Annotated in this window: 43 protein-coding genes, 1 other RNA gene and 1 pseudogene; 24 read left to right on the top strand and 21 right to left on the bottom strand. The window is 61.9% G+C overall.

Annotated elements, in window-relative coordinates; translation table 11 throughout:
• Together EV286_RS07095 and EV286_RS07090 are read left to right on the top strand one after the other, a co-directional pair.
• Nucleotides 1-192 (top strand): annotated as a pseudogene (locus EV286_RS07095) (glutathione ABC transporter ATP-binding protein GsiA); the annotation flags it as partial.
• 112 nt (nt 193-304) lie between these two features.
• Nucleotides 305-1912, top strand: a complete 1608-nt coding sequence (locus EV286_RS07090; protein ID WP_132956301.1) for a fumarate hydratase — start codon at nt 305-307, stop codon at nt 1910-1912.
• Nucleotides 1913-1962: 50 nt separating this feature from the next.
• Here EV286_RS07090 and EV286_RS07085 read toward each other — a convergent pair whose 3' ends face one another.
• Entirely contained in the window at nt 1963-2187 is a 225-nt protein-coding gene (locus EV286_RS07085) for a hypothetical protein (protein ID WP_132956300.1), read from the bottom strand.
• A gap of 543 nt (nt 2188-2730) precedes the next feature.
• On the opposite strand from EV286_RS07085, the gene EV286_RS07080 reads away from it, so the two are divergent.
• Nucleotides 2731-3798 (top strand): GGDEF domain-containing protein, encoded by a 1068-nt coding sequence (locus EV286_RS07080; protein WP_132956299.1) that lies wholly within the window; start codon nt 2731-2733, stop codon nt 3796-3798.
• A gap of 20 nt (nt 3799-3818) precedes the next feature.
• On the opposite strand, the gene EV286_RS07075 is transcribed toward EV286_RS07080, so the two are convergent.
• The 3 genes from EV286_RS07075 to EV286_RS07065 all read right to left on the bottom strand — a co-directional run bounded on the left by EV286_RS07075 (nt 3819) and on the right by EV286_RS07065 (nt 6161).
• Entirely contained in the window at nt 3819-4427 is a 609-nt protein-coding gene (locus EV286_RS07075; protein ID WP_132956298.1) for a pyridoxamine 5'-phosphate oxidase family protein, read from the bottom strand.
• 134 nt (nt 4428-4561) lie between these two features.
• Nucleotides 4562-5752, bottom strand: a complete 1191-nt coding sequence (locus tag EV286_RS07070) for a low temperature requirement protein A (protein ID WP_132956338.1) — start codon at nt 5750-5752, stop codon at nt 4562-4564.
• 34 nt (nt 5753-5786) lie between these two features.
• On the bottom strand, nt 5787-6161 hold the full coding sequence (locus EV286_RS07065) for a DUF971 domain-containing protein (RefSeq protein WP_132956297.1): 375 nt from the start codon (nt 6159-6161) through the stop codon (nt 5787-5789).
• Nucleotides 6162-6299: 138 nt separating this feature from the next.
• On the opposite strand from EV286_RS07065, the gene moaA reads away from it, so the two are divergent.
• The 4 genes from moaA (at nt 6300) to mobB (ending at nt 9529) form a co-directional block, all read left to right on the top strand.
• Nucleotides 6300-7346: a GTP 3',8-cyclase MoaA gene (gene moaA, locus EV286_RS07060; protein ID WP_132956296.1), complete on the top strand. Its 1047-nt coding sequence runs from the start codon at nt 6300-6302 to the stop codon at nt 7344-7346.
• 123 nt (nt 7347-7469) lie between these two features.
• Complete coding sequence (locus EV286_RS07055; protein ID WP_132956295.1) at nt 7470-8381, top strand: DMT family transporter; 912 nt, start codon at nt 7470-7472, stop codon at nt 8379-8381.
• A 12-nt stretch (nt 8382-8393) separates the two neighbouring features.
• The gene (gene mobA, locus EV286_RS07050; protein WP_132956294.1) at nt 8394-9017 is read left to right on the top strand and encodes a molybdenum cofactor guanylyltransferase MobA; all 624 of its coding nucleotides are present in this window, start codon (nt 8394-8396) and stop codon (nt 9015-9017) included.
• Nucleotides 9014-9529 carry a molybdopterin-guanine dinucleotide biosynthesis protein B gene (mobB, locus tag EV286_RS07045; RefSeq protein ID WP_132956293.1) on the top strand — a complete coding sequence of 172 codons (516 nt, stop codon included), beginning with the start codon at nt 9014-9016 and terminating at the stop codon, nt 9527-9529. The genes mobA and mobB overlap by 4 nt, the downstream gene beginning before the upstream one ends.
• A gap of 57 nt (nt 9530-9586) precedes the next feature.
• Here the strand turns inward: mobB and EV286_RS07040 are convergent, their stop codons facing one another.
• The gene (locus tag EV286_RS07040; RefSeq protein WP_132956292.1) at nt 9587-11557 is read right to left on the bottom strand and encodes an OmpA family protein; all 1971 of its coding nucleotides are present in this window, start codon (nt 11555-11557) and stop codon (nt 9587-9589) included.
• Between the two features lie 348 nt (nt 11558-11905).
• Between EV286_RS07040 and EV286_RS07035 the strand changes: the two genes are divergently transcribed.
• The 4 genes from EV286_RS07035 (at nt 11906) to EV286_RS07020 (ending at nt 14867) form a co-directional block, all read left to right on the top strand.
• Nucleotides 11906-12679, top strand: a complete 774-nt coding sequence (locus EV286_RS07035; protein WP_132956291.1) for a transporter substrate-binding domain-containing protein — start codon at nt 11906-11908, stop codon at nt 12677-12679.
• Between the two features lie 110 nt (nt 12680-12789).
• The gene (locus EV286_RS07030; protein WP_132956290.1) at nt 12790-13593 is read left to right on the top strand and encodes an ABC transporter permease; all 804 of its coding nucleotides are present in this window, start codon (nt 12790-12792) and stop codon (nt 13591-13593) included.
• Complete coding sequence (locus tag EV286_RS07025; protein ID WP_132956289.1) at nt 13590-14420, top strand: ABC transporter permease; 831 nt, start codon at nt 13590-13592, stop codon at nt 14418-14420. Before EV286_RS07030 ends, EV286_RS07025 begins: the two co-directional genes overlap by 4 nt.
• Nucleotides 14421-14600: 180 nt before the next feature.
• On the top strand, nt 14601-14867 hold the full coding sequence (locus tag EV286_RS07020) for an aspartate-semialdehyde dehydrogenase (RefSeq protein WP_132956288.1): 267 nt from the start codon (nt 14601-14603) through the stop codon (nt 14865-14867).
• A 13-nt stretch (nt 14868-14880) separates the two neighbouring features.
• On the opposite strand, the gene EV286_RS07015 is transcribed toward EV286_RS07020, so the two are convergent.
• Nucleotides 14881-15606, bottom strand: coding sequence for a DUF2270 domain-containing protein (locus EV286_RS07015; protein WP_132956287.1), 726 nt, complete (start codon nt 15604-15606; stop codon nt 14881-14883).
• A gap of 129 nt (nt 15607-15735) precedes the next feature.
• On the opposite strand from EV286_RS07015, the gene EV286_RS07010 reads away from it, so the two are divergent.
• The 3 genes from EV286_RS07010 to EV286_RS07000 all read left to right on the top strand — a co-directional run bounded on the left by EV286_RS07010 (nt 15736) and on the right by EV286_RS07000 (nt 19160).
• Nucleotides 15736-16545 (top strand): methyltransferase domain-containing protein, encoded by an 810-nt coding sequence (locus EV286_RS07010; protein WP_132956286.1) that lies wholly within the window; start codon nt 15736-15738, stop codon nt 16543-16545.
• 174 nt (nt 16546-16719) lie between these two features.
• Nucleotides 16720-17397: a glutathione S-transferase family protein gene (locus EV286_RS07005; RefSeq protein ID WP_132956285.1), complete on the top strand. Its 678-nt coding sequence runs from the start codon at nt 16720-16722 to the stop codon at nt 17395-17397.
• A gap of 119 nt (nt 17398-17516) precedes the next feature.
• Nucleotides 17517-19160 (top strand): hypothetical protein, encoded by a 1644-nt coding sequence (locus EV286_RS07000; RefSeq protein ID WP_132956284.1) that lies wholly within the window; start codon nt 17517-17519, stop codon nt 19158-19160.
• Nucleotides 19161-19176: 16 nt separating this feature from the next.
• Here EV286_RS07000 and EV286_RS06995 read toward each other — a convergent pair whose 3' ends face one another.
• The 5 genes from EV286_RS06995 to EV286_RS06975 form a co-directional block, all read right to left on the bottom strand.
• A complete protein-coding gene (locus EV286_RS06995; RefSeq protein WP_132956283.1) occupies nt 19177-19989 on the bottom strand; it encodes an ATP-binding cassette domain-containing protein in 813 nt (270 codons plus the stop codon).
• An 11-nt stretch (nt 19990-20000) separates the two neighbouring features.
• The gene (locus EV286_RS06990) at nt 20001-20840 is read right to left on the bottom strand and encodes an ABC transporter permease subunit (RefSeq protein ID WP_132956282.1); all 840 of its coding nucleotides are present in this window, start codon (nt 20838-20840) and stop codon (nt 20001-20003) included.
• A gap of 28 nt (nt 20841-20868) precedes the next feature.
• Nucleotides 20869-22044, bottom strand: coding sequence for an FMNH2-dependent alkanesulfonate monooxygenase (gene ssuD, locus EV286_RS06985; protein ID WP_132956281.1), 1176 nt, complete (start codon nt 22042-22044; stop codon nt 20869-20871).
• Nucleotides 22045-22079: 35 nt separating this feature from the next.
• Nucleotides 22080-23048, bottom strand: coding sequence for an aliphatic sulfonate ABC transporter substrate-binding protein (locus EV286_RS06980; RefSeq protein ID WP_132956280.1), 969 nt, complete (start codon nt 23046-23048; stop codon nt 22080-22082).
• 249 nt (nt 23049-23297) lie between these two features.
• Entirely contained in the window at nt 23298-24260 is a 963-nt protein-coding gene (locus EV286_RS06975) for an aliphatic sulfonate ABC transporter substrate-binding protein (protein ID WP_132956279.1), read from the bottom strand.
• 240 nt (nt 24261-24500) lie between these two features.
• Between EV286_RS06975 and EV286_RS06970 the strand changes: the two genes are divergently transcribed.
• Nucleotides 24501-25406, top strand: coding sequence for an NAD(P)-dependent oxidoreductase (locus EV286_RS06970; RefSeq protein ID WP_281041079.1), 906 nt, complete (start codon nt 24501-24503; stop codon nt 25404-25406).
• Nucleotides 25406-26113 carry a DNA alkylation repair protein gene (locus tag EV286_RS06965; RefSeq protein ID WP_132956277.1) on the top strand — a complete coding sequence of 236 codons (708 nt, stop codon included), beginning with the start codon at nt 25406-25408 and terminating at the stop codon, nt 26111-26113. The genes EV286_RS06970 and EV286_RS06965 overlap by 1 nt, the downstream gene beginning before the upstream one ends.
• Before the next feature lie 45 nt (nt 26114-26158).
• On the opposite strand, the gene EV286_RS06960 is transcribed toward EV286_RS06965, so the two are convergent.
• The 4 genes from EV286_RS06960 to EV286_RS06945 all read right to left on the bottom strand — a co-directional run bounded on the left by EV286_RS06960 (nt 26159) and on the right by EV286_RS06945 (nt 29575).
• Nucleotides 26159-27406, bottom strand: coding sequence for a cupin domain-containing protein (locus EV286_RS06960; protein WP_132956276.1), 1248 nt, complete (start codon nt 27404-27406; stop codon nt 26159-26161).
• Between the two features lie 370 nt (nt 27407-27776).
• The gene (locus tag EV286_RS06955; RefSeq protein ID WP_132956275.1) at nt 27777-28265 is read right to left on the bottom strand and encodes an Lrp/AsnC family transcriptional regulator; all 489 of its coding nucleotides are present in this window, start codon (nt 28263-28265) and stop codon (nt 27777-27779) included.
• A 65-nt stretch (nt 28266-28330) separates the two neighbouring features.
• Entirely contained in the window at nt 28331-28978 is a 648-nt protein-coding gene (locus tag EV286_RS06950; protein WP_132956274.1) for a uracil-DNA glycosylase family protein, read from the bottom strand.
• 36 nt (nt 28979-29014) lie between these two features.
• On the bottom strand, nt 29015-29575 hold the full coding sequence (locus EV286_RS06945; RefSeq protein ID WP_132956273.1) for a thermonuclease family protein: 561 nt from the start codon (nt 29573-29575) through the stop codon (nt 29015-29017).
• Nucleotides 29576-29700: 125 nt separating this feature from the next.
• On the opposite strand from EV286_RS06945, the gene EV286_RS06940 reads away from it, so the two are divergent.
• Nucleotides 29701-31236: a HAMP domain-containing sensor histidine kinase gene (locus EV286_RS06940; protein ID WP_132956272.1), complete on the top strand. Its 1536-nt coding sequence runs from the start codon at nt 29701-29703 to the stop codon at nt 31234-31236.
• Nucleotides 31237-31255: 19 nt separating this feature from the next.
• Here EV286_RS06940 and EV286_RS06935 read toward each other — a convergent pair whose 3' ends face one another.
• Together EV286_RS06935 and cobT are read right to left on the bottom strand one after the other, a co-directional pair.
• On the bottom strand, nt 31256-31639 hold the full coding sequence (locus tag EV286_RS06935; protein WP_132956271.1) for a diacylglycerol kinase: 384 nt from the start codon (nt 31637-31639) through the stop codon (nt 31256-31258).
• Between the two features lie 131 nt (nt 31640-31770).
• Entirely contained in the window at nt 31771-32787 is a 1017-nt protein-coding gene (gene cobT / locus EV286_RS06930; RefSeq protein ID WP_132956270.1) for a nicotinate-nucleotide--dimethylbenzimidazole phosphoribosyltransferase, read from the bottom strand.
• A 124-nt stretch (nt 32788-32911) separates the two neighbouring features.
• On the opposite strand from cobT, the gene EV286_RS06925 reads away from it, so the two are divergent.
• Genes EV286_RS06925 through EV286_RS06915 form a run of 3 tightly spaced genes read left to right on the top strand, consistent with a single transcriptional unit; the run spans nt 32912 to nt 34632 of the window.
• Nucleotides 32912-33694 (top strand): adenosylcobinamide-GDP ribazoletransferase, encoded by a 783-nt coding sequence (locus EV286_RS06925; protein ID WP_132956269.1) that lies wholly within the window; start codon nt 32912-32914, stop codon nt 33692-33694.
• Nucleotides 33695-33712: 18 nt separating this feature from the next.
• The gene (locus tag EV286_RS06920) at nt 33713-33934 is read left to right on the top strand and encodes a DUF1289 domain-containing protein (RefSeq protein ID WP_132956268.1); all 222 of its coding nucleotides are present in this window, start codon (nt 33713-33715) and stop codon (nt 33932-33934) included.
• Complete coding sequence (locus tag EV286_RS06915; protein ID WP_132956267.1) at nt 33931-34632, top strand: TIGR02281 family clan AA aspartic protease; 702 nt, start codon at nt 33931-33933, stop codon at nt 34630-34632. Before EV286_RS06920 ends, EV286_RS06915 begins: the two co-directional genes overlap by 4 nt.
• A 115-nt stretch (nt 34633-34747) precedes the next feature.
• Here EV286_RS06915 and EV286_RS06910 read toward each other — a convergent pair whose 3' ends face one another.
• Both EV286_RS06910 and EV286_RS06905 read right to left on the bottom strand, forming a co-directional pair.
• Complete coding sequence (locus EV286_RS06910; protein ID WP_132956266.1) at nt 34748-35236, bottom strand: arsenate reductase ArsC; 489 nt, start codon at nt 35234-35236, stop codon at nt 34748-34750.
• A 198-nt stretch (nt 35237-35434) separates the two neighbouring features.
• Nucleotides 35435-36373: a thymidylate synthase gene (locus EV286_RS06905; protein WP_132956265.1), complete on the bottom strand. Its 939-nt coding sequence runs from the start codon at nt 36371-36373 to the stop codon at nt 35435-35437.
• A gap of 211 nt (nt 36374-36584) precedes the next feature.
• On the opposite strand from EV286_RS06905, the gene ssrA reads away from it, so the two are divergent.
• The 4 genes from ssrA to EV286_RS06885 all read left to right on the top strand — a co-directional run bounded on the left by ssrA (nt 36585) and on the right by EV286_RS06885 (nt 38111).
• Nucleotides 36585-36943: a transfer-messenger RNA gene (ssrA, locus tag EV286_RS06900) on the top strand.
• A gap of 127 nt (nt 36944-37070) precedes the next feature.
• The gene (locus EV286_RS06895) at nt 37071-37583 is read left to right on the top strand and encodes an SspB family protein (protein ID WP_132956264.1); all 513 of its coding nucleotides are present in this window, start codon (nt 37071-37073) and stop codon (nt 37581-37583) included.
• Nucleotides 37584-37625: 42 nt separating this feature from the next.
• Nucleotides 37626-37820 (top strand): DUF4169 family protein, encoded by a 195-nt coding sequence (locus EV286_RS06890; protein ID WP_132956263.1) that lies wholly within the window; start codon nt 37626-37628, stop codon nt 37818-37820.
• Nucleotides 37821-37886: 66 nt separating this feature from the next.
• Entirely contained in the window at nt 37887-38111 is a 225-nt protein-coding gene (locus EV286_RS06885) for a ribbon-helix-helix domain-containing protein (protein ID WP_132956262.1), read from the top strand.
• Between the two features lie 7 nt (nt 38112-38118).
• On the opposite strand, the gene EV286_RS06880 is transcribed toward EV286_RS06885, so the two are convergent.
• On the bottom strand, nt 38119-41886 hold the full coding sequence (locus EV286_RS06880) for an AsmA family protein (RefSeq protein WP_132956261.1): 3768 nt from the start codon (nt 41884-41886) through the stop codon (nt 38119-38121).
• A gap of 86 nt (nt 41887-41972) precedes the next feature.
• Nucleotides 41973-43385: an FAD-linked oxidase C-terminal domain-containing protein gene (locus tag EV286_RS06875; protein ID WP_132956260.1), complete on the bottom strand. Its 1413-nt coding sequence runs from the start codon at nt 43383-43385 to the stop codon at nt 41973-41975.
• Nucleotides 43386-43489 lie beyond the last annotated feature (104 nt).

Below are 43489 nucleotides of genomic sequence, written 5' to 3'. Positions count from 1 at the left end.
GTCTTCGAAAATCCCCAGCATCCCTATACCAAGAAGCTGATGGCCGCCGTCCCCGTCCCCGATCCCGCTCGCCGCGGCATCCGCAGAAACCTCACAGCCGACGAACTCAAGAGCCCCGTCCGGCCAGCCGGATACGTCCCGGAGAAACGATCATACCGGCAGATCGAAAACGGCCACTTCGTCATGGCATGAGCATCGTTTTTCTTGAGGAAAACCAGCAGGTTTTAGAGTGATTGCAATTGCCTGGTGGCGCGAATAGAGCAGGTGCGACTTTCTTTTCCGGCCCGCACGAAAGGTCCATTCGATGGCTGATGATCTCTTCCCTCTCGCCAAGGACAGCACGCCCTATCGCAAGATCAGCGGCGATTTCGTATCCGTCGATACCTTCAAGGGACAGGAGATCCTGACCGTCGAGCCCGAGGGAATGCGGCTGCTGGCGGAAACCGCTTTCGCCGACATCAACCATCTCCTGCGCCCCGGCCACCTGAAGCAGCTGGCCGCGATCCTCGATGACCCCGAAGCGACCGAGAACGACCGTTTCGTCGCCTACGACCTCCTGAAGAACGCCAATATTGCCGCGGGCGGCGTGCTGCCCATGTGCCAGGATACGGGTACGGCGATCATCATGGCGAAGAAAGGTCGACGCGTCTGGACTGAGGGTGGCGACTATTCGGCGCTCGCCAGCGGCGTTCTCGATGCCTACGAGAAGAAGAACCTGCGCTATTCGCAGCTCGCACCGATCAAGATGTTCGAGGAGAAGAACACCAAGAACAACCTGCCGGCCCAGATCGACATCTACGAGGAAGGCACGGACAGCTATGACTTCCTCTTCGTCGCCAAGGGTGGCGGCTCGGCCAACAAGACCTTCCTTTACCAGGGCACGCCCTCGCTCCTGACCCATGACCGCATGCTGGACTTCCTCAAGGAGAAGATCCTCACCTTGGGTACAGCGGCCTGTCCCCCCTACCATCTTGCGATCGTGATCGGCGGCACCTCGGCGGAGATGAACCTGAAGACCGTCAAGCTCGCCTCGACGCGCTACCTCGACGACCTGCCGACCGAAGGTTCGGAGAACGGCCATGCCTTCCGCGACGTCGAGATGGAGAAGGAAATCCACAAGCTGACGCAGAGCCTCGGCGTCGGCGCCCAGTTCGGCGGCAAGTATTTCTGTCATGATGTGCGCGTTATCCGCCTGCCCCGCCACGGCGCCTCGCTGCCGATCGGCCTCGGCGTTTCCTGTTCCGCCGACCGCCAGGCCAAAGGCAGGATCACCCGCGACGGCATCTTCATCGAGCAGCTCGAGACCGATCCTTCGAAATACATGCCCGAGATCGACGAAGCGAAACTGTCGGAATCGATGGTCCGTGTCGACCTCAACCAGCCGATGAGCGAGATATTGGCCGAGCTCTCGAGGCATGCAGTGAAGACGCGCCTCTCGCTCTCCGGTACCATCATCGTCGCCCGCGACCTAGCCCATGCCAAGATCCGCGAGCGGCTGGAAAGAGGCGAAGGCATGCCGGACTACATGAAGAACCATCCGGTCTACTACGCAGGCCCGGCCAAGACGCCGGCCGGTTACGCCTCCGGCTCATTCGGCCCGACGACCGCCGGCCGCATGGATAGCTATGTCGACCAGTTCCAGTCCTTCGGCGGCTCCATGGTGATGCTCGCCAAGGGCAACCGCTCGCGCGCCGTGCGCGAGGCCTGCAAGACGCATGGCGGCTTCTATCTCGGCTCGATCGGCGGCCCGGCCGCGCGTCTCGCCCAGGACTGCATCAAGAAGGTGGAAGTGCTTGAGTATGCGGAGCTCGGCATGGAGGCCGTCTGGAAGATAGAGGTCGAGGATTTCCCGGCCTTCATCGTCATCGACGACAAGGGCAACGACTTCTTCCAGGAGCTCAATCTCGGCTGACGCGTCGGGCCGCAGGGGGACGGCCGGACAGTGCGGGTGACTGCAGGCGGCTATCGGATTGAAGAGGTCAGATTGGGGTCGGTCTTGGCAAGCGAGGAAACCTGTCCGGTTGCGTCGACACCATCAGGGAAGAGGACGTCGTCGGAAGTCAGCGTTGCCAGGATCTTCGTCTGGAACGCACCCTTGAAGGCCCCGATATGGACCAGCATGTATCCCGACGCCGCCACCATGACGAGGAGCAGAATCAGCGGAGAAATATGGCGAGACTTATCCATTGTCTTCTGCCTTTTCCTGACGGTTCGATGCCGGCATCGGCACCAGCGGCTCGCCGACTCGAATCGTCACGGCGAGATGATGTCCTATTCCTGTTGTCCCGGCCGATCTTGCCGAAACCGAGCGCTACTTGAGGCAAAATGCCGTGGCTGGCATGCCAATGCGACAGGCAACCCGAGGGCTGTGCGCGCGATGGCAATGCCCCACCGGGCTCGCCTCGAAACTCCCCAACAAAGTAAGGTCGTCTGCGCTGAACAATAAGAGCGAACTTTGCGAACCGATTGTCAACGCTGCGTTGACGGTCATCTCGTCGCATGATTACCATAGGTTGCAATCACAGGAAGGAAATAGCCTAGTGATTTATTTAGCCATCGCTTGGGCACGAAGCCAAGGAAATAACGTTGCAAAATCATGAGATTACACGCGAGTCCTGTCGGACGGACATGTTGCATGTGATCTTTGGTAATGCTGCCTTTAATCTTTTTCAAAGAATTTTACGCTACGAAAAGTGAGGTTGTCTTTGAATTTGACGGGGAGTTCGCCGAATGAGTACGGTCGTTGCGCCAAAGGCGCCGGTTCCGGACGTGGCAGGTCAGATTACCTATGCCATGAGGACCATGGGCGTCGCGCCGATCCCGCGCAACTACGAACTCTTCTATGAAGCCTATATCGGCGCCAATCCGACGCTCACCCGCGAACTGGCGGCCCTTGGCGGCCACGCGACCCAGGAAGAACTGGACGCAATCAGCGCCCAGCATTTCAACCACAATCCCGGCCGGATCTTCGATGATGCCCATTCGCGCATCATTACCGAACTCGACGGCGTGCTGCGTGTCCTCAGGCAGGAACAGACATCTCTCGAAAGCTACAACAAGCTTCTCGGTGAGACGTTCAAGCGCATCAGCTCGAAAAGCCACTCCAGCGCCGACCTCCTCCAGAATGCCATCGCGATCCTGACCGAGGCGACGGGCGACACGATGGCCCACGGCGAACGCACGGTCGAGGACATGACCCAGCGCTCGCAGGAGATGGACCAGGTCCGCAAGGAACTCGACGAGTACAAGCGCATCGCCAATACCGACTCGCTGACCCGCCTGGCCAACCGCCGTGCCTTCGACGACCGGCTTGCAGCCATCTACAACAATCCCATCACGCTGCCCGTCGCGGCACTCGTGCTGGTCGATATCGACCACTTCAAGAAGGTCAACGACACCTACGGCCATCCGGTCGGCGACAAGATTCTAGCGACCGTCGCATCCGTGATCCGCGCCAATGTGCGTCGCGAAGTCTTCGTCGCACGCACCGGCGGCGAGGAATTCGCGCTGATCTTCGAGGGCAACACGCTCGAGGAGATCCAGGCGCTTTGCGAGCGCATCCGCCGCACGCTCGAGACGACGCCGTTCAAGAACTCGCGTACCCGCGTCAACTACGGCCCGATCACCATCTCGCTCGGCATCTGCATGGCCTCGACCGCCGGTGACCCCGGCGAGCTCTACAGCAAGGCCGATATCGCCCTCTATTGCGCGAAGAATGCCGGCCGCAACTGCACAGTCGTCTATCAGGACGGCATGCAGAAGGATTTCACCAAGAGCTGGCTGATCTACAAGTCATAGCGCCGCGCGAAGCGTCGCCTTTACCACATGGTCTTTGCAGCACGCTGCTGCCATTCGCGGTCGTAGGTCTCCTGGTCGAAGTCCTCCTTCGCCGCTTTCAGCAGCAGGCCGGGTGTCGGCAGGCTTGACGGATCCACGAACCGGTCGGCATTCCACAGCTCCGCACGCATGACGGCGCGGGCGCACTGGAAATAGACCTCATCGATAGTGATCACTACGACGCTGCGCGGATGCTTCCCATCCATCTCGAAGCTCAAGAGCACCTCGTCATCGATCGCAACGACCGCACGGGCGTTTATGCGCATCGTCGTGTTCGAGCCGGGAATAAGGAACATCAGGGCGATGCGCGGATCGCGCACGATGTTGGCAAGCGAGTCGACCCGGTTGTTGCCGCGCCAGTCAGGCAGGTGGAGCGTCTTTTCGTCGATCACCCGGACGACGCCGCCTATGTCACCGCGCGGTGAGCAATCGAGCCCCTCGGGTCCGACGGTCGCCAGCGCCATGAACGGCGACGTTTCGATCATCTGGCGATAGAGCGGCGTCAGGGTCTTCGTCACCTTGGCGACGGACGCTTCGGTCACGCCGCCATAGCGCTCGTTGAGTTCTTCGACGGATGTGATCAGCCGCATAATTTCTGGCCCTTTACAGAAGATGAAGTGCGCCCGGTACAGGCGCTTGATGACGTTACGATGACAGACACCCGAACGATAGCCGGGACAACAACAGTGCGGTCGGGCCCTTTCGCCGGCAGGCGTGGCGGCTCTCAGCTCTCAACAATCACGTCCGTCGTGCGGCGCAGGGATACATATTCCCAGAGTGCCACGACCAGAAGCGCGGCCGTCGCCAGAAAAGCCAACTGGTAGAGCTCGAGTACCGGAATCAGGAACGCCAGCAGGACAAACAGGAGCAGACCGAGGAAATGTGAAAGCGGCGGCCTCGGGCTCGTCGCGCCTTTGAACCACAGATTGCCGGCAAGGAAGAGTGCCGGCCCTCCCAGAATGGCAATCGCGGCCGCCGGATCGACCGGATTATGCGGGTGGGAAAAAGTGAACTCGTCGGCCACTGCGTTGAGGATTATGCCGGCAAGAATGGGGAGATGGGCATAGGTAAAGGCCTGGCGGCCCAGGCTTCCCGGAGTCTGCGCATGTTCTATGCGCTGCGCCGCGCGCTCGTGCCCCGCATGGAAATAGAGCCACCACATCGCAACGCTGCCGATGAAGCTGATCGCGAACACGACGCTTGTCAGCGACGACACGGGTAGCTCGGCGAAGGTGCGGCCCGAGACGATGATCGTCTCTCCCAGGCAGATGATGATGAAGAGCGCGCTGCGCTCGGCGAGATGCGCGCCCGAAATATCCCAGTCTGCTGCGCTCGATCTGCCTATCGACGGCACCCAGAAGCCGGCGGCGGGGCCCGCATATTCGATAGCCACGGCGATCGCCCAAAGCAGAATCCGCGTCTCGTGCTCGGCAAGGCCACCGGCAATCCAGAACACGCCCGACACAATGAGCCAGCAGCTGATGCGCACGAAGGTGAGATGGCTCGATTGGTTGGCCTTCTTTAGCGCGAAGAGGGTGAAAAGCGAGCGGCCGACCTGCATGAAGACGTAGGCGCCTGCGAAAATCAGCCCCTTCTCTGCGTACGCTTCGGGAATGGATGCAGACATGATGAGCGCCGCAAGCATCAGCACCAGCAGCATGAAACGGACCGGCATCTTCTCCGGATCAAGCCAGTTCGTCACCCAAGCGGTGAATATCCAGACCCACCAGATGGCGAAGACGAGCAGGGCTGCCTCGATCGCGCCAAGAAAGGTGAAATGGGCGGCGAGCGTATGGGCGAGCTGTGAGACGGAAAAGACGAAGACCAGGTCAAAGAACAGCTCGAGGAAGGAGACCTTGCTCTCCGCAGAGCTCCCCCTTTCGCGTAGCCAGTGACGTCTCGTCTTCGTCTCCATGTATTCCGTCCCCTTCTTTGCCATTTTCACTTGCTCAGCGTGTGGTGGTTGGGGCATCGCGGCTCATGCCCTTCTCCTTGAGGTCCTCTTCATAGGCAGCGAAAAGCTCGCCTCCGTGCTCGCCAAGTTCCCGCAGGTAAACCCAGGTGAAGATGCCGGTATCGTGCATGTCGTCGAAGCCGATGCGCACTGCATAATTGCCCGTGGGTGTCATCGATATGATGCCGACATTGCGCTTGCCAGGCACGGTCACCTTCTGGCCGGGGCCGTGACCTTGCACCTCGGCCGACGGCGATAGGACACGCAGCATCTCGGCCGGAAGCTCGAAACTTGCTCCGTCGTTGAAGGTGACTTTGAGTCGGTGGCGATCCTTGGAAACTCTAAGTTCGCTTGGCCAAATATCGCTCATTTTTGCATCCGTCCGCTGTTTTCCGAAACGCGAGCCTTGCTCACGCGGTACCAAGGGGTATTTTAGCTTATCTGATGGTGGTTTGCCTTGACGCTGCAATCACATATACACACATAAGATAGGGGTTTGGAGGTCTTCGTGAATAGCAATATCGGTTCCATTGGCAGAGCGACGCCGATCGACGCGGATGCTGCGCCGATGATCGACCCGTTCGGGCGGGCGGTAACCTATCTGCGCGTGTCGGTGACCGATCGCTGCGACTTCCGTTGCACCTACTGCATGGCCGAGAACATGACCTTCCTGCCCAAGAAGGACCTTCTGACGCTGGAAGAGCTGAACCGCCTCTGTTCGGCCTTCATCGCGAAGGGTGTCCGCAAGATTCGGCTTACGGGCGGCGAACCGCTGGTGCGCAAGAACATCATGTTCCTGTTTCGCGAACTCGGGAAACAGATAGGCTCCGGCCTCGACGAGCTGACGGTGACGACGAATGGCTCACAGCTCGCCCGCCACGCCGAAGAGCTCTACGATTGCGGCGTTCGTCGCATCAACGTTTCTCTCGATACGCTTGACCCGGACAAGTTCCGGGCGATTACGCGATGGGGCGACCTTGCCAAGGTGATGGAAGGCATCGACGCCGCACAGCGGGCCGGCCTGAAGATCAAGCTCAATGCCGTCGCGCTCAAGGGCTTCAACGAGGCGGAAATTCCGGACCTGATGCGCTTCGCGCACGGCCGGGGCATGGATCTCACCGTCATAGAGACCATGCCGATGGGCGAGATCGACGAAGACCGCACCGACAAATACCTGCCGCTTTCGAAGCTGCGCGCCGACCTTGAACGTGATTTCACGCTGACCGACATTCCCTACAAGACCGGTGGCCCGGCGCGCTATGTCGAGGTTTCCGAAACCGGCGGACGCCTCGGCTTCATCACGCCGCTCACCCATAATTTCTGCGAAAGCTGCAACCGCGTCAGGCTGACCTGCACCGGCACGCTCTACATGTGCCTCGGGCAAAACGACGCCGCAGACCTGCGGACGGCGCTGCGCGCTTCCGAAGACAATGGCTTCCTTCATGCCGCGATAGATGAGGCGATCACGCGCAAGCCGAAGGGCCACGATTTCATCATCGACCGCACCCACAATCGCCCCGCCGTTGCCCGCCACATGAGCGTCACCGGTGGGTGACATATGCGCGCCGTGCGCATAGTGCCACGCCCCGGCTATTTCTTTTCAAACCCTCCGGAAATGATTCCAATTGGTCGCGAACCGCTCTAAGAAGGCGCGCGATACCAACCGGAACTCTACCAGATGGCACAGTCGAAGAACTCGCAAGGCGCGATCTACATGGCGCTCGCGATGTTTGGCTTCTCCTGCAGCGACGCACTTTCCAAGTCCGTGATCTTCCAGATGAACGCCGGCGAGATCATGTTCCTGCGCGGCCTCTTCACCAGCCTCTTGGTCTACCTGATCGCGCGGCACATGGGCGCCCTGCGATCCTGGCGCGTCATGCTCCAGCCGATGATCATCCTGCGCATCATCTGCGAGATCATCGCGGCGATCACCTATATAACCGCCCTCGGCATGATGCCGATAGCAAATGCCTCCGCGATCCTGCAGGCGCTTCCGCTGGCAGTTACGCTGGGCGGCGCTCTCTTCCTTCATGAGCCGGTCGGCTGGCGTCGCTGGACGGCGATCATCGTCGGCTTCTTCGGCGTGCTCATCATTATCCGCCCCGGCCCCGAAGGCTTCACGACGGCCGCTTTGCTCGTCGTCGCAAGCGTGTTTGCGACCGCGGGACGCGATCTCGCCACGCGCCGAATAAAGGCGGAGGTGCCCTCGCTCATGGTGACCGTCGTCACCGCGATCTCGATCTCCATATTCGGTGCGCTCAGCGTCGCGCCTCTCGGCGGCTGGCAACCGGTCACGCTCACCTCCTTCTCGCACCTGCTGCTCGCCTCGGTGCTCGTGCTCGTCGGTTATCAGTCGGTCATCATGGCGATGCGCACCGGCGAAATCTCGTTCGTGGCGCCCTTCCGCTATACGAGCCTGATTTTCTCGGCACTGCTCGGCATGCTGTTCTTCGCAGAAGTTCCCGATCTCTGGACGATCCTCGGTTCGGCGATTGTCATCGGCTCCGGGCTCTATACTTTCTATCGGGAAAGCAAGCGCCGCGCCGCCGCGCATGTTGTACAGGAACCGGTGGCGAAGGCGACCGTCTGAGGAGCATCGCCGATGACATCAAACCCGCCTCCGATACCAGGGGTCATTCTGGCCGGCGGGCGCTCGCGGCGTATGGGTTCCGACAAGGCGCTCGTCAGGCTTGGCGGCATCAGCCTGCTCGATCGCGCCGTTGCGCGCTTCGCCCCGCAGGTCTCCTCCCTGGCACTCAATGCCGACGAGGAGCGGCCCGGCCATGAGGCGCTGCCGCTGGTCCCGGATGAAATTCCCGGAAAGGCTGGCCCCCTCGCCGGCGTCCTTGCCGCGATGCGCTACGCCGCCGGTGGAGAGGCGTCCCATGTGGCCACCGTCCCCATCGATAGTCCGTTTTTTCCACGCGATTTGATTAGTCGGCTATCGAATAATATGCAGGCTTCGCGTTCGATCATCATCGCGACCTGCCAGGGCCGAGAGCATCCCGTTTTCGGGCTTTGGTCCACCGCGTTGGCCGATGACCTCGCGACATGGCTCGAAAATGGCGAAAACCGACGCGTCCGAGACTTCCTTTTACGTCATGACGTTAGGGAAGTATCATTTCCCTTGATCGAAACGAGGCTTGGTCAACTCGATCCGTTCTTCAACGTCAACAATCCGCAGGACCTTGCGGACGCAGAGAAATGGTTGGAGGTTATTGAATGACGCGACCCAAGGTATTCGGCATTGCGGGATGGAAGAACTCTGGCAAGACCGGGCTCGCCGTTAGCCTGGTTACGGAATTCACCCGCCGCGGCTACCGCATCTCCACTATCAAGCATGCCCACCACGATTTCGACATCGACAAAGTCGGTGCCGACAGCTATCGCCACCGCCAGGCCGGTGCCCATGAGGTGACGATCGTTTCCGGCACGCGCTATGCGATCATGCACGAACTGCGCGGCGAGCCGGAGCCGGCCTTCGAGGAAATCCTTGCCCGCCTCGCCCCATGCGATCTCGTTCTGATCGAGGGCTACAAGCGCGAGCCGATCCCGAAGATCGAGGCCCGGCGCCTCGAGGCCGCCAGGCGTGATCCGCTTGCGCCGGAGGATCCGCACATCGTCGCCATCGCCGCCGACCATCCGGTAGACGACACGGGTCTGCCGGTCTTCGACCTTAACGATATCAATGCCATTGCCGACTTTATCGCCGGCGTCGTCGGGCTTGACGCGAAGTAGGTTCGCGGCCAGCGGTGGCAAGGGAGCTCCCTCCCATCAAGGAAGGGAGCCCGGCTTTCATCGATTGGCTGCGACGGGACGAACCAGCGCCGTGACGCGGCGGACGGTGACACGGCGGTTCGCCTGCTCCGCTGCGGCGGTGTTGACCTTCAGGTACTGCTCGCCATAGCCCTGCGTCGCAAGGTTCTCCGGAGGAATGCCGTAGACGTCGGTCAGTACGTTGGCGACCGATTCCGCACGCATGTCCGAGAGCACGAGGTTGCTCTGTGCCGATCCCACCGCATCGGTGTGCCCCTCGATCAGGAAGGTCTCGCTCGGATCGCGTTCGAGAACCTCGTTGATCGCATCGGCGACCTTGCGGAGCGTCCTTGCCTGGCTCATCGGGATCTCGGAACTTCCCGTGGCAAAGGTCACCGTGTCGAGGTCGATGCGGCGGACCTTGTCGCGTATGCGGGCCGAGTACTTCACCTCGTTCAGCGAGTAGACGCGTTCTACCGGCTCGACCGGCGGCTGGCTCAGGAAGTCGTAATAGTCCCTGTCCGGATCGCTGCTGGTGTCGATGATGTAGTCGCGAACCGGAATACGCAGGCGCATCGGCGGCAGGTCCTCAGCCGGATCGCGGAAGTAATCGCGGTCGGGATCCTCATAGAGCTCAGGCGAATAGTAGAGCACATACTCGCGCCCGCGGCTGTCGATGCGTGAACGCTGGATGATGTCGCCGTAGCGATTGCGCACGGTCACGATGCGATAGCCGTCCGGCCGGTCGATCGTCTCGCGATAGCGGTCGCGCGAAAGCTGTTCGTAGATCGGCCGCTCGCCGTCACGCAGGAAACGCCTGTCGTCGTCGCTGCGGACATAGACGTCGTCGCCATACTGCATGATGACCCGGTTGTCGCGCGCCTCGCCGAAACGAGCGCCTTCGGGCCGGGTGAAGTCGGGACGCTGGCGTAGGCGGCGCCCTTCCTCCCCGGTCGCAGCCTCGATCCGCACCGGCGGGCGTTGCTGGCCCTGCGGGGCGACCTGGGCATCGGCATCCGACGTCGGCACCCTCACCTCCCGCTCCTGCGAGCGCTGGCGATCACGCTCACCACGGCCGTTTCGTCCGCCACGCCGCTCCGCTTCCTTGTCGCTATCGAGCACGGCTGCGCCATTCTCGACTGGAAGGATGACGGTTTCGCTGCTCTTCGAGGGATCCTCGGCGATCTCTTTGCGGCGCTCGAGTTCCTCGGGCGTGATCTGCTCCGGCGCCGGTATCGGCTGCTCGACGCGCTCGCCGCCTTCGGCGGGCACGCCCTGCGGAACGGGATCGCCCCCCTGCGCCGGCGCGGCGCTGCCGCTGCCCTGCTGTTCGGCGGGTGGGGTCTGCGGCGATGGCGCGCCACCATCCGGCTGTGCCTGCTGATCAGCGGGCTGCCCGCCCTGGGCAGGCTGTGCCGGAGCCGGCTCACCGCTGGCTGGAGGAGCCGCCTCGGGAGCCGGGGCGGCTTGTCCCTCCTGTGGTGGCTGCCCGCCGGCGGGCTGTTCTGCGGCGGGCTGGGGCTCGGCCTGCGGCGCCGACTGTTCCGCGGCAGGCGGCGCCGGCTCGGGCGCCGGAGCTTCCGGCGCGGGGGCGGCAGCCTCGGGTTCCGGAGCAGGCGGTGCGGGTTCCGGCGCTGCTTCGGCAGCCGGGGCAGGCTGTTCCTGCGGTTGCTCGGCGGGTGCTTCCGGCTGCGGTTCCGGCGCTGGCGCCTCGGCCTGCGGCTCGGCCACTGGTGCCTCCGCCTGGGGTTCCGGCGCGGGTGCCGGCTGCTCGGGCTCGGCTTGTGGCGCCTGCTCGCTCTGGCGTTTCAGCAATTCTTCTTCCGAGGGTGCCGCATCCTGCGCGACCTCGAAGGCGCCATCGGAAGCCGCGCCATGATGCATGACGGCCGTCTGCCCATCGGCCGCCACCGTTCCTGCCGACGCCATGACCGCGGCGGGATGGAAGGTCAGCGACAGCGAAAGCAGCGGGAAGGCTGCACTGGCAAACAGTCTCGATTTCATTCCCATTCGGGTTTCCTCATTTCAGTTTCTATCTTGCAGCCGCGGTTCTTGCGGCCAAACCCGACGCTTCTATGGTCGGATCGGCGCACAAGCCGACGCGCGGCGATATGTCAGGGAGTGTTAGGAAGGGGGAATGAACATGGTATGAACATGGCTGTGGAGCGCCACTTGCCTTGCTCCGCCTGATGCCTTCGGGCGGGTGCAGATGCCGCACCGCACTACTCCCAGCGATTCCTGTTGCATTTTGCGAAAAAAAAGTTTGATTATCCCCCCAAGCTTGGTCCATGCCTTGCTACATTTCGGCCGATCGCGAGAACAAAGAACATCCGACGGCCACCAACAGAGAGGATCCTCATGCGCAATTCCACACGTTTCCTGGCCGCGGCTTCGATCGCCGCGATGTCTCTTTTTGCCGGTTCGGCCATGGCCGACGGTGAAAAGTATGTCATCGGCACGGATTCGACCTACCCACCCTTCGAGTTCGTCGACGCGAGCGGCACCATCCAGGGCTTCGACATCGATATCGCAAAGGCACTTTGCGAGGAGATGAAGGCCGAGTGCAGCTTCGTCAGCGCTGACTGGGACGGCATCATTCCGGCACTCCAGGCCAAGAAGTTCGACATGATCGTTTCGTCCATGTCGATCACGCCTGAGCGCCTGAAGCTCGTAGACTTCTCCAACAAGTACTACAACACGCCGCCGGCAGTCGCCATTCCGAAGGACTCGACGATCACCGACGTCGAAGGCCTGAAGGGCAAGACGATCGGCGCTCAGACGTCTACGACCCATGCCAACTATGCCGAAAAGCACCTCGCCGACACCGAACTGAAGCTCTATCCGACCGCTGACGAGTACAAGCTCGACATCTCCAGCGGCCGCGTCGACGCCGTCATCGACGACGTCGTCGTTCTGTCGGAATGGGTCAAGTCCGAAGCCGGTGCATGCTGCAAGATCCTGACGACCCTTCCGGTCGACAAGGAAATCAACGGTGAAGGCGCCGGCATCGCCATCCGTCAGGGCGACCCGCTCCGCGAGAAGCTCAACACGGCGATCGCTGCCATCCGCGCCAGCGGCAAGTACAAGGAAATCCAGGACAAGTACTTCGATTTCGACGTCTACGGCGACTGAGAAATCCCCTAATTTCCGGGAGTTAATGGCGGAAGGCTTGCTCTTCCGCCATTTTTGTTTGACAAGGATCAAAACGGCAAGGCGGCAAAAGCCGCAAGGGGAAGTTTGGCATGGGCGGATTGTCTTCGGCGCTTGGTTCGCTTTGGGCCTGGCTGTCGCATCTTCTCGATCCGCTCTGCGGGCCTGTCGGCATTTTCACCTGGTTTGCCCGTTCGACGATTCTCGCATGCGGCGATACCGGCTGGGGCGATGAGATCGCGCTCGGCCTGCAGGTCACCGTCTCGGTCGCGCTCACAACGCTGCCCATCGGCCTTGTCATCGGCTTCTTCGTTGCCCTTGGCCAGCAATCGCAGGAAAAGTCGCTCCGGCTTGCCTCCGGCATCTACACCACGATTTTTCGCGGCCTGCCGGAACTGCTGACGCTGTTCATCATCTATTACGGCATGCAGATCCTGATCCAGTCGGCCCTCGCCTCCCTTGGCTATGAAGGTCGCATCGAGATCAACGCCTATGTTGCCGGCATGATCGCGCTTGCCGTGGTGTTTTCTGCCTATTGCGCGGAAGTCCTGCTATCCGCCTTCCGCGCTATCCCCAACGGGCAGTATGAGGCCGGCGACGCACTCGGCCTCCATCGAGGCCGCACGATGCGGCTCATCATTCTGCCGCAACTCGTGAGGATCGCCCTTCCCGGCCTTACGAATCTCTGGATGATCCTGCTGAAGGACACATCCTATGTCTCGATCATCGGACTTGCCGACATCCTGCGGCAGACCGGCGTCGCGGTCAGGGTCACTAAGGAGGCCTTCTTCTTCTACATGCTGGCCTGCGTCCTCTATCTCGTGCTTGCGGTCCTTTCTTCTGCAGTGCTCAGCTATGTAGATCGCTGGGCGGCGCGCTCGGAGATCCGCCGATGAGCTACGCCGAAACGCTTATACCACCGCGCCCCGCCCCCGCGGAGACGACCCGGCAAGTGACCGGCGCGCGAATCGCCGGTTATGGTCTGCTCGCCATCTGGGCCATCCTCGGGATATCGCTCCTCGCCATGGTCATCACCGGATGGGATCCCGAAAAGTTCGCGCGCTACGGCCCGCGTTACCTGCACGGCCTGTTCACGACGCTGACGCTGGTTGCGGTCTCGTTCACCTGTGGCGCCGTGCTGTCGCTGCCGCTGGCCTTCGCCCGCCTGTCGAAGAACCCCGTACTGAACGGCCTCGCCTATTGCTACGTCTATGTCTTCCGCGGCACGCCGCTCCTTGCCCAACTCTTCCTCGTCTACTACGGCCTCGGCACGTTCCGCCCGCAGCTTGAGGCCGTGGGTCTCTGGTGGTTTTTCCGTGACGCGTGGTATTGCGGCCTCTTTGCGATGACCATCAACACGGCCGCCTATCAGGCCGAAATTCTGAGAGGCGCCATCCAGAGCGTGCCGCACGGCCAGATAGAGGCTGCCGCCGCGCTTGGCCTGCACAAGGTCATCGCCTTCCGCAAGATCATCCTGCCGCAGGCGCTCATCGTCGCGCTGCGCCCCTACGGCAACGAGATCGTCCTGCTGGTCAAGGGATCGGCGGTGGTTGCGATCATAACCGTCCTCGATCTCATGGGCGAGACGCGCTATGCCTTCTCCCGCACCTTCGACTACCAGACCTACCTGTGGGCGGCGATCTTCTACCTCGCCATCGTCGAGACGCTGCGCCACGTCTGGGGATGGATCGAACGGCGCTTGACCCGGCATCTCAAACGCTGACGCATTCCGCCGCAGACGGCTGGCAGCACTCCGTACCGCTCGCTGCTAACATATTGAATATAGTGAATAAATATCCGCCCAAGGTCGAAGTGTAAAGCTTCGGTCAACCATGTCATGCTTCCATTTTAGCGACCGCGCAAAGACGGTCGGCTTCGAGTGGGAACAAAGGACGGAAGCAGCATGCACAAAGACATGGAAATGCAGCTCAAAGGCTACGGCCTGACGACGGCACAGATTTTCTACCACCTGCCGGATCATCCGGCGATCCTGCAGACCTATGTCTGGCAGGACTACGACCTTGCCCCCAGCTTCCCCGAAATGCATGGCTTCCTGCAATTCTGGCAGGAGAAACTCGACGGGCCGCTGCATTCGGTGCGTTATGTCCACCGCAGGCTTGTCTCAGCCACAGAATGGAGGGCACTGCGCGGTGAACTGATACTGCACTGACGCCCCTCGCCGCTCACACGTGGACTTCGCCGAAGGCGAACTCGCCCTCGTCGCGCTCCCGGTAAAGGACGCCATACAGGATCACGAGATAGAACGCGGCTACGGCAGCGATGACGAGCCAACCCGGCACGGGTCCGAGTGCAGCGTTCTCTGCCAGTCGCGTCCAGGTGTGAACCTCGGCCGGCGGCGCACCTGCGTCCTGCAGATGTGGTGTCGAGATCTTCAAGGCCCAAGCCAGAAGCAGGATGAAATACATCCAGCAGTAATTCCTCTTGAGCCTCCGTAGCAGCGCCTGGCGATAGCTCATGAGGAAAGCCGGCTTGCGCAGGCTCTTCGCAATCGCGCCGGCCCAATCCGGCGTCAACTCTGCCTCTGGCGCCAGCACCTGGGCGAAGTAGCTGCGCTCCATTTGCCGGACACGCGCCCGATAGACGTCAAAGAACCGGTACCGCCGCGCCTCGATGAGCAGCAGCAGCGTGATCAGCAGCATGGCGAACACGACGACCCCGTGATGCGAGGTCGACGTTGAGAGCGAGACCGAGAGCAATGCCGCAACCATTGTAATTGCCCAGTTCGAGGTCCGGTCGATCCGGTCACGCCAGCTGGTCATGCGGCCCAGCTCGCCGCGATAGTAGTGACAGAGCGTATTGGTGATCTCTCCGGGTGTGGAAGGAAGCGGCGACCGACGCCCCTCGGTCTTGCCGTCGTCGAGGGCGACCTTGCTGAGTTCGGCAACCATGATGAAACCTCCCCATTTTCTTTTCTTGGTAAGGCACATCATACTCCCTTTGTTCCGCTTTGCCCGCAGCCATTGCCAAATGCCTCGCAGGGCCGTAGAGCCTGCGCATCAATTTCAAGGACGGCAGAGATGACCAGCAAGAAGATCGACGAGGAAGCTCTGGCGGAAGCCTACGACCGCGCACTCGCTCTGGAAAAGGCGGGCGATATCGACGCTGCCGTGGAAGCATACCGTGAGGTTCTGGCACTGGATCCCGAGGACCATGGCGGCGCGGCCGTCCGCATCGCGTCCATGGGACGTGGCGAAACCCCGCCGAAGGCGCCGGATGCATATGTCGAGACCCTTTTCGACCAGCACGCCGAAGTATTCGAGGACGTCCTCGTCGAACAACTCGGCTATCATGTCCCGGTCCTCGCGCGCCAGCGCCTGCAGGCGCTTTCCCTCGGGCCGTTCAAGCGCATGCTGGATATTGGCTGCGGCACGGGCCTAACCGGCGGCACGCTTCGCGACGTCGTCGACGATATCACCGGCATCGACATTTCCGAGAAGATGGTCGAGATCGCCCACGAGAAGGACCTCTATGAGACGCTCTTCGTGGCGGAAGCCGAGGATTTCCTCGACGACAACGACGAGGATCCTTTCGACCTCGTGACGGCAACGGACGTGCTGCCCTATCTCGGCGCGCTGGAGCCGCTTTTCTTCGGCGTAGCCGAAAATATGGTGGCAGGCGGCATCTTCGTCTTTTCCTCGGAATTGCTGCAGGAAGGCAGCAATGCCTATGTCGTCGGCCCGCACCAGCGCTTTCTGCACGCGGAAGCCTATATACGCGAGCGGCTTACCGCGACGGGCTTCGAGCTTGTCGAAATCACCGATATCAACGTCCGCATGCAAAATGGCGAACCGTCGCCCGGCCAGTTGGTGATAGCAAGGTTGATCTAGCTTATCCTCGCAGGGACGCTATCATCGCGAACACGAAGGGGAATTTCCCGATCATCGGCAGGTAGCCGATGATCGCTGAGGTGTAACTGGGAGTTGCGGCTTTCGCCGCAAATTGGTAATTCACCATCACAAGGTTGCTCAGACGAAACAGACCACCGGCAGGGAGAAAGCCGCATGTCACTCGTTCTCTATATGCATCCCCTCGCCTCGTTCTGTCACAAGGTCCTGATCGCACTCTACGAGAACGGCACTGCGTTCGAAAACCGCCTGGTCGATCTGGCGGACGCAGCTTCGAGCGCGGAGATCGAGCGTCTCTGGCCGGTCGGAAAGATGCCCGTGCTGAGGGACGAGGCGCGCGACAGCACCATTCCCGAGACCAGCATCATCATCGAATATCTCGACCGCCATTATCCGGGCGAGATTCCGCTTCTGCCGCAGGTCCCCAGCGAGGCCCTGCAGGTAAGGCTCTGGGATCGCTTCTTCGATCTCTATGTCCAGGTTCCGATGCAGAAGATTGTCATCGACCGGCTGCGCCCTGAAGGCATGAATGATCCGCATGGCGTTGAAGAAGCGCAGACGCTGCTGCGCACCGCTTACTCGATGATCGAAAAGCAACTCGGCGAGAACCGCTGGATCACCGGCGAAGCCTTCACCATGGCCGACTGTGCGGCCGCGCCGGCGCTCTTCTACGCCGAGACCCTCGTGCCGTTCGACGACAAGCTCCCGAAGCTCAAGGAATATTACGATCGACTGATCGAAAGACCCTCCTTCGCCCGCGTCCTGCAGGAGGCCAGACCCTATTTCATGTTCTACCCCTACCGCGAGAACCTTCCGGCACGCTTCAGAGGGTAGGCATCCCCACAACGGGACAATAGCACGACCGCAGGCGCTACAATCAGTAGGCGTGCCTGATTGGTGGACGACAGGCTCAGATTGAGCAATCGTCTCCAATCGGGTCGGGGGACGTCGACGTGGATATCCGGGAGTTTCTCAGGGAAGGACTGGTGGGTGTGCTCGAGAAGCTGGGGCACGCCTTTGCTGGCGCGAACTGGATCGCGTTGGTTGTTGCGTTTCTCGTGCCAATTCTCATCATCTCCGCACGCAACGAAATCAGAAACCGCCGGCTGCGCGACATACAGGATTTCATCACGGCCTATCCGGCAACAGACCAGCCGCAAAAGGGTGACGCTGCGGACAGGAACCCATCGCTGGAGTTCGTGGTGTCGAAATACACCTCCAGCGTACGCCTCTCAGCCAAAGACTATCTGAGATTGAGCAACGCCAGCGCCAGCAAACGTATCGAGGAATTCATCCGATCCGCGTACCGATTTGGAAGTCATGGTGACGGCCAGATATTCATAGCCTCTATCGGTTTGATAATCCTGACCTATTACGGATTCTCCAATCTTATGGCTGTTCTGGCGGCAGGCTTCGAAACGCCGAAGGTGGCTTGCCCATCAGGCACCAGCGCGAATGCCTGCTGTGCAGCCAACGTCTTCTACAGCAAAATCCTGATCGTCGGATCGCTCGCCTTCGCAGGCGCGTTCCTGGCAGCGCTTGGAATCTTTGTCCGCAGCCTCGCAGTGTTTGACGTCTCGGCTTACACCGTGCTGCGGCAGAGCTTCGAAATGCTCGCGTCGATCCTGATCGTCATCTTCCTCTTCAGCGCATTTGCGGACCCAACCAAACCATTCGAGACCCTGATCGTTGGGGGCCCCGCCGCGCGCGATCCTTGTGCCGAAATATCCTGGGTGTGGTTGGCGCTGGCGCCGGTGCTGGGGCTCCTGCCACAAAGCTCCACGCGCTTTCTCCTGGTGCGAATGCGGTCGATCGTGAGCTGGATCAAGCTTGACGACGACCGTTTCAATGGCGTCACCCGCATCGTGCCGCTCGATGTGATAGACGGGATCGACTACTGGACGCGTTTCCGTCTGGAGGAATGCGGCATCGCTGATGTCCAGAACCTTGCGACCTACAACCCCATTCTGCTGCACATCGAGACGCCATATACCATCTACCGATCGATAGATTGGGTGGCACAGGCGCAGCTCTGCCATATCGTTGGCCTTGATCGTTTCCTTCTGCTGCGGGAGCTGAATATCAAGTCGATCTTCGATCTGGAGCGCGCGATCGACTACCAGACAGGCAAGACCTCGACAAATATCGGCTTTTCCAGTCCGGACGAATTCGATGCGATATTGGCCGGCATTCTCTTTGCGCCGACGAGGACGATGCGGGATGTCGGCACCATAAGTGGGGTGAGACCGCTAATCATGAAGAAGGACCCTGCGACCGGCGCTACAAGCTGGCAGCCGGTGGACGTCGATACCTACTGCGTATGGGCCCGCGAGCTCATAAGCAGCGACGACAAAAGGACCAAGATCTGTGTCGAGCACATCATGTCCTGGATCTCGGACGACCTGCATGTCCGCCGGCTGAGACGCATCTGGCAGGAGATGTCCGATAGCCTCGGTGAGCGATCCGCCCGGCTCGACAATCCCGCGACCAAAACAACGGTCGGTGACGCCGCGGCCTCGACCGACAGTCAGGGCTCCGGCACACGCACGCCAGCCAAAGAAAGCTCCGCGAAAACTTCGGAAGAACCGGTGCTGTAGGTGGCTAGGCCACCACCTAGCTCTTCCCCAGGATCGCGCCGAGCAGGCGTCCTTCCAGCTCGGCAAGCGCCGGATTGCCATGCCTGCGCGGGTGCGGATAGGGGATGGGAAGGTCGAGCGCGATGCGGCCTTCGTCAAGCACGATGACACGGTCGGCGAGATGCACCGCCTCGCTGACGTCATGGGTGACGAGGACGGTGGTAAAGCCGAGTTCGCGCCATACGCGGTTCAAGAGCTCCTGCATGCTGATTCGGGTCAGGGCATCGAGAGCGCCGAGCGGCTCGTCGAGGGCAAGCACGCCGGGCGTGCTGACAAGGGCGCGCGCCAGCGCGACGCGCTGCCTCTGCCCGCCGGAGAGCCGGGCCGGCCATTCCCTCGCCTTTTCGGAAAGCTGCACCTCCGAGAGCGCGTCGAGTGCCTGCGCGTGGGCCTCAGCCTTTGGGACACCCTCGCCGAGGCCGACCACGACATTTTCCGCGACGCTCAGCCACGGCAGCAACCTCGGCTCCTGAAAGACGATGCGCGCATTCGGCGCCACCGCCTCGCCCTCCGCATCCTCGAAGCCCAGACTGCCGCCCGTCGGCTGGTCGAGACCCATGAGAATGCGCAACAGCGTGCTCTTGCCGCAGCCGCTCTTGCCGATCACCGCAACGAATTGTCCGGCCGGTACGAAGAGGTCGATGCCGCGCAGCACGCGGTTGCCACCGAAGCTCTTCTCAAGCCCCTTGAGGCGAATGGATGCTGCTCCCGGCGCGGGGCGCGAGGCATTGTCCTCGTGCTCCTGTTCGAAACCGGCGGAATGGAAGCGTTCGTCGGTAATGACGGTCATGGCTTTCCTCCTCACCGCTGGTAGACCGGGTTCCAGGCGAGCGCCTTGCGCTCCAGCGCCCTTGCGGTGACGTCGGCGAGCTTGCCGAGCAGCGCGTAAATCAGGAGCGCCAGCACGACCACGTCGGTCATCATGAACTCGCGTGCGTTGTTGGCCATGTGGCCGATCCCCGACGAGGCGGCGATGGATTCCGAGACGATCAGCGTCAGCCACATGATGCCGAGCGCATAGCGCAGGCCGACGAAGATGGAGGGCAAGGCGCCTGGAAGGATCACCTTGCGAAAGAGCGTCCAGCTTCCCATGCCGTAGACCCTGCCCATCTCGATCAGGTCGCGATCGACACTGCGCACGCCATGATAGGTATTCAGATAGACCGGAAACAGCACGCCGAGCGATGTGAGGAACAGCTTGGATTCCTCACCGATGCCGAACCAGAGGATCACCAGCGGGATCATGGCGAGATGCGGAATGGTGCGAAGCATCTGCAGCGTCGTATCCGTCAGCTGCTCGGAAAGCTTCGATACGCCATTCGCTATGCCGAGCAGAAAGCCGATCGAGCCGCCGACAAGGAGGCCACCGAGGGCGCGGCCGGCGCTGACGAGAATGTCGTGCGGCAGCTGTCCGGACGCAGTCGTCGACCAGAAGGCCCGCGCCACATCGACAGGCGAAGGCATAATGCGAGAGGATATCCAGCCAGCGGATGAGCCGAGCTGCCAAAGCGCGATGATTGCAACCGGCACGAGATAGGGCAGCAGCGCCTCGCGGCTCGGCAGGGAAAGGCGAGCGCCCGCCTCTCCTGTCGTTCTTCCGGCGGCCGCGGTCCGCGCAAGCGGGGTATCGAATGCAGACATCAATAAATCCTCTTCTCTCCCTGCCGGATCAGGAGCCGGAAACCACCTTCAGGTTTCCGCCATGGCTGCCACCGCCGAAAACCTGACGCTTGCCGAAATCGCTCCGGAAGCCGTGGCGCTGTTCTTCGCGCGTGATGCCGAGTTCGGGGAAAAGCAGTTCTGCAACGCGATAGGCCTCCTCGAGATGCGGATAGCCGGAACCGATCACCGTATCGATGCCGATTTCCTGGTACTCGCGCAGCCTTGCGGCGACCGTCTTCGGCGAGCCGACAAGCGCGGTGCCCGCACCGGCGCGCACAAGACCAACGCCCGCCCAGAGATTGGGCGAGACTTCGAGCTTGTCGCGGCGCCCTCCGTGAAGCGCTGCCATGCGCTTCTGGCCGACGGAATCGGACTCCTTCACGAAGCGCTCCTGCGCCTCGCGGATCGTCTCGTCGTCGAGCTGGGAGATCAGCCGATCGGCCGCCGCCCAGGCCTCGTCGTCCGTTTCGCGAACAATGAAGTGGAGGCGAATGCCGAAGCTGACCTCGCGGCCCCGCTGTGCGGCGGCGGCCCGCACCTTCTCGACCTTTTCGGCGACCTGTGCGGGCGGTTCGCCCCAGGTCAGGTACTTGTCGACGCGGCCGACGGAGAAATCGATGCCGGCATCCGACGAGCCGCCGAAATAGAGCGGCGGACGCGGGTTCTGTACCGAGGGGAAGCCAAGCCGTGCGCCTGTCGCCTTGATGTACTTGCCGTCAAAGGTCGCCGTCCCCTTCTCCAGCAGCTCTTCGAAGACCGTGAAGAACTCCTCCGCATGGGCGTAGCGCTCGTCATGCTCGAGGTGGATGCCGTCGCCTGCAAGTTCCGCAGGGCTGCCGCCCACCACGATGTTGAGCAACAGGCGGCCGTTCGAGATGCGGTCGAGCGTCGTCGTCAGTCGGGCATAGTAGGCGGGAGAGGCCGTGCCGGGACGGATGGCGACAAGAAACTGCAGCTTCTCGGTCTTGGCCGCAAGAGCGGCTGCCGTGACGAAGGATTCCTCACAGGCCACGCCCGTCGGCAGCAGCACGCCGGAATAGCCGAGCCGATCGACGGCCTGGGCGATCTGCGTCAGATAGCCGATCTCCGGAGCGCGGTTGAGCTCCGCGGAGCCGAGATAGGTTCCATCGCCCGATGTCGGAATGAACCACAGGAAGTTGATGGGTTGGGTGTCGGCGGTCATGGGAGATATCCTGTTCTGTGGTCGATCGAAGTGGATCAGCTGGCCTTCGGGCGCCAGACGATATCGTTGATGGTGAGCTGCTTGGGCACGATGCCGAGCTTGTAGAAATCGTCGGCGAGCGCCTGCTGGTAGGTGAGCGCGGCGTCGGGGAAGAGCGAGACCTTGCCGAGGTCGGCCTGGCTGCGCGTCAGGGTGACGCGAGTGATAGCAGGCGGCACACCGGTGATCTCGGATAGTGCGGTTACCGTGCCATCGAGATCGGCCTGCGCCGCAGCCCCCACCTTTGCGAGCTCGTCGATGACGTCTGCGATCACCTCGGGATTGGCGGCCGTGAAGGTGCCGTTGCCGAGGAAGTAGCCCCAGTTGTCGACGATCCCGTCGGAGGTCGTCAGCACACGGGTCTGCGGATCAGCCTCGGCCACCGCGAAGAAGGGATCCCATATCGCCCAGGCATCGATGCTGCCGTTCTTGAAGGCTGCGGCGGCATCCGGCGGCGCGAGATCGACCTCGGTGATGTCACCGAGACCAAGACCGGCCTTCGCGAGAGCCTTGATCGCAAAGTTATGGGCGCTGGAACCGCGCTTGTAGGCAAGCTTCTTGCCCTTCAGCTCTTCCAGCGAATTGATCGGTGCGTCCTTGTTGACCAGAAGCCCGTGGAAGGCAGCCGGACCCTTGTAGGCACCGACATAGAGAAGATTGCCGCCCGCGGCCTGGGCGAAGAGTGGAGGCACGTCGCCGGTCACCCCGAAATCCAGCGCGTCGGCACCGACGGCCTCCAGGAGCGGCGGGCCGGACGTGAATTCGTTCCACTCGACTGTCACGCCCTTGCCTGCCAGCCTCTCTTCCAGCACGCCCTTGCGCTTGGCAAGCGCCAGGACACCGAATTTCTGCCAGCCGATCCGCAACGTCGTCGCGCCCTGGGCTCTCGCACCGCGGACCTGCGGCAGCATTGCTGCCGAAGCGGCTGCTCCGATCAACCCAAGTGTCTGTCTGCGCGTAAACATGGAATGCCCTCTCCTGCGTCAGCTGTGGCGGCGCCGAGTGGTCTCTGTCGAAACCAGTGCCCGCGCCGGCGAAATCATCCGCATAGTGGCATAGACTACTCATTATATCGACAATACCAATTTTCTATTCTATTCCGGCAGGAGGAATATTTTTCTCGCCACGACGCTCCGCGCAGGCAGAGACGACGGCACGAGCCGGCGATCACCGTATGTCGATGATGCGCCGGACCCGCGCCATCTGCTCCCGCGTCAGCTCGCCTTGGGTCTCCAGACGATGTCGCTGATCGTTAGCTGCTTCGGCAGAATTCCAAGCCCGAGGAATTCGTCGGCGAGCGCCTGCTGGTAGGCGACTGCGGCGTCGGAGATCGTGGCAACGCTGCCGAGATTTGCGCCGGGTCGCGTGAGCGTGACCCGCGTCACCTCGGCGGGAACCCCGGTAATCTCCGAAAGGGCAGCGACTGTGTCGTCGAGATTGGTCTGGGCGACTGTCCCGACATTGTGAAGCTCATAGATGACGTCCTGGACGACAGCCGGATTGCCAGTGGTGAAGTCGGCGTTTGCCAGGAAGAAGCTCCAGGAATCGACGATCCCCTCAGCGGTGGAGAGTATCCGTGTTTCCGGATCGGCCTCGGCAATTGCGAGATAGGGATCCCAGATCGACCATGCGTCGATGCTGCCGTTCTTGAAGGCAGCCGCAGCATCCGGCGGCGCAAGGTCGATGGCCTCGACATCCGCAGGCGTAAGCCCTGCGGAACGCAGTGCCTTTACCGTGACGTTATGCGCGCTAGACCCGCGCTTGAATGCCACCTTCTTGCCCTTCAGGTCCGCAAGCGACTGTATCGCCGAATCCTTGCGCACCAGGATTGCCGAGCCTGCCGCGCTGCCCCTGTAAGTCCCCACATAGTAGAGGTTTCCGCCTGCGGCCTGCGCAAAGAGCGGCGGAACGTCGCCGGTCGCGCCGAAATCGAGAGCCCCTGCCCCAAGCGCCTCGAGCAGCGGCGGCCCGGAGGTGAACTCCGACCAGGTGACGGTGATGCCGCGGTCGGCCAGCCGTTGCTCGATTGCGCCGCGCCGCTTGGCGAGCGCAAGCACGCCGTTCTTCTGCCAGCCGATCCGGAATTCCGTCGATGCGGCCGCACGGCGTGTTGCAGGCAGGAACGCTGCCGCTGCGGCGGCGCCGATCAGGCCGAGTGTCTGTCTGCGCGAAATCATGAGAATTTCCCCTCCTTGAGATGATGTCCCGCCTTGGAAGGCGTCGCCGCCGATGATCGACAACAGGGAAATCATCAGTAATCCAGTATTTTTATCGACAATATAAGTTGCAAATTGACGGGCCTTTTCTGAATTTCCATTCCGCGAATCCCGGCGGCATCGGGATTTTCTTCCATCACTAGCAAAGTGGTGATCGTTCCGGCCGGACTCCGACCTTTCCCCGCCCTTGGCTTTCCGTTAATTCTCGAAGCTCGGTCTCAAGAAGGAAATTCGGAAATGGCGAAAGTCGCGTTTATCGGTCTCGGCGTAATGGGATACCCGATGGCGGGTCATCTGAAGGTCAAGGGCGGCCATGATGTTACCGTCTACAATCGGACGTCAGCGAAGGCTGAGGATTGGGTTTCCCGCTTTGGCGGAAAGAGCGCGGCCACGCCGGCCGCGGCTGCCGAGGGGGCGGATTTCGTTTTCACCTGCGTCGGCAATGACGACGACCTTCGTTCGGTCACGACCGGAAAGGATGGCGTCTTCCAGGGCATGAAGGCTGGGGCGGTTCTCATCGACAACACGACCGCGAGCGCCGAGGTAGCGCGCGAACTCGATGAAGCGGCCACGGCGAAGCGCTGCCACTTCATCGATGCCCCCGTTTCCGGGGGCCAGGCTGGCGCCGAGAATGGCGTGCTGACGGTCATGTGCGGTGGCGACGAAGCCGTTTTCGAAAAAGCGCGGCCGGTCATCGATGCCTATGCGCGCATGGTCGGCCTCATGGGGCCGGCGGGCGCGGGCCAGCTGACGAAGATGATGAACCAGATCTGCATCGCGGGCCTCGTGCAGGGGTTGGCGGAAGCCGTTCATTTCGGCAAGAAAGCCGGTCTCGACATCGAGAAGGTCGTCGAGGTGATCTCGAAGGGCGCTGCCGGATCCTGGCAGATGGAGAACCGCCACAAGACTATGAACCAGGGCAAATACGACTTCGGTTTTGCGGTCGACTGGATGCGCAAGGATCTTGACATCGTGCTCACCGAAGCCCGCCGCAACGGCGCCAAGCTGCCTGTCACCGCGCTCGTGGATCAATTCTACGCCGAGGTACAGGCCATGGGCGGCAAGCGTTGGGATACATCCTCGCTTCTGGCTCGCCTCGAACGCTGATGATCGGCCCCTCCTCTGACGCAGCCGAGCTTGTCGCTCATCTGCGCACGTTGCGCTCGGAGGAGAACGTCGCCGGCATGGCGCGTTTCGGCATCGTCACGGAGACGGCGCTCGGCATATCCAACCCCGACATTCAGAAGATCGCCCGCCTTGTGAAACGCAAACACGAGCGGGCGAAGGAACTCTGGGAGAGCGGCATCCGCGAGGCGCGCGTGCTGGCGCTCTACACCGCCGAACCGAAGAAGCTTACTCCCGACGAAGCGCGCCGCCTGGCCGACGACTTCGCTTCCTGGGAGATTGTCGATACGGCCGCCGACCTCTTTGTCGAGGCGCGGCTCGAGCAGACCCTCGTCCCGGAATTTGCTGCCGACGAGCGCGAATTCGTTCGCCGCACGGCATTTGCGATGATCGCCGGAGCCGCCGTCCATCTGAAGAAGGAACCGGATGAAACCCTCCTGGGGTGGCTGCCTCTGATCGCGGCCCACGCCATGGACTCGCGTAATTTCGTGAAGAAGGCGGTGAACTGGGCGCTTCGCAATATCGGCAAGCGCAATTTGGCCTGCCATGGGCCCGCCCTCCGACTGGCGGAGCGTCTTGCCGCAAGCGAGGACAGAACCGCGCGCTGGATCGGCAAGGATGCCGTTCGCGAACTCGCCGACGAGAAGGTGCTCGCTCGACTTAACAAAAAGAGCCCGGCCACGCCTTGAGCGTAACCGGGCCGATTGCATGCCCGACGGAAACCGGGCTGGAAATCACTCAGGCATGATCCCGGGATCGTTGGTCGGCCACTTGGCGATCTCGTTCACCGGAATGTTGAAGTGCTGGGAAACCAACGCCGGCGGCGTATGCGTCAGCCAGTCCGAGAGGCCGATCTCCTGGTATTCGTCCGCCCGGAAGACTGCCACGAAGACCAGATCCTCATCGCCGGTATTCTGGATGATATGCCCCTGCTGCTTCTTCACATAGCCGATGTCGCCGGCATGGAAGTCGGCCGTCTGCGCCCGCGGACCGGCGTCGAACACCGTCATGCGGCCCTGGCCCTTGATCCAGTATTGCCATTCATCGGCATTGGGATGCCAGTGCATCTCGCGCACTGCGCCAGGTTTGATCGTCTCGATTGCCGAGGCGACGTTCTTTGCGACGTTGAAGGTCGTGCTATCGGCGAGCTTGATATTGCCCGACTTGGTTTCCTTGAACGGCTTGGCCGCGCCGAGCCGGAAGGTGAAGGGGAAAGGCGGAAGGCCGCCGGAGGCTACGGCCTCCTGGTCGGCCGACAGCGGCCCAGGCTCCTCGCCCTGGAAAATCCAGAGATCATGAAGCGGAATGTTCTTGAATACATCCTTCGAGACGCCGAAGTTCGCTGCGAGCAGGTCGGGCTCCGTATGCGCGAGCCAGTCGCTCACCAGCAGCGTGCCGTATTCGGACTGGTTTCCGTCATCGAATGCGAGAACGAATTCGGCGCCATCAGGCCCGAGGCCCTGCAGCGAGTGAGGATAGCCCGCCGGGAAATACCAGAGATCGCCTTCGCCGACGTCCTGCACGTAGGCACGACCCTTGGGGTCGAGCACCGTGATGCGGCAACGGCCGTTCGTCATGATCGCCCATTCGGCCGCCCGGTGCCAGTGCAGCTCGCGGATACCGCCGGGGCCGAGGCGCATGTTGACGCCGGCAATGGTATTGGAGATCGGGAAACTCTCCTGGGTGACCTGCCGCGCCCAGCCACCGTTCTGGATGCGCTTCGGCGCATTGTTGAACGAGGCCCAGAAAAGCTGCATGTTGCCGACGTCGGTCGCCGGCGGGCTTTCGAAGGACGGGAACTGGCTGTCAAGGGTCGGGTCCTGCGGTCCCGGATCCGAGAGACCGCCGGGGTTGGCATTGATTGCGCCTTCCGCCGGCTCGTCGGGATTTCCGAAAGTCGCGGCCTGAACCGCACCGGTTGCAATCGCGGTGCCGCCGAGGGCCCCCAGCGCGAGCATTGTACGACGTGAAATAGGATCCATGGCGAGCTTCCTCAAAGCGGTCTGTTCAAGAGGTCGACCCGACCGAAGCGGCAGCTTGATGTGCTGTACGCGGCGATCGGTTGTCCCAGCGGGACAGTCGCCGAAACCATCGACCAATGGCATTGCCCGGGAACATCTCGGTCCGGCAGGCAGGCCAGTTACGATTGGGCGCCGTCTAGTTCGGCGTCTGTTCGGGATAGGCGATCGGTTTGGCGACTTCGACATATGTAATATGACGCGCTTCGGCCAAACTCTTGGATATTCCAGCGCTTCGCGCGCAGAAATCAGCTGTGAAATTACAACTAAAACGCCTGCTCGCGCAAAAAATGCGCAAACGGGCCAACGACAATGACAGCGGTAAAGTGTGAGGTCAGTCCTCGTTCGACTTCGCGTTTTCCAGCAGCATGTAGTCGAGCGGCAGCTGCGTCGAATACTTGATCTGCTCCATGGCGAAGACTGAGGAAACGTCGCGGATCTCGATTTTCGAGATCAGTCGCTTGTAGAATGCGTCGTAAGCCCCGATGTCCGGCACGACGACTCTCAGGAGATAGTCGACGTTACCGCTCATGCGGTAAAATTCCACGACCTCCGGAAACTCCGTCACGACCTCCGAAAAACGCTTCAGCCATTCGATCGAGTGGCTGCTGGTGCGAATGGAAACGAACACGGTGACTTTCGTGTTCACCTTCTCCGGATCGAGGATCGCGACGCGGCGCTTGATGACACCATCTTCCTCCATTTTCTGGATACGGCGCCAGCAGGGCGTTGTCGAAAGCCCGACCTTTTTCGCGAGATCGGCGACGGCAAGCGTGGAATCCTCCTGCAGAAGGCGCAGTATCTTTCGGTCGAGGCGATCCATTCCAGAGTCCTTTCGAATTATTTTCCATGTATACCCCGATTCCGCCGAACGAAAAGAAACTTATTTCACATTTTGAGTAGTTTCACTCGTTCACGCAGTACCGGCAGCAGTTCCGCCTCGAACCACGGATTCTTCTTCAACCACCCGCTGTTGCGCCAGCTCGGATGCGGCAGCGGCAATACGGCCGGAAAGCGCTCGACCGAGAGATAGCTTCGCCAGTTGCGAACCGTTTCCGTCATCGAGGGCGCGCGCGCTCTGCCCAGATGCCACGTCTGGGCGTATTGTCCGATCGCCAGCACGAGCTCGATCTGCGGCATGGCCGCGATCACCCTTGCCCGCCAGAGCGGCGCGCATTCGCGTCTCGGCGGCAGGTCGCCGCCATGCCCGTCATATCCCGGAAAACAGAAGCCCATCGGCACGATGGCAAAGCGATCGGGATCGTAGAATTCGTCGCGATCGACAGCCAGCCATTGCCGCAGCCGATCACCCGACGCGTCGTTGAAGGGGATCCCGGTTTCATGAACCCTTAGGCCCGGGGCTTGGCCGGCGATAAGGATGCGCGCGCTCGAGGAGAGCACCGGAACCGGCCGGGGCTCGTGCGGCAGCCGGTCCCGCGGCCCGCGCGCCGGGGCATCGCGGCAGACGCGACAAGCGGTGATCGTGTCGCGCAACGCCTGCAGCGCCTCTTCCCGATCCCTCTGAATCTCACTCATTTCAATGTCGTCCGCAATTCGAGCGTCATCCTCGGCTCAGTGCCATCCTGCGATTTGCCTGACGAAATCCACTGCATCCGAAAGCCGACTGCTGTACATCCCTTCAGGATGATGCCGAACGTCCTGCGGCATTTCGAAGGCGCCCGCCCAGAGCCCTGCCCGCTCGCTTCGGGCCATTTCCTCTTCCGCCCGGTAGCCACCATAGGAGACGGCAAGGCCCTCACGCACCATGTCCGCGTTGATGTCTTCTCCACCCGCCATGCAGACCACCAGCAACCGATCATAGCGGTCGCGTCTGTCGCCGCGGCACTGCGCATTCTGTTGCAGGATCAGTTGCTCGAGCAGCAGCCTCGCCTCAAGGCCGCAGGCCCATGTCCGACCTTCCCGTTCGCAGGACTGGCTGTATTCAGGTGCGTCGATACCCTTCAGTCGCAGGCGCTCGCCATTCCGGGAGAGCGTATCGCCGTCGACTGCGACGAAGCCGCCGGCATGGACCATCTGCGGCGTGTCCTGCAGCTTCTGCGCAATCAGCCAGATGAAGGCAAGCAGCGCAAATGCAGTCACTCCATCGCGGAAGAGCCGCCCGAAACGCGTCACCCTTTCGCCTCCTTCAAGAACAATTCCTTGGCAAAGATGGCAAACAAATCATTTCTCCAGCAGCATCTTCTTAAGAATTGCCCGCTAGGCTGTAACCTATCCGCGGAACAAGTTTCAACCTGCTCATGAGTACCGGCGTCAGCACATCGACAGATAAGATCATCGTCGACAGATCGCGCAGTCACCGCAACAAGGCCGTCTCCAAGGCCGTGCGGAAGACGCGCGAGCGACTGCAATCGGGCCATTCTCCGACGCACGCCTTCGACCGCGACATGCTGATGATGCATGTGAACGCAATTCTGCAGAGCGCATCCGTCACGCCGATCTTCGTGATCACCATTGCTGCGATCGGCGGCTATTTCACGCGCGATGCGCAGTTCTTCCTCTGGGCGCTGCTGACGCTTTCGGCGCACGCCGTGAACATGCTTCTCGGGCGCCGGGCCCGAAAGCACGAGATCACGGTCGAGAGCACTCGCAAGTGGCGCGGCATCCTCGTTCTCGGGCAGGTCATGATCGGCTGCTGCTGGGCAGTCTTTGCGCTCCAGGAATGTGCGAACTGCAGTCCGGAGAGTTTCATTCTTTATAAGGGAGCGACGCTCCTGATCGCGCTCTCCTTGACCGCGATGTCGAACTTCATGCTGCCGCGGGCCGTTCTCATGGCCTTCGCGCCGGCAATCGTCGCGCTTGCGATCAAGGCCACGGTCTCGCGCGACCTCCTGGAACTCAGCTTCACGGCCGTCTTTGCGGTGACGGTCGTTTTCTTCTCCTATGTCGCCGACCGCTTGTTTCAATCGAACCTCAAGATACTCTTCTTCCAGTCGGAGAAGGACGACCTCATCGCCGAGCTGGAAGTCGCCAAGTCGATGTCGGACGAGGCCCGCCGCCGCGCCGAGGAGGCCAATCTCGCCAAGTCGCGCTTCCTTGCCTCCATGTCGCACGAGCTGCGCACGCCGCTTAACGCCATTCTTGGCTTTTCCGAGGTCATGTCGGCGGAGGTCATGGGTCCGCTCAACAACCCGACATACAAGGAATATACGGGCGACATCCACCGCTCCGGCCAGCACCTCTTGAACCTCATCAACGAGATTCTCGACCTCTCGAGGATCGAGGCTGGCAAATATGAACTCAGCGAAGAATCCGTATCTGTCCTGGACATCGCCGAGGATTGCATCGGCATGGTGCAGTTGCGCGCCCGCGACAAGAACATCTCGATCTCGGAGCAGTTCGAACCCGAATTGCCGGCGGTCTGGGTGGACGAGAAATCCATGCGCCAGGTCGTCCTGAACCTCCTGTCAAACGCCGTGAAATTCACGCCCAAGGGCGGCGAAATCCGCGTCAAGGTCGGCTGGACCGCCGGCGGCGGCCAGTACATATCGATCAAGGACAACGGGCCGGGTATTCCCGAGGAAGAGATCCCGGTCGTGCTCTCGGCCTTCGGTCAGGGTTCGATCGCCATCAAGAGCGCCGAACAGGGTACCGGCCTCGGCCTGCCGATCGTCCAGGCCATCCTTGCCAAGCACGACGGCCAGTTCGTCTTGAAATCCAAGCTTCGCGAAGGCACCGAGGCAATCGCGATCCTGCCGGCAAAGCGGGTTCTCCAGAGCCTTCCCGCCGTCGAGGATGCCCATGCGGTCGAGCGACGCCGCAGAAGCTTCGCCTAAATCGCCCGAAGAACCCAAGTCACACGAAGAAAAGGTGGCGGCAGGCCGTGAAGAGGAAATGCAGGCCACAGGCAGCGATCATGCAGGCGACTGCGAAGGAGCCAAGGTCCTTGGCATGCTTGCCGACCATCGAGATCTCCGGGGAGATGCGGTCGATTACTTCCTCGACTGCCGTATTCATCGCCTCTATGGCGAAGAGACCGAGGAAAAGCAGCACGGAGATACCGATCTCCGCGGCAGACGCGCCAACGAGGAAGAGCAGGACGAGCGCGATCACGCAGAATGTGAGTTCCTGACGAAAGGCGGCCTCTTTCAGCAGGCGGAGAAATCCGCCCCAGGAATAACCAGCTGCTGCGATGAGATGTCTTATCCCCCGTTCCTTGGTCACGACCGGCTTCGTCAATTCGTCCTTAATCCCCTGTCAGCGCTCGATGCAATTCGTGCGGATGCCTAAAATTAGCGACTATGCGCATACAGGCTGACGCCATGTCGCGCAAGACGGGCACGAAACCTCTTGCGTGGCTCCGGCCGCTCTCAATGCTGGTTGCTAACGCCGGCGCTCGCAAATGTCGCCATGCCGGAGTGACACGCCGCCGCGGCCTTGACGATACCGGCCGCCAACGCAGCACCTGTGCCCTCGCCGAGCCGCATGCCGAGTGCGAGGAGCGGCGTCTTGCCGAGCTTCTCGATGGCATTGAGATGCCCGGGCTCTGCCGAGACGTGCCCGATCAGGCAATGGTCAAGCGCGGAGGGGTTTGCAGCCTTCAGGATCGAAGCCGCTGCCGTTGCCACATAGCCGTCGATGATAACAGGAATTCTCTCGACGCGTGCGGCAAGGATCGCACCCGCCATCGCGGCGACTTCACGTCCGCCGAGGCGGCGCAGGATTTCCAGCGGATCGCTGAGATGCTCGCTGTGAAGGGCGACCGCCTTTTCCACGGCCGCGATCTTCCTCTCCAGCATCTCCCCGTGAGCGCCCGTGCCCGGTCCGACCCATTCGCGTGCCGTTCCGCCGTAAAGTGCGTAGTTGATCGCGGCGGCAATCGTGGTGTTGCCGATGCCCATTTCGCCGATGCAGAGGAGGTCTGTGCCGCCCGCGATCGCTTCCATGCCAAAGGCCATCGTGGCGGCGCAATCGCGCTCCGAAAGGGCGGCCTCTTCGGTGATGTCGCCCGTCGGATAATCGAGAGCAAGGTCGAAAACCTTGAGGCCGAGATCATAGGCGACACAGATCTGGTTGATCGCCGCACCGCCGGCCGCGAAATTCTCGACCATCTGCTGCGTCACCGTCGGCGGAAAGGGCGTGATCCCCTGTCGTGTGACACCATGATTGCCGGCGAAGATCGCCACGAGCGGACGATTTACCGCCGGCGATCGTCCAGTCCAGGCCGCGAGCCAGAAAGCGATCTCCTCGAGCCGGCCGAGGGCGCCGGGTGGCTTCGTCAGCTGCGCATCACGTTCGCGTGCAGCCGCCAGGGCACGGGAGTCCGGTCCCGGCAGTTCGCGCAGCAGCGCGCGGAAATCGTCGAACGGCAGGCCTGAAACGCTCATGGAGGCGGCTTCCTTGTAATTTCGGTCCAAATCAGCTTCTTTGCGTGGCGACTCTATTAGAGCGCCGAGGACGCCCGAACAACTCCAAAAGCGTCCGATGCTGTCGCGGACCACGGGGGATCTCATGAACGTCAGGGACTATGCGGGCGATGTCGCTCGCGCCGTTGGCTTCCTCAGCCGCATTCCCGTGCCGCAGCGTTTCTTCGCAGACCATGACGGCAGGATGACGCGTGTTGCTGGCGCCTTCCCCCTCGCGGGCGTCGTCATCGCCATTCCTCCTGCCCTCGCCTTCTGGATGCTGCTTGCACTCCATGCCGACCCGATGCTTGCCGCGCTCATTGCTCTCGCCATCCAGGCCGTGGTCACCGGCCTCCTGCATGAGGATGGTCTGTGCGACACCGCCGACGGCCTCGGCGGTGGGCGCGACCGGGAGCACGCGCTCTCCATCATGCGCGATAGCCGGATCGGCACCTATGGCGCTGCAGCGCTCATATTTTCCTTTGGTCTGAGGGCCGCCGCGCTTGCCGCCATTGCGCGCGGCCTGCCGCCGGCCGCGGCCGCCCTTTGTATACCGGCCGCAGGCGCACTCAGCCGCGGCGGCCTCGTCTGGCACTGGTTCGCGCTGCCGTCTGCCCGTTCGGATGGCGTCGCCGCCGCCGCCGGCAAGCCGGATGAAGCCGCAGTACAGGTCGCAATCGTCAGCGCCGGCCTGCTTTCCGCCTTCCTGCTCTGGCCAGCCTTCCCTCTTCCACCGGTCGTTGCCGGGCTTCTCGTCACCGCCGTTTGCTCGCAGTTGGCGACCATACAGGTGCGACGGCGGCTTTCCGGTCACACTGGCGATACTTTGGGAGCGACCCAGCAGATTTGCGAGATCGCGGCCCTCTGCACCCTTGCCATGGCTGTTTGAAACACCGATATATTTGCCATGCAAACACCCTGCATTCTTGTCTGCTCGATCGATATCGCGACCGCTTATTGCTTCGGCTGTGGCCGCACGCGGGAGGAGATCGGGGCATGGATGGGGTATTCCGACGAGGAGCGGCATCGCATCATGGCAGTCTTGCCCGACAGGCTGGCAACCGTGGAGCGTCGGCCAAGGCGCGAAACGCGGCGCCAGCGTCTCGCTCGAGAGCGTGGGATGGCATGAATCGCCTTACCATCTTTCTTGCCGTCATCGGCATTGGCCTCGGCCTGCTTCTCTTCAATCACGATACCGGCCGCACCTTCGGCATGGACAACGACGATTTCGGGCGTTTCATCTATCTGCTGCCGATAGCGCTCATGCTGAGCGCCGCCGTCTGGGCGCGGCGCACGTCCCTGAGCGAGATGGTTCGGAATCTGATGGCCTGGCTGGTCATCATACTGGCGCTCGCCACCGCCTATCTTTATCGCCACGACCTCGAAGGCGTCGGACAGCGCCTCGTCTCCGGGCTGATGCCTGGCCACGCCGTCGTGGTCACCACCAGCGAGGGCGGCCAGGAGATCATCCTTCACAAGCTGCTGAACGGCCATTTCGAGGCCGACGTCTCGGTGAACGGCCAGATGATCGAAATGCTCGTGGATACAGGAGCGAGCCTCGTGACGCTTTCCCACGAGGATGCTGAGCGCGCCGGCATCATTCCCGAAAACCTCACCTATTCGATGACCGTCATGACGGCCAACGGCCGCGCCCGCGCCGCGCCGGTGCGGCTTGCCGATGTCTCCATCGGCCCGATTGCCCGCACCAATGTCGCCGCAAGCGTCGCCGAGAAAGGCAGGCTCGACCAGAGCCTCCTCGGCATGAGTTTTCTCGAGACGCTCGGCTCCATGCAGATGCAGACCGACGAGCTGAGGCTGCGCGACTAGGGAAAATCCAGCAAAAGTGCGAAGCGATCTTGCGTCTAGAATGGTGCAAAAACAAAGCGATAGAGCATTTCCGTGACTCGAACGTGCGAAAATGCTCCAAGCAGCCGGGGCGAGGTCAGCCGCCGCCGATCTCGTGGAGCCGCTCATGCAGCGCAAGCTTGTCCAGTGACGTCATCGGCAGGCTCGTGAAGATCAAAATCCTGTTGTGGAGCATGCGATAGGTTTCGGCGAAGGCGAAATGCCTTTCCGCTTCGGCCCCCTCCGCCGCCGCAGGATCCGGCACGCCCCAATGGGCGATCATCGGCTCGCCCGGCAGCGACGGATAGCTCTGCACCTCATCGCAGACCGTGAACACGAAATCCATGTGGGGAGCGCCGGCCGCAGTAAATTCCTCGAGCCCCTTGGGCCGTGCCCACGACGTTTCGTAATTCAGCCCCTTGAGCAGTTGCAGCGCATAGGGATGCACCTCCCCCTTGGGGTGCAATCCGGCCGAGAAAGACCTGAATTTTCCGATCCCCTCGCGGCGCAGGATGGCCTCGGCAATGATCGAGCGGGCTGTGTTGCCCGAGCCGAGGAAGAGGACATCGAATGGCTTGTGCTCCATGGCTGTCCCTCCCAGTCAATGACGGGCGGCCTGGCCGCCTGTTCGTGGCTGCAGTCCGTCAGAAAAGCAACACCTGCGCCACCTGCGAAACGAAACGCCCCTCTCGGACCCGTTCTGCACGGGGACGCGGGCTCGGTAATATTTCAGTATTTACTCATGATGACAGATGGATGACGACCAAGCCAGCCCATCCCGGCGTCATACCGCGACATCGGCCTTGATCGCGGGATAAGGATCGTAGCCTTCAACCTCGAAATCGTCGATGTGATAGTCGTCGATCGATGTCGCCCGGCGCTTCAGCCGCAGCTTCGGCATCGGCCGCGGGGTTCTGGAAAGCTGTTCGCGCGCCGGATCTAGGTGGTTGAGATAGAGGTGGACGTCGCCGCCCATCCACACCAGGTCGCCAACTTCCATGCCGACCTGCTGCGCGACCATCGCCTGCAAGGCCGCACCGCCGACGAGATTGAATGGCAACCCCAGCATGACGTCGCAGCTTCTCTGGTAGATCGCCATGCTGAGATGCTGCTTCCGGTCGTCGGCGGATTGAGCGGCTCCATCATGTCTCCGGCTGGAGACATGGAACTGGTAAACCATGTGACAGGGATGGAGAGCCATCTGCGGCAGTTCCGGCACGTTCCAGGCGTGGAACAGCATTCTCCGGCTCGTCGGATTGCTCTTGAGCGTGGCGATCACCTCCGCCACCTGGTCATATTCACGCCCGTCGGCGCCGGCCCATCGCCGCCACTGCTTGCCATAGACAGGGCCCAACTCGCCCCATTCGGCGGCGAACGCCTCGTCCTCGAGGATCCGTGCCTCGAAACTCTCCTGCGAAATGTCGCTTCCCGCGGCCTTGCGGTATTTCGCGAGCGGCCAGTCCGTCCAGATCCTGACGTTTTCCTGGAGCAGGTCGCGAATATTGGTGCCGCCGGTCAGGAACCAGAGCATCTCCTTGACCGCGGCCTTCCAGAAGACCTTCTTCGTGGTGATGACGGGGAACGAGCCGTCCGAGAGATCAAAGCGCATCATCGCGCCCAGGGTGGAGCGCGTGCCGACGCCGGTTCTGTCGATGCGCTCGTCGCCGTTGCGCAGCAGCTGGTCCATGAGGTCGAGATATTGCTGTTCAGGCTGGGTCTTCATGATGCCGTTGCTCTCGGTGATTCGGCGGTACCCTAGAACATAGCGCTTCGCGAATGAATGGCCGAGGGACGCGGCCCGAAATTGATCCACAGCGACGCGCCGACCGGAGCGGCAAATTGGCGTCCTCGCACGGTCCAGAGGTGGTGCCACCCGCCCGACCGCGCGGACCGGCCAATTTGCCTGCTCGCCAGGGCAGGTATTTGCGATCAATGCCCTTTTCAGGACGCGCGGAAGGCACTATATCCCTATTGCCGGTCTTCGGGTCGGCTATGGCGATAAACGGGCGATGGAATAAACCTATTGGACCCGGGGGCGGTACCCGGCGCCTCCACCAAAAACTGGCCAGCAGGCCGGCTTTTGATGGGGGCGAAACAGGATCGACAAGGGTGTAAAGATCGACTTTTCGCTCGGCATTGTACCACCGTTATCGGGCTAAAATTGTAGTTGCAAACGACAACTATGCGGAAGCTCGTCTCGCTGCCTAATGGCGGTGTGACACTTCAAATAAAGTCCTGACGGTTCGCACCGGCAGGCGGGGTTCGAAGGCACCTGGCAACAGAAGCCTTCACCTTCTCCGCCCAATCGAAATCATGTATCATCAGCCGACTATGACTCGGCTCCGGTCTTTTCCATGGGGCCATGGCGTGGCATATAGCCTTGCGAAAAGACTTCGAAACCAACAAGAGACAGGACAAGCATGGGGCAGGACCATATCCGCTACGACATTCTCGCACAGGACGCGCTTCGCGGTGTGATCCGTAAGGTTTTGTCCGAGGTTGCCGCGACCGGCAGCCTGCCCGGTGATCATCATTTTTTCATCACCTTCCTGACCGGCGCCCCCGGAGTGCGGATTTCGCAGCACCTCAAGGCAAAGTATCCCGAGCAGATGACGATCGTCATCCAGCACCAGTTCTGGGAACTCAAGATCACCGAGGCTCATTTCGAGATCGGCCTCTCCTTCTCCGATGTCCCTGAGAAGCTTTCGATCCCGTTCAATGCCATCCGCGGCTTCTATGATCCGTCCGTCAATTTCGAGCTCGAATTCGACGTACCGCTGAGCGGCGAGGAAGAGGAAACCGAAGGCGAGATCACCGCCTATCCCGTCGCCCCGGCGGAGAAGGCCGAGGACGAGGCGCAGGCAAAGAGCGCCGGTGACGAAAAGAAGGAGGGCTCTGTCGTTTCGCTCGACGCCTTCCGCAAGAAGCAATAACCCACGAGGCAGATCCCCTCCCCACGACAGCAGGGATTTTTGATGAGCGCCGAAATCGTCAATCTGCGCCAATTCCGCAAGAAGCAGGCCCGCTCCGAAAAGGAGCGGCAAGCCGAACAGAATCGCATCAGCTTCGGCCGCACCAAGGCCGAGAAGAAGCTGACCGAAGCGCTCAATGAAAAGGCCGAGAAGAGCCACGGCCAGGGCCGCCTGGAAAAGGACGGGAAGGACGACTGACCGGGCAATGCCCCCAGTCCTCCCGCCTCAGCGCTTCCTCCCCCCACGCAATGAAGGCAGCCGGAGATGATCCGAAAGCACTCCGCCACGCTCCATGGGCATCGCACCAGCTTCTCGCTGGAAGATGCCTTCTGGGAAGAACTCAAGGCGATTGCCGGCATTCGGTCCATGCCGCTGGCCGCACTGCTCTCCGAAATAGACGATCGGCGGCCCGGCGAGAGCAATCTCTCCTCGGCGCTGAGGCTCTACGTGCTGGAATGGCTGAAGCAGCGCGTCGGCCGCCCGTCATAACCGGGATTTATTGCTGGATACCCGGCATTCCCTCGAAATTAAGCGGTCGCCCCACCGGGGGCAGGTCGCCCCGGATAACTTCGTCGCTATCACCAGGGGAAGAGGGGTTGGCACCCCCGGACTGCCTGTCTTCGGCACGGCGTCGCGCTTCGGCCTCCGCCTTGGCGCGGGCTTCCGCTTCTGCCTTGGCCTTGGCGGCTGCTTCCGCCTTCTTGCGCGCGTCCGCCTCCGCCGCAAGCTGTCGCAGCCGCTGCTCTTCGGCCTGCCGCTGCCGCTCGATCTCGGCCACCCTCTGGCGCTCCGCCTCGCGCTCGGCTTCATTGAATTTGTAGAGCGCCACCTCGCGGCGCAGCCGCTGCTTTTCCAGGACGTTCGCCTGCAGGCGCTCGACCCGCCGCCTTTCACGCTCGAAGGCCCGCAGCGACAGGAAATTCGTCACATCGGTTACGTCCAGCGTTCGGCCGGGCGTCTCCAACTGACCGGCGAAATCGAGCCGCAGTGCCGGTTCGGCGCCGCTCAGCGCTTCGTCGCCGGCCACCAGATTGACGCCGAGCGATGCCTTGATCCGCTCTTCGGGCAGGTTGATCTCGGCATCGGCCGAAAGCTGAGCAAGGTTGCTCGAGGTAGCAAGGTTCTGGATTCGCACCACGCCCTGGGTGATATTGAAAGGGATGTTCAACGGCGGCAGCTTTGCCTCGCCATTGTTCAGCAACGTCTCGATGATCGGCTGCACCTTCTGCGCCGTGATGTCGCCCTGCATCTGGTCGGTCGCGGCAAGAAGCGGCGGCAGGATCGCCAGGTTGAGGCCGCGGACGCTCGCTTCGCCGAGCTGGATCTCGCCAGAGCCGTTCGCGGACGAGGCGATCTCCGCCGGGCTCTTGCCGCTTGCCTCCATGGTAAGCGACAGGCCGAAGCGGCCGCCGGCGACGGGCGCGCCGTCGCGCTGCCACGAGATGCCGGCAATGTCGGCGTTGGTAAGCTGCAGCTTGGTCTGGAAGAAGCCCGCGCCTTCACTGTTGTTCATCACCACGCTGCCGCCGATCGTGCCGCCGTCCCAGCCGCCTGCCAGATCGTTCAACTGCAATTCGTCGCCCTTGTAGATGACGTTCGTCGTGAAGTCCGTAATCGGCCCGGCGATCTCGGGCCAGAATTCCTTTGCCGAGAGCTTCAGATTGACGTCCATGCCCTTGAACACCGGAAGGCCGAGCGCCGCGGTCGAGAAGTTTCCGGTCGCAGGATCAGTCAAAGGCCCGTAGACCGCCTCACCCAGCCAGGCGAGATCGGCCTTGGTAAGCGCAAGCTCGCCCATCGCCTTCACGTTCGGAGCCGTCCGGTCAAAGGTCAGTGCGCCGGAAAACGCATTGTCGGCAAGCTGCCCCTGCAGGCCGGAAAGGGCGATCTTGCTCGGATCGACCGTAAGCGTCGCCTGCATCTTTCCGGGCATGCCGGTACCCATCTGCGGCAACCCGATGCCGTTCATGACGAAGTAGGGATCCAGATCGGCACTCTCCAGAGAGAGCGCGATATCGCCATTCATGAAAGTGTCGGGCCTGACATCGACCTTGCCGGTCGCCGTAAACGAGGTCCGGTCGGTCGCAAAGGTGAGAGACGCATCCGCGGGATCGGCTCCGCTCGCCTGCACCTTCAATGACAGCCGGCCGTTCGTATCAGCCTCGACCGGAAGCGGATCGAGCCCCGCCTGGCCGAAGAGGATGGAAGTCACCGCGTTCTCGAGCGTTGCCTCGAGGCTCACCGTTCCCTTGCCGAAGAGACCGAGCAGATCGGACATCCGATAGTCGAGATTGACACGGCTGCCGTTCGACACGCCGGCGAGCGTCACGGCGACGCCGTCGTCCTGGTCGCCGCCGAGCGTAACAACGCCGCGCAGTGCCGTATTGCCGTACCAGGAGGCGTTGCGCACCAGCCGGTCGAGGACGGGATGATGCGGCAGCTGCGCGCGCAGCATCGCGAAGAAGGGCCCGGGATCGGCGGATTTGAACGTGATCTCGCCGGAACCCTTGTAATCGAGGAGCGAACCCTCGGTGCGGCCGGTCGCCGTGAATTCCGCGCCGGCAAGATCACGAATGAAGAGCCGGTCGAGAGCCAGCGACCCATCGGCGATCGTGAAGACCGTCTCGACATTCTGCGCAGTCACGCCGAAAGCGGTAAACTTGTCGGCCTTCAGCTGGGCCGCGATGCTGTGATCCAGCAAGTTGTTCCCGGCGTCTTCGCCGGTGAAGAGCCCGGCGAGCGCCCGGAGCGCGTCAAGGTCCAGCTCGTTGCCGGCAAGATCGACCGAAAGGTTCGGCGTATGGTCGGACACCGACTGCCGCTCCAGCCGTCCCTTCAGGGTTGCGCTGCCGATCGCGATCTCGAGGTTTTCGAAGCGCTGCAACTCGTGGGTCAGGCTGACATTCGCAGAGAAGCCCGCCGCCTTCAGTCGCCGAATTGCCGGGTCGACGGATCCGGTGAGCCAGGAGGCAAGGCCAGAGGGCTGGTTGGAGGCCACAACCACGTTGCCGGTAAAGCTCGGATCGCCCTGTAGGCGCAGGCTGCCCTTGGCCTCCACCTGGGTGCGGCCAGGCAGGAGGCCGACCGCGTTGTCTATCGTCCAGCCGGCGCCGGCCGGTTCGAGATCGAGCTGCACGTCACGGATCGTCGTGTCGCCCGCGACAATCGCCGGCAGCTTTAGCGTGGCTCGGCCCGGCACCTGCGGCACCGGGATCGCAGCGGCAATCTCGATCAGCGAGTTGAGCCGCTGGCGCGCCGACACACTCGGATCGCGCATGGTCTTGCCGCCGGGGCCCTGGTTGCCGATGCGGTTGACGTCGATCTGCTGCCCCTCTGCGGTCAGCAGGAATTCCGGGGCATTGCCCGTATCGAGCGTCGCTTCTCCGGTTACGACATAGGGATCATTGAGTGGCCCTACCTCTAGCCGATAGTCGGGCACGCGAACGCGATCGTTCGTCAGCTCGAAGTGGCCTTTCAGGCGCGGCTCGGCCTGCTTGTCCTGATCGGCGGAACGGCTGCCATCGCGCTGTTCGATCGCCGCGGAGAAGAGGCCCTGATAGTTCGGCTTCCGGTCGACGAGCTTGAGTTCGCCATCGAGATCGATGCTGAGAGGATGGCGATCGGGCTGCAGGCGGGTGCGTACGCGCAGCACGCCGTTGTCGTCCGGCTGGCCGCTGGTGATCGAGAAGTTGCCATGCTCGCCATCGACTGAGCCGTCGCCGTCGATGCGCCAGGGACCAGCAAGCGACTTCGCCGACATCTGGGCCGTAAGCCCCGTGACATGCCGCGTGCGGCCGGTCTGCTCGTCGATGAATTCGATCTCGCCGCCATCGACATGCACGCTTTCGAGCACGACGGTCTTCGCGGGAATTTCCGGCCTGCTTCCGCGCATCCAGTCGAGCGTACCGTCATTGAGAAGCCGGAGCCGCACCTTGGGCTTTACGATGCGCATGTCGAAGATGAGGGCCTCGCCACTCAGGAAAGGCGCCAGCTCGGCATCCATCGAGAATTGCTCGATCTGGACGACCGGAGTCCCATCGCTTTCCTGGCCGACCCGCACGTCGTGCAACGTCACGGAGGGAAAGGGCAAGAGTCGTGCGTCGACCGTGCCGTGCACGGTAACCTTCTTGCCGATGATGCGGCTCGCCTGATCCTCGAAATTCACACGGAAATCGGTCCAGTCGATGAAGAGCGGCGCTAGCAGCGCCACGAATAGCACTACGACCAGTAGCCCGCCCAAAAAGACCAGAAACCGTCCTAGCAACCTGTGAATTCTCCATGCGTCAGTCTGTAGAGACAGTACCGACATTCGTGTCCTGAGCAAGCCGGGAACATGGCAATATTCGGTTTTCAGCCCATGCGGAAGATCTTGCCGGGATTGAGTATATTGTCGGGGTCGAGGCTTGCCTTGAGCTGTCGCATCAGATCGACGGCACCGCCGAGTTCCTGTTCGAGAAAGCCGATCTTGCCCTGCCCTATTCCATGCTCGCCGGTGCAGGTTCCGTCCATGGCCAAGGCACGTGCAGTGAGACGGGAGACGAACGCCTCGATCCCGGCCACGCTATCGGCAGCGGTGTCGTCGAACAACAGGAGTACATGGAAGTTTCCATCGCCGGCATGGCCGACGATCGTCGCAAGCAGGCCGTGCGCCTCGAGATCGGCCTGGGTCTCGGAAACGCAATCCGCCAGTCGGGAGATCGGGACGCAGACATCCGTAGACAAGGCGGCAAGCGTCGGCGCGAGCGCCCGCGAAGCCCAGTAGGCGTCGTGGCGCGCCTTCCAGAGCTTGGTGCGCTCCTCGGCATTGGCCGTCCAGAGAAACTCGCCGCCTCCACATTCCGCGGCGATCTCGCCGAACTGGGCCGATTGAAGCGCGACCGTTTCGTCCGAGCCGTGGAATTCGAGAAAGAGCGTCGGCCGCTCGTCATAGGACAGCCCCGAATAGTTGTTGCAGGCCTTAATCTGCGCCGCATCGAGAATTTCGATGCGCGCCACCGGCACGCCCATCTGGATCGTCATGATCACTGCATCGCAGGCAGCCTTCACGCTGGGGAAGCCGCAGACGCCGCCGACGATCTTCTGCGGTATGCCCTGCAGTTTCAGCGTGATCGACGTGAGGATGCCGAGCGTTCCCTCCGCCCCGACGAGGAGCCGCGTCAGGTCATAACCGGCAGACGACTTGCGCGCCCGCCGCGCCGTGCGGATCTCCTCGCCCTTTGCCGTGACGGCCGTTACCGCAAGGACATTCTCCTTCATCGTGCCATAGCGGACGGCATTGGTGCCGGAGGCGCGGGTCGAGGCCATGCCGCCTATGGACGCGTTGGCGCCGGGGTCGATCGGAAAGAACAGACCCGTATCGCGCAGATAGGTGTTGAGTTGCTCGCGCGTAACTCCTGGTTCAACGGTGCAATCGAGATCCTCGGCATTGACTTCAAGAATTCGATTCATCCTGCTGAAATCGAGGCTAATTCCGCCGTTGGGTGCATTCACCTGGCCCTCCAGCGAGGAGCCGGTGCCGAAAGCGATGACGGGCACCTTGTGCTCCGCGCAGGTCCTGACGGCAGCCTTCACGTCGTCGGCGCCTTCCACGAACAACACGCCGTCCGGAAACTGCGCTGGAATATAGGTTGTCGTATGGGCGTGCTGCGCCCGATATGCGACGCCCGTCTGGAACCTCTCGCCGAAAGCTTGCTTCAAAATGCCGATGACGGCGGCAATTCCCGCTTCGTTGCGGCGGCCCACCCTCGCGTCCTCCAGAGCCATCCCCTTGATACCTCCCAGTTTTTGCCGATCATCATTTCGGCTCTTTACCGTTCTATGGGACAAGCCACCGGCGCTGTCCAGTACCAGAATCCGCATATGAGGAT

Source organism: Rhizobium sp. BK251, from assembly GCF_004345245.1.
In the GTDB taxonomy this organism is placed as follows: domain Bacteria; phylum Pseudomonadota; class Alphaproteobacteria; order Rhizobiales; family Rhizobiaceae; genus Rhizobium.
This window is presented reverse-complemented; position numbering and strand designations above follow the sequence as displayed.

What these genes read in the sequence shown, in the direction of transcription:
- EV286_RS06965 (WP_132956277.1), top strand. Translation starts at nt 25,406, where the DNA reads ATGATCGGCCCCTCCTCTGACGCAGCCGAGCTTGTCGCTCATCTGCGC.
- EV286_RS07080 (WP_132956299.1), top strand. Translation starts at nt 2,731, where the DNA reads ATGAGTACGGTCGTTGCGCCAAAGGCGCCGGTTCCGGACGTGGCAGGT.
- EV286_RS07055 (WP_132956295.1), top strand. Translation starts at nt 7,470, where the DNA reads ATGGCACAGTCGAAGAACTCGCAAGGCGCGATCTACATGGCGCTCGCG.
- EV286_RS06940 (WP_132956272.1), top strand. Translation starts at nt 29,701, where the DNA reads ATGAGTACCGGCGTCAGCACATCGACAGATAAGATCATCGTCGACAGA.
- ssuD (WP_132956281.1), bottom strand. Translation starts at nt 22,044, where the DNA reads ATGACCGCCGACACCCAACCCATCAACTTCCTGTGGTTCATTCCGACA.
- EV286_RS07010 (WP_132956286.1), top strand. Translation starts at nt 15,736, where the DNA reads ATGACCAGCAAGAAGATCGACGAGGAAGCTCTGGCGGAAGCCTACGAC.
- EV286_RS07030 (WP_132956290.1), top strand. Translation starts at nt 12,790, where the DNA reads ATGGGCGGATTGTCTTCGGCGCTTGGTTCGCTTTGGGCCTGGCTGTCG.
- EV286_RS06955 (WP_132956275.1), bottom strand. Translation starts at nt 28,265, where the DNA reads ATGGATCGCCTCGACCGAAAGATACTGCGCCTTCTGCAGGAGGATTCC.
- EV286_RS06910 (WP_132956266.1), bottom strand. Translation starts at nt 35,236, where the DNA reads ATGGAGCACAAGCCATTCGATGTCCTCTTCCTCGGCTCGGGCAACACA.
- EV286_RS07065 (WP_132956297.1), bottom strand. Translation starts at nt 6,161, where the DNA reads ATGAGCGATATTTGGCCAAGCGAACTTAGAGTTTCCAAGGATCGCCAC.
- mobB (WP_132956293.1), top strand. Translation starts at nt 9,014, where the DNA reads ATGACGCGACCCAAGGTATTCGGCATTGCGGGATGGAAGAACTCTGGC.
- EV286_RS07015 (WP_132956287.1), bottom strand. Translation starts at nt 15,606, where the DNA reads ATGGTTGCCGAACTCAGCAAGGTCGCCCTCGACGACGGCAAGACCGAG.
- EV286_RS07085 (WP_132956300.1), bottom strand. Translation starts at nt 2,187, where the DNA reads ATGGATAAGTCTCGCCATATTTCTCCGCTGATTCTGCTCCTCGTCATG.
- EV286_RS06885 (WP_132956262.1), top strand. Translation starts at nt 37,887, where the DNA reads ATGATCCGAAAGCACTCCGCCACGCTCCATGGGCATCGCACCAGCTTC.
- EV286_RS06950 (WP_132956274.1), bottom strand. Translation starts at nt 28,978, where the DNA reads ATGAGTGAGATTCAGAGGGATCGGGAAGAGGCGCTGCAGGCGTTGCGC.
- EV286_RS06990 (WP_132956282.1), bottom strand. Translation starts at nt 20,840, where the DNA reads ATGTCTGCATTCGATACCCCGCTTGCGCGGACCGCGGCCGCCGGAAGA.
- EV286_RS07005 (WP_132956285.1), top strand. Translation starts at nt 16,720, where the DNA reads ATGTCACTCGTTCTCTATATGCATCCCCTCGCCTCGTTCTGTCACAAG.
- EV286_RS06980 (WP_132956280.1), bottom strand. Translation starts at nt 23,048, where the DNA reads ATGTTTACGCGCAGACAGACACTTGGGTTGATCGGAGCAGCCGCTTCG.
- EV286_RS07025 (WP_132956289.1), top strand. Translation starts at nt 13,590, where the DNA reads ATGAGCTACGCCGAAACGCTTATACCACCGCGCCCCGCCCCCGCGGAG.
- EV286_RS06895 (WP_132956264.1), top strand. Translation starts at nt 37,071, where the DNA reads ATGGGGCAGGACCATATCCGCTACGACATTCTCGCACAGGACGCGCTT.
- EV286_RS07070 (WP_132956338.1), bottom strand. Translation starts at nt 5,752, where the DNA reads ATGGAGACGAAGACGAGACGTCACTGGCTACGCGAAAGGGGGAGCTCT.
- EV286_RS06920 (WP_132956268.1), top strand. Translation starts at nt 33,713, where the DNA reads ATGCAAACACCCTGCATTCTTGTCTGCTCGATCGATATCGCGACCGCT.
- EV286_RS06905 (WP_132956265.1), bottom strand. Translation starts at nt 36,373, where the DNA reads ATGAAGACCCAGCCTGAACAGCAATATCTCGACCTCATGGACCAGCTG.
- EV286_RS06875 (WP_132956260.1), bottom strand. Translation starts at nt 43,385, where the DNA reads ATGGCTCTGGAGGACGCGAGGGTGGGCCGCCGCAACGAAGCGGGAATT.
- EV286_RS07020 (WP_132956288.1), top strand. Translation starts at nt 14,601, where the DNA reads ATGCACAAAGACATGGAAATGCAGCTCAAAGGCTACGGCCTGACGACG.
- EV286_RS07035 (WP_132956291.1), top strand. Translation starts at nt 11,906, where the DNA reads ATGCGCAATTCCACACGTTTCCTGGCCGCGGCTTCGATCGCCGCGATG.
- cobT (WP_132956270.1), bottom strand. Translation starts at nt 32,787, where the DNA reads ATGAGCGTTTCAGGCCTGCCGTTCGACGATTTCCGCGCGCTGCTGCGC.
- EV286_RS06925 (WP_132956269.1), top strand. Translation starts at nt 32,912, where the DNA reads ATGAACGTCAGGGACTATGCGGGCGATGTCGCTCGCGCCGTTGGCTTC.
- EV286_RS07090 (WP_132956301.1), top strand. Translation starts at nt 305, where the DNA reads ATGGCTGATGATCTCTTCCCTCTCGCCAAGGACAGCACGCCCTATCGC.
- EV286_RS06975 (WP_132956279.1), bottom strand. Translation starts at nt 24,260, where the DNA reads ATGATTTCGCGCAGACAGACACTCGGCCTGATCGGCGCCGCCGCAGCG.
- EV286_RS06890 (WP_132956263.1), top strand. Translation starts at nt 37,626, where the DNA reads ATGAGCGCCGAAATCGTCAATCTGCGCCAATTCCGCAAGAAGCAGGCC.
- EV286_RS07075 (WP_132956298.1), bottom strand. Translation starts at nt 4,427, where the DNA reads ATGCGGCTGATCACATCCGTCGAAGAACTCAACGAGCGCTATGGCGGC.
- EV286_RS06960 (WP_132956276.1), bottom strand. Translation starts at nt 27,406, where the DNA reads ATGGATCCTATTTCACGTCGTACAATGCTCGCGCTGGGGGCCCTCGGC.
- EV286_RS06995 (WP_132956283.1), bottom strand. Translation starts at nt 19,989, where the DNA reads ATGACCGTCATTACCGACGAACGCTTCCATTCCGCCGGTTTCGAACAG.
- mobA (WP_132956294.1), top strand. Translation starts at nt 8,394, where the DNA reads ATGACATCAAACCCGCCTCCGATACCAGGGGTCATTCTGGCCGGCGGG.
- EV286_RS06915 (WP_132956267.1), top strand. Translation starts at nt 33,931, where the DNA reads ATGAATCGCCTTACCATCTTTCTTGCCGTCATCGGCATTGGCCTCGGC.
- EV286_RS07040 (WP_132956292.1), bottom strand. Translation starts at nt 11,557, where the DNA reads ATGGGAATGAAATCGAGACTGTTTGCCAGTGCAGCCTTCCCGCTGCTT.